General features: G+C 31.1%; 62 protein-coding genes (2 of these 62 running past the window's edge). 25 read left to right on the top strand and 37 right to left on the bottom strand.

The genetic code is table 11. From position 1 onward, the window contains the following. The 14 genes from JBL43_RS15735 to JBL43_RS15670 form a co-directional block, all read left to right on the top strand. A protein-coding gene (locus JBL43_RS15735; RefSeq protein WP_198842362.1) for an SPFH domain-containing protein crosses the window boundary here: on the top strand, window positions 1-371 show its 3' end. The gene continues 616 nt to the left of window position 1, outside the view; the window shows 371 of its 987 coding nt (coding positions 617-987); the start codon falls outside the window, past its left edge; it ends in the stop codon at window positions 369-371. 197 nt (window positions 372-568) lie between these two features. Beyond that, window positions 569-2,260 (top strand): histidine kinase, encoded by a 1,692-nt coding sequence (locus tag JBL43_RS15730; protein WP_198842361.1) that lies wholly within the window; start codon window positions 569-571, stop codon window positions 2,258-2,260. Next, window positions 2,260-2,991: a LytR/AlgR family response regulator transcription factor gene (locus tag JBL43_RS15725; RefSeq protein WP_198842360.1), complete on the top strand. Its 732-nt coding sequence runs from the start codon at window positions 2,260-2,262 to the stop codon at window positions 2,989-2,991. The genes JBL43_RS15730 and JBL43_RS15725 overlap by 1 nt, the downstream gene beginning before the upstream one ends. A 131-nt stretch (window positions 2,992-3,122) precedes the next feature. Beyond that, window positions 3,123-3,521: a hypothetical protein gene (locus JBL43_RS15720; protein WP_198842359.1), complete on the top strand. Its 399-nt coding sequence runs from the start codon at window positions 3,123-3,125 to the stop codon at window positions 3,519-3,521. A 4-nt stretch (window positions 3,522-3,525) separates the two neighbouring features. After that, on the top strand, window positions 3,526-6,030 hold the full coding sequence (locus tag JBL43_RS15715; RefSeq protein WP_198842358.1) for a BspA family leucine-rich repeat surface protein: 2,505 nt from the start codon (window positions 3,526-3,528) through the stop codon (window positions 6,028-6,030). Then, window positions 5,960-7,534, top strand: coding sequence for a T9SS type B sorting domain-containing protein (locus JBL43_RS20405; protein WP_198842357.1), 1,575 nt, complete (start codon window positions 5,960-5,962; stop codon window positions 7,532-7,534). The genes JBL43_RS15715 and JBL43_RS20405 overlap by 71 nt, the downstream gene beginning before the upstream one ends. A 2-nt stretch (window positions 7,535-7,536) precedes the next feature. After that, window positions 7,537-8,535 (top strand): PorP/SprF family type IX secretion system membrane protein, encoded by a 999-nt coding sequence (locus JBL43_RS15705; RefSeq protein WP_198842356.1) that lies wholly within the window; start codon window positions 7,537-7,539, stop codon window positions 8,533-8,535. Window positions 8,536-8,681: 146 nt separating this feature from the next. Continuing rightward, window positions 8,682-8,858 carry a hypothetical protein gene (locus JBL43_RS15700; protein WP_198842355.1) on the top strand — a complete coding sequence of 59 codons (177 nt, stop codon included), beginning with the start codon at window positions 8,682-8,684 and terminating at the stop codon, window positions 8,856-8,858. Continuing rightward, the gene (locus JBL43_RS15695) at window positions 8,858-9,724 is read left to right on the top strand and encodes a hypothetical protein (RefSeq protein ID WP_198842354.1); all 867 of its coding nucleotides are present in this window, start codon (window positions 8,858-8,860) and stop codon (window positions 9,722-9,724) included. Before JBL43_RS15700 ends, JBL43_RS15695 begins: the two co-directional genes overlap by 1 nt. A 14-nt stretch (window positions 9,725-9,738) precedes the next feature. Further along, window positions 9,739-10,338 carry a DUF6620 family protein gene (locus tag JBL43_RS15690; protein WP_198842353.1) on the top strand — a complete coding sequence of 200 codons (600 nt, stop codon included), beginning with the start codon at window positions 9,739-9,741 and terminating at the stop codon, window positions 10,336-10,338. Window positions 10,339-10,628: 290 nt separating this feature from the next. After that, window positions 10,629-11,396, top strand: a complete 768-nt coding sequence (locus tag JBL43_RS15685; RefSeq protein WP_198842352.1) for a patatin-like phospholipase family protein — start codon at window positions 10,629-10,631, stop codon at window positions 11,394-11,396. Window positions 11,397-11,513: 117 nt separating this feature from the next. Beyond that, on the top strand, window positions 11,514-12,566 hold the full coding sequence (locus JBL43_RS15680; RefSeq protein WP_198842351.1) for a mechanosensitive ion channel family protein: 1,053 nt from the start codon (window positions 11,514-11,516) through the stop codon (window positions 12,564-12,566). A 70-nt stretch (window positions 12,567-12,636) separates the two neighbouring features. Then, window positions 12,637-15,042 carry a sensor histidine kinase gene (locus tag JBL43_RS15675; protein WP_198842350.1) on the top strand — a complete coding sequence of 802 codons (2,406 nt, stop codon included), beginning with the start codon at window positions 12,637-12,639 and terminating at the stop codon, window positions 15,040-15,042. After that, on the top strand, window positions 15,039-16,109 hold the full coding sequence (locus JBL43_RS15670) for a response regulator (protein ID WP_198842349.1): 1,071 nt from the start codon (window positions 15,039-15,041) through the stop codon (window positions 16,107-16,109). Before JBL43_RS15675 ends, JBL43_RS15670 begins: the two co-directional genes overlap by 4 nt. Window positions 16,110-16,118: 9 nt before the next feature. Here the strand turns inward: JBL43_RS15670 and JBL43_RS15665 are convergent, their stop codons facing one another. From JBL43_RS15665 to JBL43_RS15655, 3 genes are read right to left on the bottom strand one after another with little or no spacing between them, the layout of a single operon-like run. After that, the gene (locus tag JBL43_RS15665; protein WP_198842348.1) at window positions 16,119-16,340 is read right to left on the bottom strand and encodes a DUF6327 family protein; all 222 of its coding nucleotides are present in this window, start codon (window positions 16,338-16,340) and stop codon (window positions 16,119-16,121) included. Beyond that, entirely contained in the window at window positions 16,337-16,687 is a 351-nt protein-coding gene (locus JBL43_RS15660; protein ID WP_198842347.1) for a hypothetical protein, read from the bottom strand. The genes JBL43_RS15665 and JBL43_RS15660 overlap by 4 nt, the downstream gene beginning before the upstream one ends. A gap of 2 nt (window positions 16,688-16,689) precedes the next feature. Then, on the bottom strand, window positions 16,690-17,022 hold the full coding sequence (locus JBL43_RS15655; protein ID WP_198842346.1) for a YtxH domain-containing protein: 333 nt from the start codon (window positions 17,020-17,022) through the stop codon (window positions 16,690-16,692). 181 nt (window positions 17,023-17,203) lie between these two features. On the opposite strand from JBL43_RS15655, the gene JBL43_RS15650 reads away from it, so the two are divergent. Then, window positions 17,204-17,698 (top strand): hypothetical protein, encoded by a 495-nt coding sequence (locus tag JBL43_RS15650; RefSeq protein ID WP_198842345.1) that lies wholly within the window; start codon window positions 17,204-17,206, stop codon window positions 17,696-17,698. Between the two features lie 112 nt (window positions 17,699-17,810). Here JBL43_RS15650 and JBL43_RS15645 read toward each other — a convergent pair whose 3' ends face one another. Further along, entirely contained in the window at window positions 17,811-18,362 is a 552-nt protein-coding gene (locus JBL43_RS15645) for a hypothetical protein (RefSeq protein ID WP_198842344.1), read from the bottom strand. Window positions 18,363-18,782: 420 nt separating this feature from the next. Here JBL43_RS15645 and JBL43_RS15640 point away from each other — a divergent pair, with 420 nt between their 5' ends. From JBL43_RS15640 to JBL43_RS15610, 7 genes are all read left to right on the top strand, one after another. Beyond that, window positions 18,783-18,986, top strand: coding sequence for a dodecin family protein (locus JBL43_RS15640; protein WP_117880429.1), 204 nt, complete (start codon window positions 18,783-18,785; stop codon window positions 18,984-18,986). Window positions 18,987-19,136: 150 nt separating this feature from the next. Further along, window positions 19,137-19,805: a carboxymuconolactone decarboxylase family protein gene (locus JBL43_RS15635; protein ID WP_198842343.1), complete on the top strand. Its 669-nt coding sequence runs from the start codon at window positions 19,137-19,139 to the stop codon at window positions 19,803-19,805. A gap of 90 nt (window positions 19,806-19,895) precedes the next feature. Continuing rightward, window positions 19,896-20,669: an RNA polymerase sigma factor gene (locus tag JBL43_RS15630; RefSeq protein ID WP_198842342.1), complete on the top strand. Its 774-nt coding sequence runs from the start codon at window positions 19,896-19,898 to the stop codon at window positions 20,667-20,669. A gap of 12 nt (window positions 20,670-20,681) precedes the next feature. Continuing rightward, window positions 20,682-21,617, top strand: coding sequence for a DnaJ C-terminal domain-containing protein (locus JBL43_RS15625; RefSeq protein WP_198842341.1), 936 nt, complete (start codon window positions 20,682-20,684; stop codon window positions 21,615-21,617). An 11-nt stretch (window positions 21,618-21,628) separates the two neighbouring features. Beyond that, window positions 21,629-22,036: a hypothetical protein gene (locus JBL43_RS15620; protein WP_198842340.1), complete on the top strand. Its 408-nt coding sequence runs from the start codon at window positions 21,629-21,631 to the stop codon at window positions 22,034-22,036. A 64-nt stretch (window positions 22,037-22,100) separates the two neighbouring features. Then, window positions 22,101-22,400 (top strand): thioredoxin, encoded by a 300-nt coding sequence (gene trxA / locus JBL43_RS15615; RefSeq protein WP_198842339.1) that lies wholly within the window; start codon window positions 22,101-22,103, stop codon window positions 22,398-22,400. A gap of 36 nt (window positions 22,401-22,436) precedes the next feature. Continuing rightward, window positions 22,437-22,793 (top strand): hypothetical protein, encoded by a 357-nt coding sequence (locus JBL43_RS15610; RefSeq protein WP_198842338.1) that lies wholly within the window; start codon window positions 22,437-22,439, stop codon window positions 22,791-22,793. Window positions 22,794-22,834: 41 nt separating this feature from the next. On the opposite strand, the gene JBL43_RS15605 is transcribed toward JBL43_RS15610, so the two are convergent. From JBL43_RS15605 to JBL43_RS15445, 33 genes are all read right to left on the bottom strand, one after another. Further along, entirely contained in the window at window positions 22,835-24,154 is a 1,320-nt protein-coding gene (locus tag JBL43_RS15605) for an APC family permease (protein WP_198842337.1), read from the bottom strand. A 216-nt stretch (window positions 24,155-24,370) separates the two neighbouring features. Continuing rightward, complete coding sequence (locus JBL43_RS15600) at window positions 24,371-25,132, bottom strand: exodeoxyribonuclease III (protein WP_198842336.1); 762 nt, start codon at window positions 25,130-25,132, stop codon at window positions 24,371-24,373. 25 nt (window positions 25,133-25,157) lie between these two features. After that, the gene (locus tag JBL43_RS15595) at window positions 25,158-25,814 is read right to left on the bottom strand and encodes a BON domain-containing protein (RefSeq protein ID WP_198842335.1); all 657 of its coding nucleotides are present in this window, start codon (window positions 25,812-25,814) and stop codon (window positions 25,158-25,160) included. A gap of 326 nt (window positions 25,815-26,140) precedes the next feature. Continuing rightward, window positions 26,141-27,037, bottom strand: a complete 897-nt coding sequence (locus JBL43_RS15590; RefSeq protein ID WP_198842334.1) for a 3-hydroxyacyl-CoA dehydrogenase — start codon at window positions 27,035-27,037, stop codon at window positions 26,141-26,143. 126 nt (window positions 27,038-27,163) lie between these two features. Beyond that, a complete protein-coding gene (locus JBL43_RS15585) occupies window positions 27,164-27,832 on the bottom strand; it encodes a BON domain-containing protein (protein ID WP_198842333.1) in 669 nt (222 codons plus the stop codon). A gap of 175 nt (window positions 27,833-28,007) precedes the next feature. After that, a complete protein-coding gene (locus JBL43_RS15580; protein ID WP_198842332.1) occupies window positions 28,008-28,661 on the bottom strand; it encodes a BON domain-containing protein in 654 nt (217 codons plus the stop codon). A gap of 388 nt (window positions 28,662-29,049) precedes the next feature. Then, the gene (locus tag JBL43_RS15575) at window positions 29,050-30,453 is read right to left on the bottom strand and encodes an NAD-dependent succinate-semialdehyde dehydrogenase (RefSeq protein ID WP_198842331.1); all 1,404 of its coding nucleotides are present in this window, start codon (window positions 30,451-30,453) and stop codon (window positions 29,050-29,052) included. 274 nt (window positions 30,454-30,727) lie between these two features. After that, complete coding sequence (locus JBL43_RS15570; protein WP_198842330.1) at window positions 30,728-31,378, bottom strand: BON domain-containing protein; 651 nt, start codon at window positions 31,376-31,378, stop codon at window positions 30,728-30,730. A 171-nt stretch (window positions 31,379-31,549) separates the two neighbouring features. Beyond that, window positions 31,550-32,020: a TspO/MBR family protein gene (locus JBL43_RS15565; protein ID WP_198842329.1), complete on the bottom strand. Its 471-nt coding sequence runs from the start codon at window positions 32,018-32,020 to the stop codon at window positions 31,550-31,552. A 188-nt stretch (window positions 32,021-32,208) separates the two neighbouring features. Continuing rightward, window positions 32,209-33,534: a ferredoxin reductase family protein gene (locus JBL43_RS15560; protein WP_198842328.1), complete on the bottom strand. Its 1,326-nt coding sequence runs from the start codon at window positions 33,532-33,534 to the stop codon at window positions 32,209-32,211. A gap of 136 nt (window positions 33,535-33,670) precedes the next feature. Continuing rightward, on the bottom strand, window positions 33,671-34,147 hold the full coding sequence (locus JBL43_RS15555; RefSeq protein WP_198842327.1) for a Dps family protein: 477 nt from the start codon (window positions 34,145-34,147) through the stop codon (window positions 33,671-33,673). 178 nt (window positions 34,148-34,325) lie between these two features. Continuing rightward, window positions 34,326-34,955, bottom strand: a complete 630-nt coding sequence (locus JBL43_RS15550; protein WP_198842326.1) for a DUF2238 domain-containing protein — start codon at window positions 34,953-34,955, stop codon at window positions 34,326-34,328. A 49-nt stretch (window positions 34,956-35,004) separates the two neighbouring features. After that, complete coding sequence (locus tag JBL43_RS15545; RefSeq protein WP_317193457.1) at window positions 35,005-36,597, bottom strand: oleate hydratase; 1,593 nt, start codon at window positions 36,595-36,597, stop codon at window positions 35,005-35,007. 235 nt (window positions 36,598-36,832) lie between these two features. Then, window positions 36,833-38,422: an oleate hydratase gene (locus JBL43_RS15540; RefSeq protein ID WP_198842324.1), complete on the bottom strand. Its 1,590-nt coding sequence runs from the start codon at window positions 38,420-38,422 to the stop codon at window positions 36,833-36,835. Between the two features lie 180 nt (window positions 38,423-38,602). Beyond that, window positions 38,603-39,172: an HdeD family acid-resistance protein gene (locus JBL43_RS15535; protein WP_198842323.1), complete on the bottom strand. Its 570-nt coding sequence runs from the start codon at window positions 39,170-39,172 to the stop codon at window positions 38,603-38,605. Window positions 39,173-39,192: 20 nt separating this feature from the next. Further along, window positions 39,193-39,693 carry a hypothetical protein gene (locus JBL43_RS15530; protein WP_198842322.1) on the bottom strand — a complete coding sequence of 167 codons (501 nt, stop codon included), beginning with the start codon at window positions 39,691-39,693 and terminating at the stop codon, window positions 39,193-39,195. Between the two features lie 60 nt (window positions 39,694-39,753). After that, the gene (locus JBL43_RS15525) at window positions 39,754-40,254 is read right to left on the bottom strand and encodes a hypothetical protein (RefSeq protein WP_198842321.1); all 501 of its coding nucleotides are present in this window, start codon (window positions 40,252-40,254) and stop codon (window positions 39,754-39,756) included. Window positions 40,255-40,269: 15 nt separating this feature from the next. Beyond that, window positions 40,270-40,761 (bottom strand): hypothetical protein, encoded by a 492-nt coding sequence (locus tag JBL43_RS15520; RefSeq protein WP_198842320.1) that lies wholly within the window; start codon window positions 40,759-40,761, stop codon window positions 40,270-40,272. Window positions 40,762-40,772: 11 nt separating this feature from the next. Further along, window positions 40,773-41,483 (bottom strand): 2,3-bisphosphoglycerate-dependent phosphoglycerate mutase, encoded by a 711-nt coding sequence (locus JBL43_RS15515; protein WP_198842319.1) that lies wholly within the window; start codon window positions 41,481-41,483, stop codon window positions 40,773-40,775. A gap of 35 nt (window positions 41,484-41,518) precedes the next feature. Next, window positions 41,519-42,337 carry a DUF1269 domain-containing protein gene (locus JBL43_RS15510; protein WP_198842318.1) on the bottom strand — a complete coding sequence of 273 codons (819 nt, stop codon included), beginning with the start codon at window positions 42,335-42,337 and terminating at the stop codon, window positions 41,519-41,521. 57 nt (window positions 42,338-42,394) lie between these two features. After that, a complete protein-coding gene (locus JBL43_RS15505) occupies window positions 42,395-42,904 on the bottom strand; it encodes a ferritin (RefSeq protein WP_198842317.1) in 510 nt (169 codons plus the stop codon). A 129-nt stretch (window positions 42,905-43,033) separates the two neighbouring features. Next, window positions 43,034-43,306, bottom strand: a complete 273-nt coding sequence (locus tag JBL43_RS15500) for a DUF5661 family protein (RefSeq protein WP_198842316.1) — start codon at window positions 43,304-43,306, stop codon at window positions 43,034-43,036. Window positions 43,307-43,486: 180 nt separating this feature from the next. Continuing rightward, entirely contained in the window at window positions 43,487-44,758 is a 1,272-nt protein-coding gene (locus JBL43_RS15495; RefSeq protein WP_198842315.1) for an MgtC/SapB family protein, read from the bottom strand. A 20-nt stretch (window positions 44,759-44,778) separates the two neighbouring features. Then, window positions 44,779-46,461 (bottom strand): ABC1 kinase family protein, encoded by a 1,683-nt coding sequence (locus JBL43_RS15490; protein ID WP_198842314.1) that lies wholly within the window; start codon window positions 46,459-46,461, stop codon window positions 44,779-44,781. A gap of 217 nt (window positions 46,462-46,678) precedes the next feature. Beyond that, window positions 46,679-47,500: a 5'-nucleotidase, lipoprotein e(P4) family gene (locus JBL43_RS15485; RefSeq protein WP_198842313.1), complete on the bottom strand. Its 822-nt coding sequence runs from the start codon at window positions 47,498-47,500 to the stop codon at window positions 46,679-46,681. 80 nt (window positions 47,501-47,580) lie between these two features. Beyond that, complete coding sequence (locus JBL43_RS15480; RefSeq protein WP_198842312.1) at window positions 47,581-47,931, bottom strand: carboxymuconolactone decarboxylase family protein; 351 nt, start codon at window positions 47,929-47,931, stop codon at window positions 47,581-47,583. Window positions 47,932-48,049: 118 nt separating this feature from the next. Then, a complete protein-coding gene (locus JBL43_RS15475; RefSeq protein WP_198842311.1) occupies window positions 48,050-48,466 on the bottom strand; it encodes a hypothetical protein in 417 nt (138 codons plus the stop codon). Window positions 48,467-48,628: 162 nt separating this feature from the next. Beyond that, window positions 48,629-48,994, bottom strand: coding sequence for an arsenate reductase family protein (locus JBL43_RS15470; RefSeq protein WP_198842310.1), 366 nt, complete (start codon window positions 48,992-48,994; stop codon window positions 48,629-48,631). Window positions 48,995-49,019: 25 nt separating this feature from the next. Beyond that, window positions 49,020-49,238, bottom strand: a complete 219-nt coding sequence (locus JBL43_RS15465; RefSeq protein WP_198842309.1) for a hypothetical protein — start codon at window positions 49,236-49,238, stop codon at window positions 49,020-49,022. 39 nt (window positions 49,239-49,277) lie between these two features. Then, complete coding sequence (locus tag JBL43_RS15460) at window positions 49,278-50,492, bottom strand: ABC transporter permease (protein ID WP_198842308.1); 1,215 nt, start codon at window positions 50,490-50,492, stop codon at window positions 49,278-49,280. A gap of 10 nt (window positions 50,493-50,502) precedes the next feature. Then, a complete protein-coding gene (locus JBL43_RS15455; protein WP_198842307.1) occupies window positions 50,503-51,255 on the bottom strand; it encodes an ABC transporter ATP-binding protein in 753 nt (250 codons plus the stop codon). 6 nt (window positions 51,256-51,261) lie between these two features. Next, entirely contained in the window at window positions 51,262-52,482 is a 1,221-nt protein-coding gene (locus JBL43_RS15450; protein ID WP_198842306.1) for an efflux RND transporter periplasmic adaptor subunit, read from the bottom strand. A gap of 92 nt (window positions 52,483-52,574) precedes the next feature. Then, window positions 52,575-53,045 (bottom strand): hypothetical protein, encoded by a 471-nt coding sequence (locus tag JBL43_RS15445; RefSeq protein ID WP_198842305.1) that lies wholly within the window; start codon window positions 53,043-53,045, stop codon window positions 52,575-52,577. Window positions 53,046-53,478: 433 nt separating this feature from the next. Between JBL43_RS15445 and aroC the strand changes: the two genes are divergently transcribed. From aroC to JBL43_RS15430, 3 genes are all read left to right on the top strand, one after another. Then, complete coding sequence (aroC, locus tag JBL43_RS15440; protein ID WP_198842304.1) at window positions 53,479-54,540, top strand: chorismate synthase; 1,062 nt, start codon at window positions 53,479-53,481, stop codon at window positions 54,538-54,540. Between the two features lie 286 nt (window positions 54,541-54,826). Continuing rightward, on the top strand, window positions 54,827-55,648 hold the full coding sequence (locus JBL43_RS15435) for a T9SS type A sorting domain-containing protein (RefSeq protein ID WP_198842303.1): 822 nt from the start codon (window positions 54,827-54,829) through the stop codon (window positions 55,646-55,648). A 124-nt stretch (window positions 55,649-55,772) separates the two neighbouring features. Further along, window positions 55,773-57,671: the 5' portion of a S41 family peptidase gene (locus JBL43_RS15430; protein WP_198842302.1), read on the top strand. It continues 1,266 nt past the right edge of the window; 1,899 of the gene's 3,165 nt are visible here — the first part of the coding sequence; its start codon is at window positions 55,773-55,775; its stop codon lies beyond the right edge, outside the window.

Below are 57,671 nucleotides of genomic sequence, written 5' to 3'. Positions count from 1 at the left end.
GATTTAAAATTTTAGATTTTAGAATTGAAGGTTCTCAATTTGACAAAGAAACCTTAAATAGAATTGCAAAAATATCTGATGTTCAAGCTGAAGTATTAGCTTCAAAAATTGCTGGTGTTGAATTCACAGAAATGCAACAATTAAAAGCCATGAGAGATGCAGCAAATAATGAAGGTGGTGCAGGTATGGTTATGGGAATGGGAGTTGGAATGCAAACAGGAAACTTATTAAATCAAAAACCTCAAGATCAAAAACAAGTATCAGATAATCCAATAGAAAAACTAAAGAAACTGAAAGAAATGTTTGAAATGGATTTAATTACTCAAATTGAATACACAGAGATGAAAAAAGCTATTTTACATAAAATGTAAACATCTCTATTTATAAATATATGTATCTTGTCAAAAAAACGAATTGTACAGAATGATTAAAATTCATTTCGTATTAATTTTAGTAGAGAATTTATTAGTGACAAAATATCAAAATGCGGTAGTTTTCTAATTATTTCATATTACAATAAACCTTTACATTAAACTTGTAAATAGTGCCTTTATTTTTTTTAAAACAAATGAAACAAATCATTTTCTACATTTTTTTGTTATTAGTATTTATTTTGTTTACTAATTGCGAAAAAACTAAAAAAATAGATGGATTTACTGATGAAGAATTTATAAATTTTATTTCAAGTGATAATTATAAAGAGTCAATTTTTAGAATTGATAGTCTTGCTAAAAACGGTGTTAATTCCACGCATAGAACTGGGCTATTATATCTTGAAAAAGGCAGTATATTAGGCAGTTTAGAAAAAGATTTAGAAGCAAAGGGTAGTTTAACAAAAGCCCTAATGTTGTTTGAAAAAGAAGACAACAAATTATATATCGCAAAAACAAATATGTTATTAAGCGATTCTAATGCCTTTCTCTCAAATTTAGATATTGCTCGAAATCAAATTAATGTAGCTCTAGAAATCTTTAGAGAATTAAATGATAAAAAAGGAGAAGCAAAAGCACTCAATTCATTAGCTCATATTGAATATCTCAATTTTAAATTCGATAAATCTATTGAATATGTTATCGATGCGGCAGCTATACAAGAAGAACTAAAAGATACTGCGACGCTTTCAGCATCTTATAATAATATAGGTTACATTTTTGAACAAATTAAAGATTTTACCAATGCAAAAAGCTACTACAAAAAAGCAATGCAATTAAATATTGATATTGAGAGACTAAATTCTCATCCTTTAAGAAATTTAGGTTACGTTAGTCTACTTGAAAACGATTTAATTAAAAGTAAATCTCTGTATTTGCAAGCCTTGAAAATTGAAGAAAAAGCTGGGGTACTTGCTAATCAAAAAGATATTTACGATTTGTTATTAGAACTTTCCATTAAGGATATGAATTTTAACAATGCATCATTATATGTGAAGAAGAGAGATTCACTTAATGAGCTTATCACTGAATTTGAAAACACAGAAAAAATAAAATTAATTCAGAACCAGTACAACTTAATAACAAAAGAATCAGAACTTAAACAAGAGAAAAAAGACAATCAAAAGAATAAAATAATATTAGGAATTTTAGTTGGACTTTTATCACTACTGGGACTGTCTCTATATCAAAGAAATAAAAATACGAAATTAAGATTAGATCAAGAAAAATTATTACTTGAGCAAAAAATGTTAAGAACACAAATGAATCCTCATTTCATCTTTAACGCATTAACTGCTATTCAAAATACTATTTTTGAAAATGACCCTTTAAAATCAAGTACATATTTATCTCGTTTTGCAAAACTAATTAGGCAAAATTTTGAATTTGTAAGTAAAAAGGAAATTTACTTGGAAGAAGATTTAGATGCTCTAAAAAACTATATTGCAACGCAACAATTACGGTTTAAAAATAAATTTGATTATGAAATCAATCTTGATAATGATGTTAATGCATCACTTATAAGAATTCCGCCAATGTTGTTACAACCATTTGTTGAAAATGCTATTGAACACGGTTTAAAGCCAAAAAAAGAAAAAGGAATGCTCAAAATAAACATATCAAAACAAGACAGTTTGGTGAAATTTGAGGTCATAGACAATGGTATAGGGTACAATAAAGATGAAAATGTAAAAGATAGAGAACATGCAATAGACATTTTTTTAAAGCGTCTTAAATTAAGAAACCAAGGTGAAGAGAAGCTATTTTCTATTCAATCTTTAAATGAGCAAATTGGTACTAAAGTAATTATGTTATTAAATTTACACTAATGTTAAAAATTGTAATAATTGATGATGAAATAAATGTTAGAAGTGTAATTAAAAAATTACTAACTCTAATCAACTATGAGCATGAAATTGTTGGCGAAGCTCCTTCTGTGGCTGAAGGTAAAAAGGTTATCATAGCAACTAAACCTGATATTGTTCTCTTAGATATTGAATTAGAAGATGGCACTGGATTTCATTTAATTGATCAATTACCTGAAATAGACTTTAAACTTATTTTTATAACTGCTTATAATCAACACGCCATAAAAGCATTTAAATTTAATGCACTTGATTATTTGTTAAAACCTATAGAACCTGCTGAGCTTAAAGAAGCTCTTTCTAAAGCCAGATTATCTATTTATTCTGAAAAAGAACAGAATGAACTAATAGCTAATCTTAAACAAAATAACAATTCAGAAATTAAGAGAATTGTTATTAAAACAACAAATAATATTGATTTTATTGATGTTAAAAAAATTCTTTATTGTCATTCAGAGGGATCTTATACACATGTAATAACTGAAAATACTAAAATATTAGCTTCTAGAAATTTGAAACACTTTCAAGAATTATTACCTGATCAATATTTCTTAAGACCACATCAATCCTATTTAGTAAATAGAACCTTTATAACCGCCATAAAAAATGATGCCCTTATTTTAAATGGTAAAATTTCTATTCCCATTTCATCCAGAAAAAAAACTGAAATAAAAGGGCTTCTTCTTGATGAGTAATTTTAGATCATAACGGATATAAAATACAATTCTACACTTATAAAACACTTTTTCCAATAAGCACTATTTGTTGTTGTTTGCACGTTATCTAATTTCAATAAAAGCGTATAACGCTTTTTTACACTGTAAATATGACTAAAACGTATTGTAAAAAAGAGAATGTAATTCTGTGGTATTTCTTATTGGCTCTTGGTATAGGAATTATGCTTTTCGGATGGTTTCTAGTAAAGTATTTTGCTTGGCAGGCTTTTTTAATATTTGGTGTTGCAATCCCTAAAATAATTAGTATTTCAAAGAATCCAATTACACCAGTAATTGAATTAAATGATAAAGGATTGAAGCTGTTAACTATAGCAGAACAACCATTTTATGAATTTTCAAACATTGCTAGTATTCAAATGGATAGTCGCTCCTTTAATGGAAAAATAAAGCTGAAAGATGCAAAGAAAAAAATAGTAATTGATTCCGTAGCAATATCACTACAAGACCAACAAGAAATTGTTGCTTTTGTTAACCAGAGAATACAATAAATTTATGTACAAGTTACCAATAACAATCAACAAGAATTATTATAAACATACAATAATTCTGATTTTTACAATGGTCTCATTTGCCTCATTTAGTCAAAATACAGTCATACCCGATGCAAATTTTGAACAACAACTAATTAACCTAGGTTATGACACTGCACCAATTGATGGGTCTGTACTAACTGTAAATATAAATACAGTAACATACTTAGGTCTGGCTAATAAAAATATTTCAGACTTAACTGGTATTGAAGGTTTTACTGCTCTAGAGACTTTAGTCTGCAATGGTAATATTTTAACAACAATAGATTTTTCTAGTAATCCAGATCTTAAATCATTATCCTGTTATAATAACGAACTTACAAGTATAATTGTAAATCAAAATGACAAACTAGAAAGTATACTCGCCTTTGGTAACCCAAATTTACAAACTATAAATGTAACACAGAATCCATTATTAGATGAGTTAGAAGTACAAAATTGCAATATCACCTCTATTGATGTAACTCAATGTCCGCTCCTTGAAGAGTTAGCCTGTGGAAGTAATCCCTTATTAACAAGTCTCGATTTAGAGCACAATCCAGTACTAGATTATCTAAGTTGTTCATATACCGGTATCACAAATTTAGATGTTTCCAATAATCCCATTTTAGAAACAATTGACGTACAATCTAATGCAATTACTGCGATGGATTTTACTCAGAATACACTACTTAAAAAATTATATATTAGAAATTGCAAGTTTACATCATTAGATCTTGCTGCCAATACTGCTTTAGAAAGATTGACATGTCAAGTAAATAATCTAAAAAGTTTAGACTTGCAAGCCAATGTTGCTTTAGAAAGTTTAGATTGCCATGTAAATGATATTGCAGACTTAGATCTAAGTCTAAATACCGCACTCAAATATTTAAGTTGTCATCAAAATAACATGAATACCTTAGTGGTTGCACCAACCAATACCTTGGAAACGGTCTTATGTTACGAAAACAACTATACAAGCTTAGACTTTTCTCAAAATACTGGATTAAGTCGATTACGAATTCAAAATAGTCCGCTAATCGAAACCGTAAATCTAAGAAACGGTAATAACGCCACCATGGATGATGCTGACTTCTATGCTGATAACTGTCCAAAACTTAGTTGTGCATTTGTAGATGACAAAACATATAGTACTACTGAATGGACTCGTGTTGATGCTACTTTAACATTTGTAGAAACCCAAGCCGAGTGTAATACATTAGGTTCTGACCCATTAGACGATTTTGTAACCACTTGGAAAACTGACAACACAGGTAGTTCTAATAATTCATCGATTACAATACCTACAACCGGTACAGGTTATAATTACGATGTAGACTGGGACAATGATGGCACTTTTGATGAATTTGGTTTAACGGGAAATATTATTCATGATTTCGGTGCCGCAGGCACGTATACCATAAGAATACAAGGTGATTTTCCAAGAATGTATTTCAATAATTCTTATACAAATGATAAAGATAAAATACTGTCGGTTGATCAATGGGGAAATCAACAATGGACTAGCATGAATAACGCCTTTAACGGTTGTTCTAATTTAAATGGAGGAAGTACACAAATTCTTCCTCCCGATTTATCTCTTGCAACAGATTTATCATATATGTATATGCGAACCCCTATTTTTAATCAAAATATTGGAAATTGGGATACAAGTACTATTACAAATATGGAGCAAATGTTTAATAATTCACCTAGCTTTAATCAAGATTTAAACAGTTGGAATACATCTAGTGTTCAATCAATGGAAGCTATGTTTGCTTCTTGTACTAATTTTAATAAAGACATTGGAGATTGGAATACAAGTAAGGTTGAATCAATGCGTTCCATGTTTACTTACTCTAATTTTAATCAAGATATTATTACTTGGAATACAAGTCGTGTAACTGATATGAGATTTATGTTTAGACGCTCCCCTTTTAATCAAGATATAAGTGGTTGGGATACAGGTTCTGTTACTCAAATGAATTTTATGTTTGAGAATACCATCTTCAATCAAAATATTGGTGGTTGGGATATTAGCAGTTTAACTGATGCCGATTTAATGTTTAACGGAAATATCTCATTATCATCTGCTAATTACGATGCTTTATTAATAGGTTGGCAAGGACAACCACATAACTCAAATGTGTTATTAACTGTAAATACAAATTATTGCTTAGGAGAAAACGCTCGTAACTTATTAATAGCGGATGGTTGGACTATTACAGATGGCGGTAAAGATTGTGGAGCAGTCGTTCCTGAATGTCCAGTAGTAACAACACCTGTTAATACAGCTACAGACGTTGCTATTAATCCAACATTTAATTGGAATGCTGCTGATGGAGCTACTAGTTATAGAATAACTATTGGTACAACTTCTGGTGGAACTGAATTTGAAAATACAACACTAGGTANATGTGTTAACCTATACACCAACAAATGCCTTAGCAGAAAACACAACCTATTTTTTATCTGTGTATGCGATTAATGGTGTAGGCGAATCTACATCGTGTGCAGTTATTGAATTTGAATCGGAAACGCTTCCAACTGGGCCAGCGTGTCCAGTGGTAACAACACCTGTTAATAATGCTACAGACGTTGCGATCAATCCAACATTTAATTGGAATGCTGCTGATAGAGCTACTAGTTATAGAATAACTATTGGTACAACTTCTGGTGGAACTGAATTTGAAAATACAACACTAGGTAATGTGTTAACCTATACACCAACAAATGCCTTAGCAGAAAACACAACGTATTTTGTGTCCGTTTTTGCCATTAATAGTGTAGGTAATTCTGCTTCTTGTGCGGTTATTGAATTTAAAACAGAAACGCTTCCAACTGCACCAGCGTGTCCAGTGGTTACGGCTCCGGTTAATAATGCTACAGACGTAGCTATCAATCCAATATTTAATTGGAATGCTGCCGATGGAGCTACAAGTTATAGAATAACCATTGGTACAACATCTGGTGGAACAGAGTTTGAAAATACAACACTAGGTAATGTGTTAACCTATACACCAACAAATGCTCTAGCAGAAAACACAACGTATTTTGTGTCCGTTTTTGCCATTAATAGTTTAGGTAATTCTGCTTCTTGTGCGGTTATTGAATTTAAAACAGAAACGCTTCCAACTGCACCAGCGTGTCCAGTGGTTACGGCTCCTGTTAATAATGCTACAGACGTAGCTATCAATCCAATATTTAATTGGAATGCTACCGATGGAGCTACAAGTTATAGAATAACCATTGGTACAACATCGGGTGGAACAGAGTTTGAAAATACAACACTCGGAAATGTGTTAACCTATACACCAACAAATGCCTTAGCAGAAAACACAACCTATTTTTTATCTGTGTATGCGATTAATGGTGTTGGCGAATCTACCTCGTGTGCCGTTATTGAATTTGAAACGGAGACGCTGCCAACGGCACCAGCGTGTCCAGTAGTAACAACACCTGTTAATACAGCTACAGAAGTAGCTATCAATCCAACATTTAATTGGGATACTGCTGATGGAGCTACTAGTTATAGAATAACTATTGGTACAACTTCTGGTGGAACTGAATTTGAAAATACAAAACTCGGAAATGTGTTAACCTATACACCAATAAATGCCTTAGCAGAAAACACAACGTATTTTGTGTCCGTTTTTGCCATTAATAGTGTAGGCGAATCTACATCGTGTGCAGTTATTGAATTTGAAACTATTATTTCTTCGGCACAAACTGTAGATGAGATACCAAAATTCTTTACGCCAAATAATGATGGGTCTAATGATTATTGGCAGGTTACTGATGATAATGGAGTGGTAAAGCAAGTAAGAGTTTTTGACCGTTATGGTAAAGTTTTAAAAGAGTTCAAATCAAATACATTAGGATGGGATGGTAATTATTTTGGTAAACAAATGCCATCTGATGACTATTGGTATATGATTATTTATAATGATGGTAGTGTAATAAAAGGACATTTCAGCTTAATAAGAAGATAGTTATGAAAAGGTTTAGTATTGAAATATTCTTTGCATCTGTATTTTTATTGATGAATTTCAATATAAATGCACAGGGAACTTTACCCATTTATTCTGATTATTTATCAGATAATATTTATTTGGTACATCCTAGTGCAGCAGGAATTGGAAATAATGGAAAATTAAGACTTACACACCGTCAACAATGGATTGGAGTAGAAGATGCTCCATCTTTGCAGACGCTTAGTTTTAACAATAGATTTGGAGAGAAAATGGCATTAGGAGCCATTGTTTTTAATGATAAAAATGGATACCATTCACAATTAGGAGTACAAGGAACTTATGCTTATCATTTAAATTTTGGTAGGGATGAAGCTTTAAATCAATTATCTTTGGCCTTATCGGCTTCTTATGTTCAAAATAGTAATGATCAACGTGAATTCACAAAACCAGATCCAGTTATTTCTCAAATTATAGAATCTAACAGTTATTTTAATACAGATTTTAGTATGGCATACCATTTTATGGATGGATTTGCATATTTCACGATTAAAAACTTATTACTAAATGTTCAGAACGCTCAAATAGGAGATTATAGAAAAGTTAATTCAAGAAGGTATTTGTTTAACTCTGGTTACTTTTTTGGTTGGGGAACGCATTTTCAACTTGAGCCTTCAATTATGTTTCAATATGTCAGTGGTACTGAAGAGAAAATTGTAGATCTTAATGCAAAAGTTTATAAAACATTTGGGCATAACAAAAGAGGATTCTTTGCATTGTCTTACAGAGCAAGTTTAGATAATAACGGTATTCAAGAATTAAGTCAAGTTACACCAATATTAGGGCTTGAGATTGATAAATTTATAGTTTCATACACCTATACTCATCAAATTGGAGCAATTACTTTTCAAGAAGGAGGTTATCATCAATTTACCTTTGGTGTTAGTTTGTTTAATAAAAGACAAAAAGACAGAGGCTACATTCCAAATTATAATCCTTTTATGTATAAATCTGATAATTGATGCATCAAATCAGTTATCATTTAGGCCTTTAAAATACCACAAAAATGCGTTTATAAACTAAAAATGCACGCTTGTCAATTTATTTAATGTAAAACAACAGTTCTAAGTATTTTTGAAATACTATGGGAAACCCTTTTAAAAAAATAGTGAAAAACGCAAACGAAAGTCAGAAAGATTGGGGGAGTAATGATACTTCTAAAACCAGTTCAAAAAAATGTGAAAATTGTGGTGCGTCAAGACCAAAAGACACTAATTTAACAACCTGTGACTATTGTGGTTTTAAGTTTATGGACATTGATAATGAAATTAAAACAGATATATAATGTTTGGTTTATTTAAAAAAGATAAAGAAGAGGAGTCTGATGGTACTCAAAATCCCGAATTTATTGAATTGGTATTGAAATGGGATTCATTCTTGTTGAAAATAGAAACACGATTTAATGAATCTTTAAATCACGCAGAAGAAGCGGTAATGGATAACTTACTAGAAAGTGATTATGATATGTCCAAAACTATGAGAGCATGGAGCGGTATCAAGTCGCAAATAAGCGGGCTTTCAGATAAAATAGAAACTACTTTTGATGATAAAGTAGAACCTCAAATGTTAGCATATGTAGAACGTTGGGACTTGATTGATCAAGATCAAAAAGGAGTACAACTAGCGGAATCTTTTTATCCTAGAATTGAACGTTTTGAAATTGAATTAGAAGGTAATGTTTCACAAAAATTTTACAATCATGCTATTGCTTTTCTAAATGAAGATTTCCATTGTACACAATGCAGTGGAAAGCTTGAAGTAAAAAAAGACATTTTCAGATCGCATTATGTGAGTTGTGGTTATTGCAATACAGTAAACACTTTTGTACCCAATGATAAAATTGCCGAAATACGTTGGGTAGTTGAGAATATTGCAAAACATAAAGCTATAAAAGAATGGGATGAAAAAATAGTAGCCCATAATAAATGTAAAAGTTTTCGAAGTTTAAGCAAAGGTGATGACAAGACAAAATTAGCTAAGGCCTATGATGTTTGGGAAATTAAAGAAAAAGCATTTTGGACTAAATACTTTACGGAACGAGCCTCTTTTTTACCTGAGTATGAAGAGACTATTGAGCATGATGTAAGTGTAAAAATGGACCTTTATTTCTATGACGATAAAAAGAGAAGTGATTTATATATTAATAATTAAAAAAATAAAAATTTATGGAAATTAATGGAGTAAGTTTTAGAGATTATGCATGTGCGTCTGCAAATTTGGTAGCAGGAATGTCATTAGAAGATGTTTGTAAAGTACTGAGTTTGGAAGTGCCTGTATGGGAAGATACCAAGAATCAATGGAATGGTAAAATGGCGGAAATGTCTATGGATGATATGCAATTTTATGGAGAGGTTTTTACCAATCCTAAACAAGGAAAATTTGCCAATGTTGTAGGAGGAGCAGAAGGGCCAGAAGTTGTTCTTGCAAAATTCCCAGAATGGAGCGATTATATTAAAATGGAACAACACATGTCAGTTGCACATGAATATGGTATTGATATAGACTTAGATAAAGAATATGGTATTTCTTTAACAGAATACTCTCAATTAGCAATGCATTGGAGTGGCTATTGGAAAAAATATGTAATAGACGTAGAAACCCAAACTTCTCAAGAAATGATAAATGGTGTAGAGTTTTCTGAGGCACAAAAAGAAGCTTCTAGAATTTTTAAATTGAATGGTGAATTAACTGATAAATGGGAAAATCATTTTAAAGAAATCTATAAGAATAAAGGAGCAGGATTAAGTGATGATATTGATTTTTAGTATTTAATTTAGTGTTTCAAAATAAAGACTTTCAAGAAATTGGAAGTCTTTATTACATAAAATAAAAAGGCTTGTAATTATTTTTAATAAACTACCTCTCTCCTATCAACCCATGAAATATTGAATTAACTGCATTAGTGAGTTAATATATTTTATTATAAAAATTAAATTTTTAAGACTACAAATCACTATTTTTTTAACCTATATGTTAATTTATTAGTTAAGAATGACTTCAGTCATTTTTAACTAATAAATTTCGCTATACCTTTGCATTCATAAATAGTTAAGTTATGAACATTGGCTTAGTATTATCTGGTGGAGGAGCAAGAGGAGCTGCACATATTGGTGTAATTAAAGCACTGTCTGAGCACAAAATTCACCCTTCTCACATTTCAGGCACAAGTGCTGGAGCCATAGTTGGTGCACTATATGCAGCTGGTGTTGACTGGTCAGAAATGTTAAATTTCTTTAAAACCATTACTCTTTTTAATAGACATAAGTATGCTTATAGAAAACCGGGGTTTATTGATACCGATAAATTTTACAATTCTTTTAAAGTATATTTTAAGGAAGATAATTTTGCTGCGTTGCAAAAACCACTTTATATAACTGCTACCGATATCGTAAAAGGAACTTTAAAGATTTTTAATACAGGAGAACTCATTAGAGTCGTTTTAGCATCGGCTTCTTTTCCAGGTGTTTTTACACCTATGGAAATTGAGGGCTCTTATTATGTTGATGGAGGCACACTGAATAATTTTCCTGTAGAACCTTTAATGAATGATTGTGATAAAATAATAGGAGTGTTTGTAAATCCTCTAAAAAAAATTGAAATTGAAAATTTAAAACATTCATATAATGTGGTAGAAAGAGCCTATAAAATAAAATCTGTTGCAGAGTCTGCTGCTAAATTTTCAGATTGCGATTTAATTGTAAAACCAGAGGTATTGAGCGATTACAGTACCTTTAGTATGAATAATGTCGAAGCTATTTTTGAAATTGGCTATACCTCTACAATAGCGTTATTAAAAGAGAATAAATTATTTATTGAAAATTAAGGTAATCATTACGTAATTAAAATAGTATAGAATAAAAGACACATCTTTTAAAGCTTATCATTGAATGATTTTAATCATTTACTTTGATAAAAGAATCAATATTTTGAAGGAAAGAATATGGAAAATAGTATTTCAAAATTTTTGGGTGAAGAATCATGGCTAACCTATCTGGTAATAATAGTAGCTAGTATCCTTTTAGGTTTAGCACTAAGGTGGTTAATTTTCACATTTTTAAAACTTGGTAACCAACGTAAGCCCACTATTTTAAAACAACAACTTCTTAAGCATTTAAAAACACCTGCAAAGTTTCTATTACCCATTTTATTTATATATGGTTTCCTATTATATTTGAAACTTATTCCGCTGTGGTATAAGGTTATTGAAGCCCTTATTATAATCAATTTTTCATGGATAATAATTGCATCAATAAATGCTATTGAAGAAATTGTAAAACAAAAATTTAGTATAGATACTAATCATAAAACTAAAGACCGGAAAGTTTTAACACAGCTCCGCTTTATAAAAAGTATTTCCATTATAATTATTGTTACACTGGCCTGTGCTGCCATTTTATGGAATATACCTGCTGCCAAAAAATTAGGCACTACCATATTAACATCTGCCGGTGTTATTGGTATAATTGTAGGTGTAGCCGCACAAAAATCAATCGCTAACTTAATTACGGGGTTTCAAATTGCTTTTACCCAACCGATTAAAATTGATGATGAAGTTGTTATTGAAGGAGAGTTTGGTGAAGTAGAAGACATTACACTTACCTATGTGGTTATTAAAATTTGGGATAAACGTAGATTGGTATTACCTTTAAGTTATTTTAATGATAAACCGTTTGTTAACTGGACCTTTAACTCTGCTGACCTTATCGGAACCGTTTTTCTATATGTTGATTATACGTTTCCTGTTAAAGAATTAAGAGCAAAGTTATTGAATATTTTAAAAAACAATCCTTTATGGGATAAAAAAGAGGCAAACTTATTAGTAACAAATTCTGACGTTAAATCAATGGAATTAAGAGCTGCTTTCAGTGCAAAAAACGCTTCTGACACTTGGGATTTGCGATGTCAGATTAGAGAAGAATTAATTGATTTTATTAAACAGTCATATCCGAATTCGTTACCTATATTACGTGAAATGCAACTCAAAAAAAATTAATAGATTTTCTTAAGAAACTATTTATAAATTTGTTAATCCTTTACATTGGATTAAATCGACACTATTAAATATGGTTATAGATGAATTAGAAAACAATGTTATTTTACAAAGCGTTTTTAACGCTTCTTTTGAAGGTATTATAGTCATAGATATTGATGGAATTATCCATAAAGTAAATCAGGCTATTGAAACCATGTTTGGTCATAAAACGAACAAACTTTTAGAGAAGAGTATAGAAATTCTTATTCCTGATACTTTAAAGCTTAAAAATGAATATAGTTATACAGCTAATACCTTAGAACTAAAAGAAAAATGCTTTGGCAAAGATTTTGACGTCTTTGGTGTAAAGCACGACGGCACAAAATTTCCTATCGAAATAAATTTAAATTCTTTAAACATTGATGGTAAACAAATGCTCATTCTTTTTATTATCGATATTTCTAAGAATATACTAGAAAAGTACAACATAACAAAACAAAAATTAGTAACAAAAGAAGCTCAATATAAAGCCATCTTAGATACATTACCGGACTTAATGATCCTTTATGATAGTGATGGGAATTACCTTGAAATACATACCCCAAAAAAAAATAAACTGGTAACAGCTTACGATGAACATATTGGCAAAAACATTGATACATTACTTCCGAAAAAGGTTTGTCATAAATTAAGAAAAGCGTTTTCTAATTGCCAAAAAACAAAAGAGACACAATTTGTTGAATATTCACTACTTATAAATGGAGAGTTGAAACATTTAGAATCAAGGATAGTTCAAACCGATAGTGGTGATTATTTGTCTATTATTCGAGATATTACAAAAAGTAAAAATGCTGAAAAAATTATTAAAGAAAGTGAAGAACAGAAAAGGCTTGCCTTAGAAGTGGGTGAGTTTGGATCATGGGATTGGAATTTGATTACCAATAGAATAGAGAGAGATACTTACCAAAGTTATTTATTGGGTTTAAAAGAACATGAAAAAGTTATTACTTTCGAATCATTTTTAGAGAAGATCTATCCTGAAGACAGAGAAAACGTAAAATTAGTAGTGACAGAAGCTATTAAGAATAAAAAAAATTACACTATAGAATATCGCATACTACATCCCGACAAATCAGTGCATTGGTTACACGAAAAAGGAAGCCTATTTACAACCATAGATGGTATTCCTGAACGTATAATTGGTGTTACTAATGATATTTCAGAGCGAAAAAAAGCAGAACAAAAATTAATAGAAAGTGAAAAGCAACTGCGTAAACTGACTGTACAATTAGAAGAAAAAGTAGCAGAGCGTACCACAGAACTTACTTCTACAGTTCAAAAATTAGTAGAGTCTAATTTAAGCCTAGGAGATCAAATACAGATAACACAATCTGCCGAAAGCAAGACATTATCTAGTAGAATTTTACTTTCTAACATTGCACAAAATTTCCCTAGAGGATTTGTTGTAGTTGTAGATGCAAACTTTAAAATTGTCTTTATTGAAGGTGAAGAGTTGGATGATTTAGGGTTCAGAGACATAGTACAAATAGGAGATACTATTGGTAATGTTAAAATAGTACCACAAGAGGTAAGTACAAAAGTTAAAAGTCATATCGAAAAAACCTTAAAAGGAGAACATTGTTCTTTTGAAGTTGAATTTCAAGATAAGACGTATATGGTCAATACCACCCCACTTATTAATATAGATAAAAAAATAGAAGAAATATTGTTAGTATATAATAATATATCTTATCAAAAAGATATTGAACTTGAAATATTAAATACATTAAAAAAAGAGCAGGAATTGAGTGAATTAAAATCACGGTTTATTTCAATGGCATCTCATGAGTTTAGAACCCCTTTAAGTGCTATATTATCTTCCGCCATATTAATTGAAAAATTAAATGCTCCTGGTTATGAGGATAGACGCTTAAACTATGTCTCTAAAATTAGGGCAAGTGTTAAAAATTTAGTTGTAATTCTAAATGATTTTCTATCATTAAGCAAATTGCAAGAAGGTAAAGTAGTTGCCGAGCCCGTATCATTTGATTTTATAGAATTTTCGAATTCTTTAATTGAAGAAATTGAAGGTATTAAAAAGAATGGGCAAACCATTACCTTAAGGCATCCACAACCGAATATTGAGGTCTTTTTAGATCAAAAATTCTTAAAACATATTGTTTTTAACTTATTATCTAATGCCATCAAATATTCTGAAGAACACAAGGAAATAATTTTTCATATTGAAACCCATAAGCAACGCCTACTCTTTGAAATAACAGATCAGGGGGTTGGGATCCCTGAAGAGGATCAAACGAATTTATTCAAACGTTTTTTTCGTGCAACGAATACTACACATATTGAAGGAACTGGATTAGGACTGAATATCGTAAAGTCATATATAGAATTGATGGGAGGTACTATTACCTTAAAAAGTGATTTAAATATTGGGACCACTTTTTATGTGGAGCTTCCATTAAAAAATGAAATAAAATGAAAAAAATACTTTTAATAGAAGACAATCAAAATGTTCGCGAAAACACAGCCGATATATTAGAACTGGAAAATTATATAGTGAGCACTGCAGAAAATGGAAAGATTGGTGTTGTAAAGGCCAATCAATTTATGCCAGATGTTATTTTATGCGATATTATGATGCCGGAATTAGATGGATATGGAGTTTTTGAAAGTTTGAGTAAAAACCCAAAAACAGCAGGTATTCCTTTTATCTTTTTAACAGCAAAAGCTGAAAAATCAGATATGCGAAAAGGTATGAATTTAGGAGCTGATGACTATTTAACAAAACCTTTTGAAGAAGATGAACTATTAGGTGCCATAAAAAGTCGTTTAAAAAAGAATGCCTTTTTGAAAAGAAAATTCTCTAATAATATTGAGGGTATAAATGAATTTTTAAAAGAAGCGTCAGAATATTTAGAATTACAAGACCTTTCAAAAGACAGAAGCCTGAAACATTATAAATACAAAGAAGAAATTTTTGCTGAGGGAGATGCGGCACATCGGTTGTTTTTTATTCATAGTGGCACTGTAAAAACCTATAGATGTACAGAAACTGGAAAAGAATTTGTTACTGGCTTATACAGGGATGGAGATTTTATAGGGCAACTCTCTCTTTTAGGTGATAATAAAACCTATATAGAATCAGCTACCGTTTTAGAAGATGCTGAAATTTGTGAAATACCTAAGGCTGATTTCATAAAACTATTATATGATAACAGAGATGTTTCTAATAAGTTTATTGGTATGATCTCAAATAATATGATTCATTTACAAGAGCAATTAGTAGATATGGCTTTTGCTACTGTGCGTCAGAAAACAGCAAAAACATTACTTGAGCTCGATGCTAAAGGGATGATTAAAGATCAAGAACATAGAGGTATAAGTATTCCTAGAGAAGATTTTGCAGGACTCATAGGAACAGCAACCGAAACAGCCATTAGAATGTTAACCGAATTTAAAAACGAAGGATTAATTGGTGTAGAATCTGGCAGAAGGCTCGTTATATTAAATAAAGAAACGCTAAAAGAGATAGCGGAATTTGGATAATCTATTATTTTAATTCCTTCTTAATTTTTTTAATACGTTATTTGCCACAAATGCAAGAATTTTTTCTTGTAGAACGCCCCTAAGTTCCGTCTTAATACTTTCTGCTTTTAAATTATTTTTAGTGCTTTTTAAATTTAATTTAATCAACTCTTTATAAATATTTTTTTGCAGACTTAAAATTTTCAACTGCTCATCTATTTCTTCAAATGATGTATAGCTATTAGGTATCATATCTTTTTAAAATAATAATTAGAAAATTTTTTCAATAACGGAGCATTCAACTTATTCCTTAAAAAATAAGCAATCAACCCTACCAGAGCATAAAACAAACCTACAATTAAAAATCCCAAAACAAGATTGTTCAAAATCTCACCTAATAGGATAGCTAACGCAAGTGATAAAAGCAACAATGACATACCTACCAAAGCACTTATAATTAGTAATTTGGTAATAAAAGTAATACCAATCATAAGTGCTTTAAAACTTTTGAGCTTAATATATTCTTCACTACTTTTTGCATAGGATTGTATATTAATATCAGCTTCAAATAAGTTTTCTTTTAACGCTTCAAAAGCCATAACTAGTTTTTTTGTAAGTGAGCATTTTTGGTTTTAAGCTCTTCTAACTTATTTTCTAAACTATCAATGATATCCTCTGCTTTACCACTCATAGTTGAAATGGTATCATCTAATTTTTGCTCAAATTCTTCTTTTTTTTCATTAACGGCTTTAGTTAACTCTTCTTTAGCATGAGAAATTCGATCAGAAATAATGTGCTTAGTATCTTCTGTTTTTTGTTTAATTCTTTTTCTAGTTTTTTTACCTTTATCAGGTGCATAAAGAATTCCGATTCCAGCCCCAATGGCAACTCCTGTTAACAGTGCAAATAATGCATTTTCACTAGTGTTTGACATAATTTAAATTTTTAGATGTCTACCTATAAAGGCAGACGGATTAATAAATCAATTTTTACACTACAAAAATAAATAGGTAAATGCTCTTTTAAAATGACCCAGGTCATTCATCATAATTATTTTTCATATTAATTTAGCTCCACTAAGTATTAGAAAAAACACCTTAATACTTTTAAAAATTATGAGTTATAGTGTGCAACATGCGAAAAAGAAACATATTTTTATAAAGTCATATTCGCAATTAGGAAAATTGGTAACATCAATAGATCTTTTAAAGAAGGATAGCGAAATAGATTCTCAATTATCTATTCTTAGTATGTTTACTAATGAACAATCTTTTAAACATAAAAAAGACCAAGTTCAATTTGAAAAACAATTAAAAGAATATTGGAAAAAAGTACTCGAATCTTCCATCGAATTTGGTGTTTTTAAAAACCCAGAAATAGGTACTGTATATATTATTGGTTCATTAACATCATTGTTTATGCACGAAATTAATGGAAAAGCCTTAGGAGGTATATCAGTAGGGTTGAATGGTATTTTAAGAGGTTTAGGTGCTAAAAAAACGCATGTAGATACTTTTATGGAGATGTTAAACAATGGGGATTATTTACTAATTATAAGAGGTTTTGATGATGATTTACATCATTTAGAAACAGCATTGGAAGATGTTTAGTTGAGTAGCGTAATAATTTAATGGTTCATAAAAAAAAAGAGCTCACTAAAGCTCTTTTCTTATACAGGTATTTTAAAACCAAAATCTTTAACCATTTGAATCATACTTCATCTTAATTATTAAGATCTAATTCTAATTTTTTATGCACATTAAGAATTTCTCCTTTTTCATCCATATACACCACTTTTTTTTGCTTTCCTTTTTCAATAATAAATTTATAACGTTCTTTTTGTTCCTTTCCGGAAAAGTGAGTCAACTTATAATAATCTTTTTTTATAAACCAATCAGGAAATGCTTTACCCATAGCATTTCTAACTTCAGGAGATGGTTTAATATTTTTAAATTCTTCAACGGTGTTTAGTAACTCACCATCTTTATTATATGTTGCCACAATTTCACCTTTATTTCCTTTTAAAGTGATTTGATAGGTTTCATAATCTTCATCAGTTTCAATATTTCTATTTACAAAAACATCTTCTTCAATAATTTCTATAGGAATTGCATAAGATTCAATCATCTCAAAATCTCCAAAGTCATTATCAATAGATTCAATAATTGTGACAGGAATACTTTCCATTTTCATTTTTTTTTCAAATAGCACATCTTGAGCATAAGACTGCATTACCGACCCCATTAAAAATAGGGTTAAAACAATTTTCTTCATTTTTTTTTAAATTTTAAAGATTATCTAAATCACTTCTGTGATTTATTACATAACAAATCTAAAACGGTAATTTAATTTTTAAAATGACCCAGGTCAACATTGAATTTAATTATCTATGATTTGGTTTTTAATATATTTAAATTAAGATAACTCGTATTGAATTTAACCATAACAGGTGTCTCTTAATAGCAGTGATTTCAAGGCTCATTAAAGCTTATCCAACAATAGTTATGTAAATAAAAAAAGTTATTAGCCCGTTTTTTTGGTTAATAGTAAAGGTATTTACAGCGGCTGCATCTTATCTAATAGAAAAGCTACTTAACTAGATTGCTACTTATTTTCATTTACTGATTAAGATCATTTCGTATGGTTAATTTGATTTTTACATTTGGTATATATTAATTTTAAAATCATTTAGTTATGTCAGTATTAAAAGTAATTGAAGTATTAGGTAATTCTACCGTAAGTTTTGATGATGCTGTTAAAAATGTTGTTACTGAAGTTTCCAAAACAGTAAAAAACATTAAATCTGTTTATGTAAAAGATATGCAGGCCACAGTTAATAACAATCAGGTAGCGGAATATCGTGTGACTACCAAAGTAACTTTTGCCATTACGGCTTAGTTACAATTAAAAAATTATTTATGAAGAAGGTTCCTTAAAGGTAAATTCAGTATTGTTTTACTTTAATGGAACTTTTTTTTTAAACGATTAGAAATGATTTAATAAGTTATAAAAGAGTTGATTAAATAAAATTTGATAACTATTCTAAAAATGAAAGTAGAAATACAAATGCCAGAAGCTATACGCTCACGAACAGCATTTAAAAATAAGTTCGGTTTAAGAGAAATGTACCGTGCCTTTGTTTTTGTGCCTAGAGCTATGATAAAAATGATTGAAAATAGTAAAAGCAAAAGAGTTGATACTGATTTTGTAAAACGCTTACAATTGGCCGTAACTGAAGTAAATGGTTGTGCCATTTGCTCCTATGGACATGCTAAAATGGCCTTACGTCTAGGCATGAGTGGTAAAGAAATAAATAGCTTTTTAGGTGGTGATAAACATTTTATAAAACCAAAAGAAGCCATAGCAATACTGTTCGCTCAACATTATGCAGATTCAAGAGGTTACCCTAAAAAATATGCTTACGATGCTATTATTAAAGAATATGGTGAGCAAGAAGCACGTATTATACTTTCTGTAGTCCAAATAATAACTGTTGGCAATATGTTAGGAATTCCATTTAGTGCATTTCAATCGAGACTTAAAGGAAAACCATACAAAGATAGTTCCTTATTTTTTGAAATTGGCACACTGATAATAAGTATTTTTCTATTACCAATAGCATTTATCCATGGTGTTTTAAGAGCTCTAATTGGTCTACCCAATGTTAGAATTGATACAAATAAAACCTACGAACAAAACGAATTGAATGAAAAGTAAGTGTAGAACACTATTTATGAACTGATCTAGGTCATTTTAATTTTGCTTATAAGTTCACACCTTTACACCATATAATTAAAACAGATAAAAATGGAAGACACGCTAAAATATAAAAAACAGCATAATGAGTTTCGTGTGATTATTGCTCAAGCATTTCCTGATCTTGTTCAGCTTAAAAAAGAAGAAGATAAAAAATCTTTTAATGAATTGGTCTTGAAAATTTTACCTGAGATAAATAAATATATAGTGGGTAGGTTAAATTCAGCCATAAAAAATGGACATTTTTCAAAAAATAAATATAAACCTGATGATTTTATTGATCAACTTTTTATAGAAATATATGATCATATAGATGCGTTTGATAATCAAAAAGATTTCTATTTATGGTTATTCAAAAAAACCAATGCATTATTGGAAGATACTATTGAAGAAGAAGAATTTGATAATCTATTTTTAAAAAATATAGATATTTATACCAAACCGGAATGGGATGAAATGGAAGAAAATTATACTGTTGATGCAGGTGGTGATTTATTATTAATTGAAGAGTTAGATGATATATCATATAACCATAATGATTATACATTAAATCATGTATTTATAGAAAATAAAGAGGATAAATTAGTTAAAAAATTGGATAAAGAATTAAGTAAAGAAAGAATTCATACCCAAATAGCTATGGTACTTCAAAAATTACCTATGGCAATGAATACTGTTTTTGAACTGTTTACCAATTATAAATTTACAGCAAAGGAAATTGCAGAAATAAGAAATAGTAGTGTCACAGAGGTCGAAAAATTATTAGAAGATGCTAGAAAAGCAATACGATTAAGTTTTTTCAATAGATATGCTATTAACAAATAAAACTTGTTCAAAATGAATTACAAGGATTATTACAAAACATTAGGAGTTAAAAAGGACGCAACTTCAAAAGAGATAAAAAAAGCCTACAGAAAATTGGCAGCGAAATATCATCCAGATAAAAATCCAAATGATAAAACTGCTGAAGATAAGTTCAAAGAATTGAATGAAGCCAATGAAGTGCTTAGTGATAAAGAAAAACGTGAGAAATATGACACACTAGGTTCTAATTGGGATGCTTATCAAAATACTGGAGATAATTGGCGAGAGTATGCAAATCAAGCAAATCAAAGAGGAAGTAATTCGAGATACGCTCAAGGTGATCCTTCTGATATTTTTGGACAAGGTGCGGCAGGTGGTGAGGACTTTTCTAGCTTTTTTGAAACCTTTTTTGGAGGAAGAGGAAACCAATCTTCGTTTTCTGGAGGTGATACGAAAGCAGAAATGCCCATTACACTTTTAGAAGCTTATGAAGGAAGTAAACGAACCTTTGAAATACATAATGAAAAATTGCGTATTACCATTAAACCTGGCTCGTATGATGGGTTACAATTAAAAATAAAAGGGAAAGGACAAAAAGGTGTTAAAGGTGGAAAACGAGGCGATTTGTATATCATATTAAAAGTTCAGCCAGATGCTAGATTTAAAAGAAGAGCAAATGATCTTATCTATAATGCTAATGTAGATTTATATACTGCAATATTAGGTGGTAAAATAAAGGTACCCACCTTTTCTGGATCACTAAATATTACAGTACCAAAAAATAGCAATACAGGTAAGACACTTAGACTTAAGGGTAAAGGAATGCCTAAATATGGTAAACCATCTCTTTATGGTGATTTATTAGTAAAACTTAATGTGAGTCTACCAAAAAATCTCACACATGAAGAAGAAAATTTATTTAAAGAATTACAAAAATTACATAAAAAAGAACCTATAAAAACAAATTAAAACATACAATTATGAACACTACAATTTTAAACCCAAAAACAGAATTCTTATTAGGAGCTGGGTTAGACGTTTTACATTTTGAAAGCAGAGAATGGATGGATACCGTAGATTTCTGGAAAGATGAAGTTCGTTTTTTCAATGATTTATTGAAGAAAAAAGAGATTTCTAAGAAAAATGATTCTGAATATGAAATGATGCTAAAAAATCTAGACAAAATTCACACGGATTTATTTGATGATTTAGAAGTGAGCATTTTAGAACATGAACAATTATTATCTAGAATAGAATTATCTGAAAAAGGATTGTCTGATGATGCTTATAGAGAAAAACATCATGAAATTTCATTGAGAATGGCAGATTTTACAAAAGAATTTAAAGCCTTTAAAAGAGTCGTTTTTGATTATACAAAAAAGCTATAAATTAATGTAACTAATAATTCGCCCATAACAATGGGCGTTTTATAGTTCCCTTAAAAAAAAACTTATGAAAGCAGATTTTAGTAAAATCATAAAGGGTGATAAACCCGTACTTGTTGATTTTCATGCAGAGTGGTGTGGACCTTGTAAAGCACAATCTCCCATTATAAAACAAGTAGCAAATGCAATTGATGGAAAGGTTCGTATTATTAAAATAGATATTGATAAAAACCAATCTATAGCACAACGCTATAATGTAAGAGGTGTACCAACATTGATTTTATTTAAAGATGGACAAATTGTTTGGCGTCAATCTGGAGTGCAAACCAAAGAGCAACTTCTTTCAATTATTAAACAAAATATTTAAATACAGTACTTCATATTAATTTTGAAATCAAATACCATGGAAATAGCAATTTATAGAAAAGAACTTATCAAACCAGATTCAATTGATAACTTTTTAGACTTTTATTATAACATACATATGAGTCATCTTGCAAGTGATTTATTAATTAAAGGGTTGTCACCAAAACAAATTTCTGATGCTGTAGTAAAAGCAATTAAAATTGGAAAATCATCAGGTGTAGAAATACGCGAGCATTTTCTACCTCTACTTACTGAAATCAACCACGAAATTATGAATGATTGTAAGTTATCTCATTTAGGTTACGGACTGGTATTAATGAATGCAGATGTAGACCTATCCGTTGTTGGAGAGTTTCAGGTAGAAGTTTTAAAAGGATATTTAGACACTTATTAAGCTCTAAACAAAGTGGGATAAAGCTTACAGTATAATTTGCATTATTTCTGAATTTGCTTATTTACTTTTTTAGAATACATCCACGCTCCAAAGGCTAATATAAAATACAAAAAAAGTATTGCGAGCATTTGCTCCAATTCATTAGTAAATTCATAATATAAGATAAGTAATCCTCCCATGCTTAGACCTATAATTGATAAAACAGTTATAAACGTTGAAGAATTGGTCTTAGCTCTTATTTTATAATTTGCAATTGCCATGAGTAGCGATACCAACAAAAAGGTAATGCTACCAAATTCAAGTATTAATTCTAGTCCACCCAATAAAATTAGTATACTGGCCATAAGAGCCATAGTAATAATAGCATGCACGGGTATGTTGTTTTTTCTTTTAGATAACCAATTAGGAAAAAAACCATCTTTAGCAACAACTGCCATTTGCCGTGACGAACCAAACACTGTTCCACTAATAGCACTACTCGTAGCCAATATTGCTCCTAAAATAACAATATTCGTTCCTAAACTCCCCAATACATCTCCTGCTCCAGCAGCTAAGGCAAATTCTTTATTTTTTATTATTTCTTCGGTAGGTATTGCAAATAATGCCCCTACAGAAAGTACAACATAAATAAGGATTGCCAACGTTATCGCCGTGTAAATTGCTCTTGGAATATTTTTATCAGGATTCTTCATTTCATTTACCGCATTGATAACCAACTGAAACCCTTCATATGCTACAAAAGTTAAAGATGCTACAATTAAAACAGAAAATAGACTTGTTTTTTCCGCATCTACGACCATATTATTTATAAAAGTACCAAAATCAGTACTTCCATGTTTTATCAATACTACTGATATAATTGTCAGTAATACTAATTTGGTGTATACCATAACATCTTCAATTTTACCCATACCATTTACACTCCATACATTTATAATTGTAAAAAGTGCAATTACACCAATGGCAATACCTTTTCTAATCCAAATTACATTGGCAAAACTAGAACTACTTATTGCATATGACGCAAAAGTATAAGCATAAAGAGCCAATGTACTTATATACCCAAAAATGACAAACCAGCCCACAATAGAAGCGGAGAAATTAGAATTTGAATAGGTACGTTTAAAAAAGGAATACGTAGCTCCTTCATCTTTATAATAAAGACCTAACTTAACATAAGAATATGCCGCTAACACTGCAATACAGCCCCCAATAATGATAGCTATTGGAGCAAGGTTACCCACTAATGAAACTGCAATACCTAATACGGTAAAAATACCACCACCTACCATACCACCCAATGCAATGGCGACAAGCTCTGCAAAGCCTAAGGTTTTTTTTCGTTTTCTATGTATTGTCATAATTTCAATTCAAATGAGATTTAACTATTTTCATTAGCGTTTGTAGTACTAATATCAAATCTTTAATTATAATTAACGAATAATTATTATTATTTTCTGATATTCCCAACACAAAAATAATTCAAAAAAAATAGTTATAAAAGCAACTATTTTAATCAAAATCAAGGATTAAAAAGGAAAGTAAACCTATTTAAAAAGTGAATGTGTTTAGGGTAATTATTCAATTTCTAGACCTATCGGACAATGATCTGACCCCATTATATGTGAATAAATGGATACCGATTTCACCCTAGGTAATAGCGACTTACTGACTAAAAAATAATCAATTCTCCAACCTGTATTTCGCTCTCTTGCTTTAAACCGATAGCTCCAAAAGGTATAAGCAACCTCATTAGGATGAAAGTACCTAAAAGTATCTATAAAGCCTGACTTTATATAGTTATCCATCCCGTCTATCTCAACTTGCGTATACCCGGCCGTTTTATTATAATTTGATTTGTCATTTTTAAGATCGATAGACTGATGTGCCACATTAAAATCACCACAAACAATGACTGGTTTCGTTTTCTCTAACTCTTTCAAATAGCTCAAAAAATCAGCATCCCATTTTTTCCTATATGCCAAACGATCTAATTGTTGTCCAGAATTAGGCACATAAACATTAATCAAAAAGAAATTAGGGTAACTGGCACATTGTATTCTACCTTCAACATCATGTTCAGCAATGTTCATATTATTTTTTAGAAATTCTGGCGTTGGCTTACTTAATATAGTTGTGCCTGAATAACCTCTTTTATCAGCAGCATTGAAGAATTTATTATAATCTTTAAAAGGTAATAATGTTTTTTCAACTTCCTGATCACTGCCTCTTGTCTCTTGTAGACATATAATATCTGGATTCATTTTTTTAACACTTTCAACAAAATTCTTCTTTACAATGGCACGTATTCCATTTACATTCCAAGATATTATATGCATACCTATTCTTATTTTGGTTTCAAAACTAATTATCTATTACTTCTAACTCATTGATAATTACATCTACACCCGGAGATAAATATGCTGCTTTTTCAGCTGATTTCTTTTCCGTAATTGAATGTACTATTCCTTTTAGTTTTACCAAACCGTCTATTATATCAACAGTGATTCCACTCGCTTCTATATCAGCTGAACGTTTAAAAGCTTTAGCAATATTCTCGGTAACGTCTTCAGTTATTTTTACTGATTTGATTGTAATCGTATTATTGATCCACTTCACACCTTTTATACTCTCTACAACTCTTGCCGCGGCATCTCTTTGATAATTCCATTCTACTTCGCCAGATATAGTCACCCATCCCTCTCTAACTTCAATAGCAATTTTATCTTCAGGCACTGCAGTATTCCATTCAAAAGCTTTTACAATTGCCTTACCTATTTCAATATCCGTTTTTTGAAAATTGGTACCATATTTTACATGAATGTCACCCGCAAATGCTTTAACACCTTTAACTCTTTTTGCGGCCTTCTCGGCTGCCACTTTTACAAGATAATTATCAACTACACCTGTGAGCATTACAACTCCGTTTTCAACGACTACTCCTATTTGGGTTTCATCTACGTTGGGTTGCCACGCAAGTTCATGGAGTACATCATTCTTTATTTCTAAATCTGTTTTCATTTTACATACTTCTAAATTAAACAATAACTAATACATGTAAAATTACTTTAGAAAACCTCCATCTAAAATGATCTATATCAGCCTTTATAGATTTCTAATATATTTTGACATTATATTTCAGGTTAATGATGCGTTTTAAGATAAGACCACCCCCCTATCCAGTATCCAATACTTTACCTTTACAGTGAAAAATGGTCTATAAAAGGGAAAAGAAGATATACTGAACTGTATAGCTAACACTATTTTGAATGTATAGCTACCAAGTCAATTTCAAAACATGACATATGATAAATTAGAATAAAGCAAGCTATAATGTCATGTAATATCTATTTTAAAAAATCGGCTTTTTGAAACGCAGGATTTGGATATTTATAAAATCCTTCTCCAGTAGCAACCCCTAATTTATTTTTATCTATAAAATTTTTCTTTAAGTAATTAACCGTTTTTATTTTCAAAGGATCTTTGGTTTTCTCAGCTGTCATTTTATCAATATTATAGGCGGTTGTAATACCTACAACATCAAGAATACCAAAAGGTCCTAACGGTGCTCCAGTTGCTTTCATCCAAGTTTTATCTATGGTTTCTACTTCGGCAACTTCACTTACCAATAAGTCCGTAGCTGCACTTAGCATTGGCACTAGTAAAGAATTAAGAATGTATCCTGGTTGTTCTTTATGTAAAGGCAAGGCTAACATACCAATAGCTTTTGCAAAAGCGACCACATCTTTAAACACTTTAGGGTCAGTTGTTGGATGCCCCATAATTTCTGCAGTGTTATGAATCCATATGGTATTGGCAAAATGCAACGCTAAAAATTTTGTAGGTCTACCAGTAAATTCTGAAAATTGACTTGGTAAAAGTGTTGACGAATTGGTTGCGAAAACTGTTTTTTCAGGTGCCACTTTTGCCAATTTTTTGTAAAATTCAATTTTTATAGTTGGATTTTCAGGTATCGCTTCAATTAATAAATCTGCATCTTTTACCGCTGCAGCCAAATCAGAACTATAATGTAAATTTTTACGTGTAAGCTCCAGTTGTTTTTCTGTCGCTTTTAGATCTCTTTTATAGGCTTTACTTAACGAATTGAATTTTGCTTTTGCTTTTTCCAAGGAGGCATCATTAATATCATAAACAGTTACCTGAAATTCATGAAATGCAGTTTGAAATGCAATCTGGTATCCTAAAACGCCACTTCCGGCTATCGTTATATTTTTATAAGTCATTTTTATATATTTTTATTGATTATTTACTACATCTACAATTAAAAAGCCTTTTTTTGAAGTTTCTATTCATTAAGAATAAGTACCCAACTTCCCTCCTTAAATGTCACAAATACAAAGCATAATCTGTTATAAATAAACTGGAGAATACTCCACTTCAATTTCATTGATAACATTGGTTACTCCAGGGGCACTATACGCCGCTATTTCTGCATCATCTTTTTCTTTTAAAGAGTGCACCATTCCTCCAAGTACTATCGTATTTCCATCTAGATGAACCATTATGTTTTTAGAATCAATAGTTGCAGAGCGTTCCAATGCTTTTTCTATTTTATGAGCTACATCATTAGCTGTTGTTTTATGTGACAATTGAATATTATTAATAACTTCTTTTACTCCAAATAAATTTTCAATTGTTCTTTTGGCAAAATCTTTTTGATAGGCCCATTCCACTTCTCCAGTCAAATAAATGGTACCATGATCAACTTCAACAATTATTTGATCCATGGGCACAGAGGCATTCCAATCTAACGCATCAATCGCTGCCTTTGCAATTTCTATATCTGAATGTTTGTCACTATCTCCATATTTCACTTTAATAGCTTCTGCCACTGCTTTTACACCTGCTATATTTTTAACAGCTCTCTCAATAGCATCTTTTTTTGTTAAATCACTTACAATACCTGTAAGGGTAACAATACCATTTTTTACAGCTACACCAACTTGAGTTTCATCAATATTGGGTTGCCATGATAATTCTTCTAGAACATCATTCTTAATTTTTAAATCTGATTTCATGATACATTTTTTAAACTATGAAATAATAAATTGACTACAAACTAGTATGATAAATATTGTTAGTTACTGACCAAGATCAGTATAAAAAAATTGCCCTAATTCATGTAATGGACTAGGGCAATTTTCTAAAAGAAAATGATCTAATCGACTTCCTAAATGTTTTTTTAGGAAAATTTTAATACACCACTTCTAATTCATTGTCTACACTCCATACACCAGGTGCGAAATAGGCCGTATTTCTAGCTTCATCTTTTTCTTTTAATGAATGTACTTTACCAGATAATTTTACAGTATGACCATCCGTTTTAACACTAATATTATTGGCATCAATATCTGCTGAACGTTCAAATGCTTTTTTGATTTTAGTTTCTATATCACTAACATCAATATTGTTTTTAAGCGAAATATTATTAACCACATATTTTACACTTGTTAAATTTTCAACTGCTTTTTTTGCCGCTTTTTTTTCAAATTCCCATTTTACTTCACCTGTCAAATAAACCCAACCATCTTCAACTTTTACATCAATTTTGTTTTCAGGTACCGCAATGTTCCATTTTAATGCACTTACTGCTGCTGTGGCTATTTCAGTATCTGATTTATGTGAAGTTGTTCCATATTTAACCTCAATATCTTCAGCTACTGCTTTTACACCAACTACACTTTTTGCAGCTTTTTCAGCTTCACGTTTTTTAACGTAACTGTCTACAGTTCCTGATAGTGTTACCACACCATCTTTTACAGTTACTCCAATTTGAGTTTCATCGATGCTTGGTTGCCATTCTAGTTCATCTAAGACATCTTCCTTAATACTAAAATCTGTTCTCATAATTTCTATGATTTAAATTAAACTTTTATTAATACCCCAAAATTACATCAGCATTAGCATTAAGACACTGACCTACATCAGCATCAACTTTTTTTTGATAATTTTAACAATGAACTCTATTTTTTATTTAAGAAGTGGGCTGCACCATTTTAAGCCATTTCTAAATGAAATGTTTGAAAAAAGTATAAAAGGATGATAAATATAATTCCAGAAATATGAATCAAAGACCCGCTAATTATTTTAAACTAGCAGGTCTATAATCATTTTTTCGCATCTATTTAAGGTCCATTTATGTGCATTAACATTGCTTCTTCTATGGAAGAGATATAATAAATAGAACCGGTACTCGTGCTGATATTACGATAGCTCCAAGGGTTATACCATCATATTAATAAATAGCCTGAGGCGTTGTTGTACGGATCAATTTTTCATTAACAAACTCATAAATCCCCATAGGTCCTTGTTCTCTGCCGAAACCTGAATTTTTAGTTCCTCCAAAAGGTAATTCTGGGGCAATTCCAGTAACATGATTGATATAAACCATACCGGTATCTATTTGTCGAGCCACCTCAACCGCTTTTTTGATATTGTTGCCAAAAACAGTACCACCCAAACCAAACGTCGTGGCATTGGCAATAGTAACGGCCTCATCTATATCTTTGTAACTATACAACATAAAAACGGGACCAAAAATTTCTTCTTGATAAGCATCCATTTCTGGCGTAATATCTGTAATTATAGTAGGTTCTACAAAGGCTCCTTTCCTATCCATACGTTTACCCCCCATTACAATGGTCGCGTTTTGTTGTGCGGCTTTATTAATTTGAGCAATAACAATAGCCGCAGCAGCTTCTGAACTCAAAGGTGCAACGTTAGTATCTTTATTCATTGGATCGCCAACTTTTAAAGTGGCGAAAACATCTTTCACTTTCGTTAAAAACTCCTCTTTCATTTTATCTGGAACAATAACTCTTTTAGGAGAAACACAAACTTGACCTGCATTCCACATTCTGCCTTCTACAGCTGTTTTTACGGCTAAATCAATATCAACATCTTCCAATACAATAAATGGATCACTACCTCCTAGTTCTAAGGTTGCTTTTTTTGCTTTAGCTCCAGCTGCACTAGCAATACTAGCTCCAGCAGGCTCACTTCCAGTTAAAGATACCGCCTTTATTTTTGGATTTAAAACTAACTTCTCAGTTTCTCTTCCTGGAATAAAAATATTATTATAAACATTTTTTGGTAAGCCAGCCTCTAAAAATAAATCTTCCATGAGCTGGGCACATTGAGGTACATTTGAAGCATGTTTTAATAACATGGTATTACCAGCCATTAGATTAGAAGCTGCACTTCTTGTAATTTGATAATATGGAAAATTCCATGGCTGAATACTTAGAATGGTCCCAATAGGTTCATAGGAGATAAATGCTTCTCCATTTTTCACTTCTAAAGGTTTATCAGCTAATAATTCAGCAGCTTTATCAGCATAATAATCAAAAATATCCGCGGACAATTCTACTTCATAAATAGATTCAGAAATAAGTTTCCCCATTTCTAATGTAGCTAATTTTCCCAATTCCTCTTTCCTTGCTCTCATTAAAGATGCTACGTTGTGAATTATTTTAGCTCTTTCTTCAAAGGGTGTTTTTCTCCATGTATTAAAAGCGATGTCTGCCTTGTCAATTATGGCTGTCAATTCAATATCTGTCATTGGGGCAAACTCTTTAACCAATTCATTATTATATGGATTGACTGTTTTAATACTCGATGTTTGTTTTGTTATTTCCATTATTTTAATTTTTAGTATTTAAAATCAAAATTACCATGGTGAGAGAATCGAAACACTGACCTAGATCAGTTTATAATCTTTTTGGAAATTTTTAACATCTATGTAATCTCGTTGTAAAGCTTTTAGACCTATTAAAATATATGATTTCTAATTTTATATGTAATTATTAGATTACAATCAACATAAAAAATTGCCTCATTTTACATACGTAAATTAAGGCAATTTTCAAGAATCAATATGAATATCACTACTACTTGTAGTCTACATAATTTTTTTATACTACTTCCAATTCATTATCTACAGTATAAACACCAGGTGCATAAAATGCAGTTTTTCTGGCTTCATCTTTTTCTTTTAAAGAATGTACTTTACCGGTTAACTTCACATTATGTCCCTCTGTGTTAACAGTAATACTTTTCGAATCAATATCGGCAGAGCGTTCAAATGCTTTTTTAATTTTTTCTTTTATATTGATAGCGTCAATATTATTTTTAAGTGTAATGTTATTTACTACATATTTTACACCAGGAATATTTTTAATAGCATTTTTAGCTGAATTTTTTTCAAAATCCCACACGACTTCACCTGTTAGATAAACCCAACCATCTTCAACTTTTACTTTAATTTTTTTCTCAGGCACTGTAATATTCCATTTTAAGGCTCTAACTGCGGCTGTAGCTATTTCTGAATCTGAAGTATTTGAATCATTACCATATTTAACTTCAATATCTTCAGCTACAGCTTTTACGCCCAACACACTTTTTACAGCATTTTCTACTTCTTGTTTTTTCATGTAACTATCTACAATCCCTGTAAGTGTTACAACACCATTTTTTACAACAACCCCAATTTGCGTTTCGTCAATGCTTGGTTGCCATATTAATTCATCCAAAACATCTCTTTTAATACTTGAATCTGTTCTCATAATTTTATAAATTAAATTAAACACTAATTATACATCAAAGATATAATGGTTCTTATGTGATAACCCTGACCTACATCAGTATAAAACTTTTTTTGAAAACTTTAACAACGTGAGAATTGTATTGTCCTTGCATAAGAATCTAAATATATCATCCGTTTTTACAAGCTGTTTTTATATAATAATTTGATTTTTAAATAAGACGTACCCATTGAGTGAGGTTGCAATTAATAACCAAATAAAATAAGGAATGATCAATATTGATTTTAATTTTAACTCAGGCCAATAAAAAAATAAAAAGACCCCGACAACAAATACAAGTCCAATTAAAACCAATAGGCCTGCCAGCACATAATGATAATAGAAGAATGTCGGATTCCATGCCATATTCAATAAATACTGTACGACCAATAAACCAATGAGTACATTTTTGTTTTCAATTTCTGGCCATAAATAGGCTAAGTAAAAACTAAAACAAATCATAATGGTAACCCATGCAAAGCCAAAAACCCAACCTGGTGGAGTCCATGGAGCTTTGTCTATATGTGCATACCAATCGGAAGAAGCTCCATTGCCTGCTAAAAATCCTCCAACACCAAGTGCTGCAATATTAAGTACTAAGAATAGTATAAGTCTGTAAATCATTTTAATTAATTTTTAATTGATCAACGTAAAAATTATTTAGGTATATACTGTTTGTTCATTTAAACAAATGAGTATAAAAATTTTTATTGAGGCTTTGTATCGTATTCAATAATAAAGCCATGGACGGCACCTCAATGTGAATCATTAAATGTTCCAAATTGATAAATTATACCCTTTTCTCCTTTCCCTTAACGCATGCTAAACAACTCCTGATGAAATTTTTCAGCGGGTAGTCCGTTTTTCAAAAGGTCGTTGTGTAATGCTTTTCCAAAACCAATGGGACCACAAAACCAAACACTGGCCGACTTCCAGTCAGGCACCATAGTACGTAACTTTTCTCCGTTTAATTGACCATCTCTACTATCAATTATTACATGCAATGTAACATTGGCAGCTGCAGCATCTGCAGTTAATTTCTTCAAGGCATCCGATTCTAATTCGGTGGTGCAATGGAATAAATCTATAGGTTGAGAAGCTGAATTATGGGCGAGGTGTTTCATTCTAGCAATAAAAGGTGTAATACCAATACCACCACCAATCCAAATTTGACGTTTAGCCGCATCATCAAAAGTAAAGCAGCCATAAGGTCCCTCTACAATTGCTTTGTCACCAATATTTAGTTTTTCAGGTAGGTGGTTTGTGTAGTCTCCCAATGCTTTAGTTATAAACATAATACGTGGATTATTTGCATCCCAGTCAGAGGCGATAGTATAGGGGTGGTGCCCTTCTTTCTGATCAAAACTAACAAACGCAAATTGACCGCTCTTGTGTCCTTTCCAACCATCCTTAAGTAGAATTAAGGTTTCCAAAACCTTCATTTTTGGAAAATAGTGTTGTGCTTCAATAGTACCTTCAACTTGTCGTCGCTTACCAACCTGACGTGTCAACACAAGGATAGCCGAGACTACACCTGCTACTAACAAAAGACCCATTACAATACCTAATGGCTGTGTCCATGATGAAAAGTCTAATAGCACCACTGTGTGAAATACTAAAACGAGATACACCACTGCTATTATTGTGTGGGTCTTAGCAAAAATCCGGTAAGGAAATCGCTTTATTAAGGCCAATACCATCAAAAGAACCAAGCCATAGAATGCCCATTGACCTATGAACTTTGCAGGCCCATGTAGTCCATCAAAAAATGCCTGAACCTGATTAAGTGAATCTGATACTGAATTTGCACCACCACCATGACGACGCCCACCTTCTATTAACCCAAGGCTCGATAACCAGTGTGGAGCTCTCGCTGCAATCCAATGAAAGATCGCAGTCCCTAACCCAATAATACCCAACCACTTGTGAAGTCTATACGATTTATCTAACCCACCAAGCATGGGTTCCAACCAAACGGGACGAAGTGCAAGCACCATCGCGATACTCATTACTCCAATGCCAATGATACCGGAATATTGAATGAATAAATCACGTACAGCTTTTCCTGTCATTACATCTGGTAAAGGCGTATTTGCCAATACCCATAAACCAGTCAATCCTAAGAGGACTATCCACAATGCGATTTTAATATTTCTAAGCATAATCACTTAAATTTTGCTACAACCTAACATCTTCAATTACTATTTATTAATGATTATACCGCTTTTATCAATTTTGTAAAACGTATCATCGATAAATATGTAGTAACTTAAATTACTTTAAATGTGAACGTAACATCCAAGCAGTTTTTTCATGCTGTTCCATTAGTCCTGTAATATAATCGCTAATACCTTCAGCTTTCCATGTGTCTGCTATAGGTTGTATTTCTTCTCTAATAAAAACGATTATGCTTTCATGGTCTTCTAGTAACTCGGCAAATATGCTTTGACTATCATTACCTCCCTTTGTTTCTTCGGTAAGGTGAGTCAATTCTGAATAGTCTTTTAAAGTTGCGGGTACATAATGACCAAGCATACGTATTTTTTCGGCTACGGTATCAACAACTTCTTGTTGATCTTCATATAAAGTTTCGAGATAAAGATGTACTGAATGAAAGTCAGGTCCCTGAATGTTCCAGTGAAAATTTAGTGTTTTTGAATACAATACAAATTCATCTGCCAATATTTTAGACAATTGGTCGGCAATAGCCTGTCTGTTTTCTCTTGAAATTCCAATGTTTGGTGTTTTCATGTTTCTATTTTTTTAATTATCAACCAAAGATATTTCAATTGAAAAATGACAACAATGACCTACATCAGTTTAATTATTTTTTAAAACTTTCACAAAGTGAAGTCTTTCAACAATAAATAAATTAGGGATAAGAGAAAATTAAAAAGTAAGAGAAATTGTCTTTCTTACAAGTATACATTTATGAATAAAAATGCAAAAATAAGCCATGCAAATAATAGAATACTGCTCCGAGTAAAGTGCCTATAAAAGCCACTGCCATATCCTTTTGAGAATCCCAAACATCACCTTGAGTTCCTAAATATGAAATGCCTTGTTCTACAAAAAATACATCGGCCACCAACCATTCAATAATTTCATATAAAGCACTTGCCGAAAGAATTGTTAAAATAGGGAGAATAAATGCTTCTCTTTTTTGAAGTTTTAACCATTTTATAATACACTCATTCAAAGGATAATACAATAACAACCCGAAACTAAAATGCACCAACCTATCATAAGGGTTTCTGGAGGAATGCAAGACTTCTTGAAGCCAAAATCCAAATGGATTCTCGGCATAGGTATATTCAGAACCATATACATGCAAGCATAAAAAAACACAGATTAATAAATAACTAAAATCGCTAAAACGATACGATTTATAAGTGAAAATTAAAAAAAGCAGTGCTATAACTGTTAAGGTATTTTCTATAAGCCAATTGGCAATATCTGTAGTTCCTATTAATGTATTTATCCAAAAAAACACAAACACGAATACAAACCAAAAAAACGTATGTTCAATAACTGTTATAGCACCACTGTACAATTTCATTCCACAACAATTCTTTATTAAAAATGTAACACCAAATAATTAATAATAACTACCCAGTAATAGCTTTAATAGCTTTTAATAATACCTTTGGTTTATGAATAGAATCATAAACAGGCATCACTTTCTTATCTGTTTCAAATAATCCATAGACAGCAGTTTGAGCTGTTCTTACAGAATACTCTACAGTAAACACCACATCTTTTGGCACTTCTGCAAATTGACCTAAAAATGCAAAATTTGTTGCCCCAGCAGGAATAACTTGTGGTCTATCTCCAATCTCTCTTGGCATAAACTCACTATCTATGAATGGCATTGCTGTAGGTATACAGTTTACTTTTCCAGAATTTACAATAGATTTCATTAAATCGTGAACTTTTAAATGATACCATAATTCTTCCAAAATTTCTTTACCTGTACATTCTGCCATTGTTTTATTAATGTAGTTACCTTTACGATCAGGATATAATCCGTACCCCCAGAATACTTTAACATCCTTAGGTTGATTAGGAAAATGTGGTTGACGTGCAATTACAATAGACATCATCCAATTAGAATCGGTCAGGGTTACTAAACCACCTGTACCATCAACATTACCAGAAAAATTCTCCATATATTCATGAAAAGTATTATCTTTTAAAGTAACTGTAAACGAATACCATTTTTGTAAATCGATATGATCACAAAAAGGACTTGGATTACCAAAAACATCGTCTTTTTTAGCTATTTTTTTCCACAACTTCCATGATCCTGATGCTGCTATTCCTTTAAGTTTAGCAGGTCTATCCCATGCACCATTATCCGTACTTTCTGTAATAGAACCATTGGTAATAAAAACATAGTCATTTTTTCCTAAAACTATTTCATCTTTATCTTTTAAATGCAATACCGTAGCTGTTTTTTTATCTGAAGAAAGGTTAAAATCGATATCTACAACCTCGTGACCTAAATCAAAATTCACACCATATTCATCTAAATATCTTTTTAAAGGTATCACCACAGAATGGTATTGATTGTATTTGGTTCGCATAACGCCACCTAATCTTTTTAATCCATCAATCAAATGAATAAAACGCTTCATATATCTTCTCATTTCAGCAACACTACTCCATTTTTGAAATGCAAACATAGATGTCCAGATATGCCAGAAATTAGTTTCAAAAAAAGCTTGATCAAACCAATCTTCTATTCTTTTGTTACCTAATGATTTTTCTGAAGAAAATAAGAGTCTTAAAAACTCCGCTTGTTGTTTTAAAGATAATCCGTAAGATGAGACATCAATTTTTTCTCCATTTTTTAATAATCGAGCCTGACCATTTGAAACGAACTTTTTATTAAATTCAAAAGATTCATCTCTTACAGAAATTTTAGGATCATCATAAGAAGGTATATAAGAAAGCAAATCCCAATAACAAGTATAATGTTTTTCATGCATTCTACCACCTCTTACTACAAAACCATCATCTTTATTACCCGACCCATCAAGTGCACCACCGAGTATATTGTCCTTTTCTAAAATATGAATATTCTTTCCAGGTACCTTTGCATCTTTAACAAGGTAAACGGCACTTGCAAGTGAAGCAATACCGCTTCCTATTAAATAAACATTTGCGTCTTTTGGATTTTTATTTTTCATTTTTTCTATAATTTTATTACTCTGAATAAAAAAGCAGTGCTTTAACAGATAAAGTATTTTCTATAAACCAATTCTTAACATGTATTATACCCATTAAAAAAATTCACGTATGGAGACAATTAACAAACTAAACTGAAAAGGTTTATGTCCTCTATCTCTTATAACACTGCTTATAATAATTAATCAATACTATTTTTTTATCCTCAAGAAAAGTCCAAACGTTCCTTGAGGACTTGTTATTTTCCTATTTTAACGTTCTAAGTGCCGCTTCAAGATTCACTTTTAAATTTTTATCATGACGTGTAATAGGTGGTATTTCTAAATCAATATCCAATAATTCATAAACTGCCATCTGTGCTGCTCGCACAGAAAATTCAACTGTAAAAACGGTATCATGAGGAATCTCTACAAATTGACTTACAAAGGCCAAATTTCTTGAAGTTTTTGGTACAGGTAATGGTCGATCTGTATTTGTACGAGGCATGAACATACTAGTGATATATGGCATTCTACAAGGAATACAGGTTGCTTTTGAAAACACCTCATCCATATCAAATCGAAGATGTCCACATATTTCTTTAAGGATATCTTTACCATTACAATCGGTCATTGACTTACTAACGAAGTCTCCAATTCGATCAGGTCGTAAAGAATAGCCCCAAAATACCTGTACACCATCTGGTTGTTGTGGATAACGTCTTTGGTGTTTTAATACAACTGATAATAACCAATTCGAATCCTTAAAAGTGACTAAAGCCCCTGTACCATGTTTATTTCCTGTCAATTCTTCCATTTTATCAAAAAACACGGGATCTTTTAACGTTACAATAAATGATTCCCAATTAGACTCTGGTATGCTAGAGTTAAATACAGCAGGATTACCAAATTCAGGCCGTCCTTTTGCTAATTTTTCCCATAAAACCCAACCTTTACTATCTTCTTTAGTTAAATGTTCTGGAGGGCTTGTCATTGACCCAATACTGGTTGCATCTCCCATTGAACCATTTTGGAAAAATACTAGGTCATTTTTACTAATGGGAATTGTTTCTGTTTTACCTTCAAAATCGTATTCTAGCTTGTTTACAGCCCATTTACCATCTTCATCATCAAAATCGAGATTCAAATCGGTAACCTTATGTCCTTTTAAAATCTTAACTCCTTTTTCTACTAACCAAGCTTCAAGAGGACGTACAATCGAATCATATTCATTGTAAACCGTACGTGAAATTCCACCCATGGTTGCAATTTGTGTAAACTGTTTTAAGAAACGATGCATATAACGTTTGAATTCTACAGCACTATGCCAAGGTTCAAAAGCAAATGAAGTAATCCACATGTACCAAAAATTTGATTCTAAAAGTTCTGGCGACAACCAATCTGTAATCCTATCATTTCCAAGTTTTTCTTCACTGGTTTCTAATAGTCTAAGTAGTTCAAATCGATTGTGCATTGATAAACCCAATGAAGAAAGATCTGGAACCGCACGGTTTTTGTTGATAATACGTGCATGAGCATCCGTTTTAACCACTTTATTGAATTCTACAGTTTCGTCATAAACAGATATATTAGGGTCTGTTAGTGATGGAATCGTTTTCATTAGAGACCACATGCACTCATAAATATCTGCACATAACATACGTCCTCCACGCATTGAGTAACCACTTTCTGCATTTCCAGCAGCATCTAAAACTCCACCCAATACTGGTAGTGCTTCATAAATTGTTATATTTTCTCCTGGAATCTCTCCATCTCGGATCATAAATGCGGCAGCTGCCATAGATCCAATACCTCCACCTACTAAATAGGCTTTAATTTCTTTATTGTTTTTTATCATGATTTCTAAAATTTTCAATTATGAAAATTAAAAAACAGGATTATAGCTATCAACGAATTTTCTATAAGTCAGTTTTTAATATTAGCTACCCAACAAATGGGTTTATAAATATGACAACAAAGAAAACACCAAATTAAAAAAACTTGTATCAGTTTACAGTTATAACATTGCTTATATTAATTAATCTATAGTATTTTTTATTTTTTTTAAATTAAAGGCCAATATGATTCTAAATATACCAGCGGTAACAAATGCCATAGCTGTCATATAAACAATACTTACGCCTGCTAAAATTGGATTTGCTAATAATAGAAATGAAAATAATAATGTAAGAATTCCTAAAAATAGTAACCATCCCCAAGAAGGACCTCCAACTGATTTTAATTGAAATGACAAACCAATTGCCATAAAACCTTGAAATAGTAACCAAAAACCTACATAAAAAGGTAAAATGGCCATAGTCATTAACGGATGTGTTATCAATAATATACCTATTATAAGATCTAGAATACCACCAGCCAAATACCATCCCCAATCTTGCATTTCATTTTTACTTGAAATAGATAAAGCGATTTGAGAGATACCTGAAACAAAGATGAATACACTAAAAATAATACTTAATGATACATAACTTTCTAATGGTGTTTGAAACACCCAAACTCCTGCAATAATATATAGGATACCTATTAAGAGAGAAATCCACCAATTTTTTACTGCAGCTTGTGCTGAACTTAAAATTGAAGTTGCCATGATTTTATAGTTTAGAATTATTAGTCTACGTTATTTTTAAAAAGATCTTTTAAAGCGGTATCTAATTCATCCATATCATGAGTAAACTCTCTTTCAAATTTTTGTTCGTTTGCTTTTGCTGATTCGTTAAAATCAATTACATCTTCTTTAAATTCATTACCTCTTTGTACTAGTTTTTCTTTAAGTTCTTTGTTTTTTTCTTCTAACTTATTCAATGCTTTTGTCAATTTTTCTTTTTCATTTTTATTGGCTTTAGCAATTTTTGTTCTAAGCACTTTAATTTCTTTGTCTGTATTTTCAATAGCTTTTTCAGATGAAGTTTTAAATGTATTCCAATCTGATTGTACTGCTGTTTTAATTTCTTGACTAGAGTCTTTTGCTCCTTGTTTTAAATCTTTACTTAATTCTTTTGCATCTTGTTTTACTTCTTTTGCATCTTGTTTGGATTGATTACCACAACTTGTTAAAATGCTTCCCACCATAAAAACGATTACGGTAAAGGATAAAATTTTTGTTTTCATAATTTTAATATTTACATTGTTATTATTTTATTGTTATTATTAAGAGATCTTATTACTGTGTTATATAGCGTTTTTACTGAAAAAATCTTTTAATGCTGTTTGTAACTCATTCATATCCGAAACAAACTGTTTTTGAAAATCTTTTCTTAATATATTGTCGGCTTCATTAATTTTAGTCAAACTTTTTTCGAGTGAATTGTTTTTTTGTTTCAATCTTTTTTTAAGATTATTCCTATTTTGTTCTAATTTGTCAAGTTCTTTATTTAACTCTTGCTGACGTGTTTCATTGGCACTTGCTATTTCCCCGCGTAATTTCTCAATTTCGATTTTACTATTGTCTAATGCAACTTGAGAATCTACTTTGAATTTGTCCCAATCTGATTTCATAGTAGTACTAAGTTCTATTTGAGAATCTTTTCTTGCCTGATTCAAATCATTATGTGTTGCTTTTGCATTTTCTTTAGCAGATGCAACATCTTTCTTTACTGCAGTTCCACAGCTTGTTAAAATGCTCCCTACCATAAGAACTATTATGGTAAAGGACAAAATATTTTTTTTCATTACTATTTATTTTTATTAATTTTTTAAAAAATCTCTAAGCCCTTTTAAAAGCTCATTTAAATCTTGAACAAAGTCCTTTTCGAAAGCTATTGTCACTACTTCTTGTGTTCTATTTATATCCTCTATATTTGATTTAATTCTTTTGTTAATTTTAACTAATCTCGATTTGAGTATATTCTTTTTTTCTTCTAATGAATCCAGTGTTTTGATTTTTTTCTTTTGATCTTTTTTGTCATGATTTGCAATCTTCCCTCTTAATGCTTCAATTTGATTCTCTATTTCTAATATTTTTTTTTGAGAATCACTATTAATTTTTTTCCATTCTTCATTTTCAGTGATATCAATATCTTTTATAGCATTTTTGGCGTTTTTATTTAAGTCCATATTGGCTGTCTTCGTATTTTTTTTTGACCTATGTACCGTTTTTGTTTTAGCAGTGCCACAGCTTGTACAAATAATACCTATTAGCATAATCAGTATGAATAAATTTGCAACACATGTCTTCATTTTGAGCTGTTTTAATGAAATACTTCAACATCTTTTTGAAGTACATATTTCTCTTTAACATTCATGATATCATCAAAATCATAAATATTTAAAACACCTGTCTGCACCTCAACTTTAGGCATTTCTTCAGCAACAACACCATCAATATGACCTATTAAAGCCCGAATAGAATTTCCGTGAGCTGCCACCAATACCGTCTTACCTTTTACAAGTTCAGGGACAATAGCTTCATAAAAATAGGAGACTGTTCTTTGTTTGGTGTCTTGTAATGATTCACCGATGGGTAATTCATTTACATTGACTTTTTTGTATTTCTCATCGAATTTCGGATTCCGTTCATCATCTACGGATAATTTAGGAGGTGGAGTGCTAAATCCCCTCCTAACCTTCCAATAAAAATCTTCACCAACATCTCTTTTTACTTCATCTTTATTTCTTCCTTGCCAAGCACCGTAATTACGCTCATTTAGCTTCCAACTTTTTATAAAATCTATGTACATCATATCACTGGTATCCAAAATTATAGCAGCAGTTTTTATGGCTCTTTTCAAATAAGATGAAAAACAAATATCAATGGATATATTACGATCTCGAATTATTTCACCAGCTATTATGGCTTCTCCAATACCTTCAGCTGCTATATCAACATCTGTCCATCCTGTAAATATATTTTCTACATTCCATATACTTTTTCCATGTCTCACTAAAATTAACTTTCCCATCTCTACTACATTTTAAATATTAAAAAATCTTATAATCAATCCACAATATCTTCACCTAAGGCATCATGTAATTGGTATAATTTTTCTTCTTCTTTTTTGATTCTTTTTTTCAATCTATTTTTCCTAGCTTTTACTATAGAACTTGTTACAGAATGTTCATATTCTTTCAAACGATTTTCCATTTGTTTTAAACGAGCATCCGATTTATCTTTAATAGCCTTTAGCATCTGTTTTCTTCTTGTTTCCAATGCCGCAATTTTGGATTTTCGTTTTGCTTTCAATTCAGCTATTTTAGATTTTATTTTAACCTTTTCTTCCTTAGTGGCTTTTTTAAGTTTTTCGCGTTGATCTTCAATTTTATCTTCGATATCTTCGATTTGCTCATCTACATAATCGTCAAATTCTATTCCTGCTTCACTTCTCATAATCTCTGAAGTATAAGGTTCAAGAGCTTCATTAATAAAAACGGAACTGTCTTCTCCTACCTCAGCAATTATAGCAATGGTACCCACAGTCATTTGATTACTTACTTTTTTTACAAAATCATCTTCAAAATCATAACGACTTACATCGGCAATTGCACCTACGGCTAAACCTGAATATAATCCGATAACAAAACCTACAGGTCCTGCAATGGCTCCTAATAAACCACCAACTGCAGCACCAGTTAAGGTTCTCCAGCCTTCTTCATCAGTTTGATCGTTTAATACTTCAAATTGATTGTTTTCTTTTTTTCGAATCATCATATGTTCATAGAGGGTAATATCTCCATAAGCGTCTAATTCTTTAATTTTGTGTAAAGCTTCTATCGCTTTTTTTTCTTCCTTAAAGGGAACTACTATAATATTTGCCATTTTATTTGTTATTTAAATGTTATTTTTTTTCTATTTTATGTAAATTTCACGAACTAATTATGATGCCAATTGACCCATTTCATCATCCAATTTTCTCAACATACTTAACTCTTCTCCAAAAGCTTCCAATCGATCTATTAAATACTGCACTTTACTTAATTCCTCTGCTTGTTCTTTAGAATACCATAAGCCCAATTCAACTACCATAAAATTGCCTTCGTCATGGGCAGCTTTAGTAAGTGCATAACATTGTCTAGTAATTTCTTGTTCATGTGCCAATGCTGATAGTATGACATCAGATAGACTTAAAAAATCTTGTTTTGGTTGTTTTAAAGCTGGTGTTACAGGTCGTAACCCATTTGCTAAAAGCATTTTTCTTGCTTTATTTGCATGTACAATTTCTTCATCACTATATTGTTTAAATAGCTTAGAACCTCCCACAAACCCCTTATCATCTAACCAAGTAGACATGGCCAAGTATATTCTTGAAGAATACTCTTCTTGTTCTACACGATAATTAAGTAACTTAACCATAGCTTCGCTTAAAAATTCTGATTTTGTTTCCATGATTTCATTTTTTTAAATTATATATTGTTGTTATTATTCTTTATTTCTTATTAAAAATTTATAGGTCAAAATTAGATAGCTCTGAACAGTTATACACTGACCCAGGTCAGAGCAAATAAAATTTTCACATTAGTTTAACTCTCGTTCTTTCCAATACGCTTCCGCTTTATTTTCCATTTTCTCTAACCGCGTATAATAATCAGGAAACTCTTTTAAATGTGCCCAAGCTATTTTTCCTGTTAATTCTTTATCATTATTAGTCACATTGGTTTCTGGATATCTAGTGCCATGTTCAAATTCAACATTTACACCTTTTGTGAATTCTTCTAATCGAATAGCATTCCAATCGATACCCAAATTATTTCCGATTACTTTTGCTTCTTCTGAGTTTAATTTTCCCATTATATTCTTATTTAATTGACAGAAAATTTATACGCCCTGTCTAAATTATACCAACAAAATTAATTTGCTTAAACAATAGTGACACTGACCTAGGTCAGCATGTTCATAAAGAAGAAAGTTTTTTAATTATTTTTATTTAGAACCTAGGAATGATAAATGAAGAGTAAATAAAGTTCTTTATCAGTTATGGATGAGAATATAGATAACACCCACCAAAATGACACTGCCAAAAGCGTAGCTCACTAATTTGCCGGCAGTTTTTGAACCTTTTATTATTGTAGTGATAAGCTTTACAAACATATTACTCATCGTAGCTGCAATTATAACTGATGATGCGAGTTGCAATTTTTCACCATCTAAAGAAAACTTAGCCATGCTAATAGTAATGGCATCGGTGTCTGCCAAACCTGCTATTAATGCAGAATAATACAAACCACTTTCACCAAAAAATCGATTACTATAATAAACGGCAAAAAGGATCACTAAATACACTACCCCAAACCCGATAGCATTTAACATGTTAAGCGGATTACCCAGTTTAATATCAGTATCTGGCTTACTGTCATCTTTTCGCATTAAGAGTAATGTAGCCACAATACAAATCAAAGTCAATAAACCAAACGGAATTGCTAAATACTTAAGAATTGCATTGTTAAATATATAAGCTAATAAGGCTATTCTAGGAAACATAATTGCCGAGGCCACAATGATACCTGCACTATATTTTTTAGAAAGTTCTGGAGAATCCTTGCTTCTTGATGCGTAATTCCAAGCCACTGCTGTACTAGATATTAAACCGCCAAGAATAGCGGTAAGAAGAATCCCTTTTTTAGAACCTACAAATTTCACTAAAAAATAGCCTATGAAATTTAAAAAAGAGACAATTACGATTATGGAACCGATTTCAAAAGGGTTGAGCAAATTATCTGGGCCATACGTTTTGTTAGGTAGAAAAGGCAGAATTAATAACGCTATTATTGAAAACTTTATAAATGCGAATAGTTCTTCAGAAGTTATATTACTAATAACAGAATGAAATCGATTTTTGAGAGAAAGTAATGTTACAATTATAACAGCAGTAGCTACCGCATTTCGATAATATTCAGCCGAGATCATAACCCCTAAAACAAAAGTGACGATCAATGCGATATTGGTGGTAATCCCCTTAGCATATTCTTCCTGTTTCTGGTAAAAATGATTAAGTACCAAAAAGAAAATAAATGAACCAAAACCTACGATTAAGAGCCATGGCGTAAATTTTTCAGTTAATGTCCCTAAAGTAAACCCTAGAATTGCAACCATAGGAAATGTACGAATACCTGCAAAACCTCTTTCTTCTTTTAGTTTGTCATATTCTCTTTCAAGCCCCAATATTAAACCAATACCTAAACTTATAAGTACACCCAATATGTAAGACCCAACCAACTCGCTAATTTCTTGATGTATTTGCATAATCTTTGAATATTAAAAAATCAATACTCTTTATTCTTAAAAATGGAAATAACGATATAAAATCCTAAAACTGCAGAGAGTATAAAACCAATAGCTCCGAGTAAAGGAATACCATATACCAAAGGAGGCATTTTAGCAATCACTAAAATGGATGAACCAATTGATAATGCGGCTATAATTACCGCAAAAACTAAACGATTAGAAGCTTTATTCAATGTGTTTTGAAATTCTTTTAGCCCTTGGTGCTTATGTACAATAACTAATTTTCCTTCTTTAATTTTATTGAGTATGATATTAATGTTGTCTGGTAATGAATCAGCAAGACTGTTTAGATCTTGTAATCTTGTAAAGTTCCTTTTTAACAAACGTTTTAGACTGAAACGCTTTTTCGTAATTTTAGAAGTGTAAGGTTCTAAATTATCTGTAATATTAAATTTAGGGTCTAATTTTAAACCTACGCCTTCTATAATTATTAATCCACGAATGAGCATATACATATAGTGGGGTAAAATTAAATGGTTTCCGTATAAAACGGATTTAAACTGATTAAGAACAGTTCCCATTCTAATGTTTTTAATAGAGGTATTGCTTACCCCTTCTATCAATTCATACAAATCATACTCTAATTTTTTATAATCATCAATGTTGCATTTAACCGCAATTTTCTCTAATAATTGAATTATTTTTTTAACATCACTTTTCATAAAATACAACAAGAGATCGCTTAACGTTTCTCTGTCATTTGGCATAATTGAACCCATCATGCCAAAATCAATAAAACAAATTTGTTGGGTCTTTGGAAGTACAAAAATGTTTCCAGGATGCGGATCTGCATGAAAAAAGCCTTGCTCTAAAATCTGTTCTAAGTATAAATCTACGCCTATCTTTGCTACAGCACTACAATCTATATTTAACGAAGAAAGCTTGTCAATTTCAGAAACTTTAATTCCATCGATAAATTCCATACAGATAAGTTGGTCTGTAGATAATTCTCGATACGCTTTAGGTACATAAATAGATGCATTGCCTTTAAAATCTTTAGCAAAGTGCTCCATATTTTCTACTTCATGTAAAAACAGAAGCTCTTCTCTAATACTTTTTTCAAAAGAAGCTATAATTTGCATGGGTTGAAAAGCTCTTGCTTGACTGCTATGTTTTTCTAAACTCTTAGCAACTTGTGTCATCACCAAAATGTCAGCTTCTATTGTTTCCTTAATATCGGGCCGTTGTACTTTTAATACGACTTCATTACCATTTAATAAAATTGCTTTGTGTACTTGGGCTAGTGATGCCGCTGCTAATGGCGTTGCATCAATTGATTGAAAATAATCTGTAAGGGTTATTTTTAGTTCCTTTTCAACAACTTCATTAATAGTGAAATTTTTTAATGTAGGTACATGATCTTGTAGCTTTACAAGTTCCTTTATTAAACCAGGAGGCAACATGTCTTCTCTGTTACTAAATATTTGTCCCAATTTCACATAAGTCGGTCCCAACTCTTCCAACACCATTCGTATCCGCTCAAATTTGGTAAAAGAAAGATTCTTTTGTGTATCAGGATGTTTTTTAAGGTAACTTTTGGGAATTATTTTTTTTATTTGGTTGTGAGCCATAACATCCTCAAAGCCGTATTTTGTGAGTACAGCAAATAGTTTGTTATATCTTTTAAGCTCCTGTTTTTTTGGAATTTTTAAACCTGCCATAACATAATATTAGTTATATATTTTCTTAAAAAAATAGAATTCTTTTTTAAGAGTTGTATATACCTCTTCTGAGATTCCATTTTATTCGGAATCTCTTACAGTTTTATAGCAAATTCAGTATCATACCTCTCAGTATTCTATACCTCAAAGATTTAAATTTAATACCACATTCAAAATGACTTAGATCATTCTTTAAAATATTACCTTTCTAAGACATTTAATAAGATTTTATTTTTTTTACGCGAAGTGAGTCTTTTTGAAAATTTGTCCAATCATATTTCCCTTCCATGATACCCTTTGTTTCCCAGTCTCCATACATTGGATTGGGTAGTACAATAAACGTTGTTCCAAATGTCGATTTTAAACTATCTACCTTGTTATTTCTAACCGTTGTAGAACTGTTCTCAAATGTTTCCGAGAAATCGGATAAATTATCACCAATTAATAATACAATTTCGAAATTTTCTTGTACTTGAAGTCTTCTTGGTTCTTTTCCGCTCGTTTCATCTTTTAATAAAACATGTGCATTATCAGCAAAAGGAAATCCTCTTAATTGAAGATTCTCAATGGTTTCATTTTTTTGCTTGATAGATCTGTTAGAAATATAAAACACTTCTACACCGCTACTTTTCGCATAATTAAAAAATTGTAATGCACCCGGTATCGCTTCTGCTTTTTTTAGTTTTACCCACTCTGCCCATCTGAGTGACGTATATTCTTCATCAAGTTCTATCTGTTTTCCGCTGTATGGACTATTATCTAATAACGTTTCATCAATATCTGTTACTATTGCAAGAGGCTTCTTTGTATCTTTGTTATTCGCAATTATATTGTCTAACTGAAGCTGTGCTAAATTAAATGCTTGATAGGCCAATGCTCTATATTCTGCTGCATTTTGCTGCCATAAAACTGCCTGAATTGAATATTCTCGAAGAGGAACATTTCCACTTACTTCTTGTTTAGAATGAACCTGTTGCGTTTTACATCCATAAAGAAATATAAACGCAAAAATGATAATTAGTAATTTATGGTTTTTCATTATTTATTTTTATTTATTCTTTGAAAGAACAAATGACCAATTTTTATTTAGAATTACAAAAATAATCTGGTAAGAAATAACTATCTTTCTAAGACCACAAATTGACTTAATGCCTCCATGGCTTGGCAACCATACACTAATGCTGGTCCTCCTCCCATTAGAATGGCAACACCAATAGTTTCCATAATTTCTTCTGAACTGGCTCCTGCACTTAAAGCATCGTGTACATGAAAAGCAATACAACCATCGCACCTTACCGTTATAGCAATGCCTAATGCAATAAGCTCTTTATTTTTTGAAGAGAGTACACCTTCTTTAATACTAGCTTCATGTAACGTATTAAAACCACCCATGACTTCGGGCATTTCAGCTCCCAATTCCCCCATTAACTTGGTAAGATTACTATAATGTTTAGAATAGTCTTTAATCATAATTAAAAAATTTAATTGGTTATGTTTTCATTTTATTTATAGAAAATGATAATTATTTTTTAACCACCATGTTTTCATTTTTTTTTAATTGATATACCCAATAACAAACTAACAAGGTTTATTTTTCAAAAAAAGTTCTCACAAAAGCATCTTGTTGGTTTACCGTTAACTTATCGGCAGGCTCAACACTAATTTTAATATCCTTAAAACGTAAATCTTCATTCAGAAAATTATAGAGTTCTGTTTTAGCTTTAGTTAATCCAAAAAGAAGTACTTCGTCATATTTCAAAATGACTTTAGCTATTTTCTCATAATATTCTTCCTGCATTTGTTGTCGTTTATTATGCATAAGGTTTTCACTTCTAGTTAGGGCCTCTTCTTTTGTCTCAAAAGTAAATTCAGAGGTGATTGTATAACTATTTTTTTCTGAACGTAAATCAATTAATTTTGCCGTTGAATGATCCATATAGATACCGAGCTCTTTTGTTTTTGAAGCTTTTGAATCACTATAATTTTTTGTGTTTTCTTTAATCATGACTTTATTATTTAAAAAATTAAATTTTATATTTCACTACTCGTTTAAAGGTATACCAAAGCTAGTTTAATAGAAGAATTCTTGAAATGACCATGGTCAGTTACAGTAATAAAATAATTTCATCACTTCAGTTGTCTTGATGTAAGCTATTCGAATTGTTTTTTATATTTTTAAAATATCCGTAGGTGTTTCAACCAATACTGTTTTATCGCCTTTCAAAGCAATGGGTTGTTTCATAATCTCTGGATTATGCCGTATCATTTTTATCCAATCATCCGTTGATAAATTATGATGTTGCAAATGGGAAGTATATGCAGGGTGTTCTTGATTTACAAGATCAGCAACTTCTATATGTAATCTTTCCGCTAGTTCTATTATTTGGAGACCTGTAAGTTTCGTTTTTAATATATCTACTTCGTGAATAGCCAATCCTTCTGTTTTTGCATACGCTAAAGCCTGTTTTGCTCTTTCAGAATTTGAACTATAAAACAAAGTTATTTCTCTATTTGATGTAGCGATTTCTCCCATAATGTAGATTTTAAAAGTTGATTTTTCATTTGTTTTTAGTATTCTCTTCCGCTACATACCGCTCCAACAACTCCTTTAAGCCTTCTAAATATTCCTGCATTACCTTTTTATCTATATGAGGATGACTCGTTACAGGTAATGTCATCGGGTTTTCATCTAATGAGCGATAAAGCTCAGGATAATTCATTTCAATATTCAAGGTTAGTTTTGTAATTTCCTTAAGTATGGTATGTAGATCTTTCATAATTTTATATTTTTATTTGTCTTACTTTTATGTTACTTTCTATTCATATCGTAATGCATCTATCGGATTCAATTTTGCTGCTTTTCGTGCTGGAAAATATCCAAAAGCCACACCAACAAGTGCTGAAAATCCAAACCCAATGAGTATGGAATACCCAACAGTGGGAATAAAAAACCCAGTCACTTTATAAATAATTTGATTTCCTAAAATTCCAAATACTATTCCTAAAATACCACCCACTAAGCTTAGCACTATAGCTTCTATTAAAAACTGCGTTAAAATATCGCTTTCTCTTGCACCAATTGCTAGTCTAGTACCTATTTCACGTGTTCGCTCAGTAACCGAAACCAACATTATATTCATGATACCTATACCTCCAACAATTAATGAAATACTAGCTACGGCACCTAACAGAATGGTTAAGATTCCTGTAACATTCCCCGTAATTTCCTGCAGTTCAATTTGCGTCATAATTTCAAAATCATCTTCATCTCCATCCATTATTTTATGAGACTCTCTTAAAAGTTCAGAAGCTTCCATTTCAGCATCAGCAATATGATCTTCGCTTAACGCACTTGCCATAATCATAGTATAACCATTTTGATGACCATACAGCCTATTTTGAATTGTTGTATAAGGGGCCAATATTATATCATCCATATCCTGCATACCACCTGAACCTTCTTCAGTTAAAAGACCGAGTACAGTAAAAGGCACTTTATCTATACGTATTTGATGACCGATTGGGTCTTCCCCTGGAAAAAGTTCTTCACGTATGGTTTGGCCAATAACACAATATTTTTTTGCTGTTCGCACATCATCTTCGGTAAAAAAACTACCGGTTTGTAATGCTCTACTAGTGATATAAAAATAATCGTAAGAAACACCATAGACCATAGTCGATTTATAACCGCTTGGTCCGATAGCTTGTGCTCCAATAGCTACTAAAGGAGATAATTGGGGCATCCAAACTGAATTTTTTTTAAGTATATCAAAATCTTTTTCATTAATGGGACGTCCCATTCTAACATTTATACCGGCCTTATGTTCTGACTTGGTTTGTATCATCAATAGATTGGTACCTAACCCTGATATTTGGTTTTCCACCTCCAATGTTGCTCCTTCACCTGCTGATATGGTCATAATAACAGCTCCAACTCCAATAATAATACCTAGCATTGTTAATAAACTCCGCGTCCTATTCTTATAGATAGATATAAAAGCAACTTTAAATATTTTCAAAAACCTTTTCATAAGTATTCTTTTAAGGTGTTTCAACTGGTTTTTCTAATTCTTTGAGTGCAAATGCTTTGGTACTTCTTTTTTCTATCATTTTATCAGAAATAATTTGCCCATCTCTTAAATAAATCATGCGTTTCGCAAATTGTGCAATTTCTGGTTCGTGCGTAATCATTACAATCGTCTTTCCTTCGTTATTCAATTGAACAAAAAGATCGGCAATATCAATACTGGCTTTACTATCTAAATTACCCGTAGGTTCATCCGCCAAAATAAGAGCGGGATTGTTAACCAATGCCCTAGCAATAGCGACACGCTGTTGTTGTCCACCTGAAAGTTCATTCGTTTTATGGTAAATACGATCTGCCAAACCCACTTGTTCAAGGGCTTTTTGAGCCAACTCTTTTGAGTTCGGAAATTGCCCCGTTCTATCATAAATAAGAGGCAATTCAACATTTTCCAATGCTGTAGTTCTAGCTAATAAATTATAACTTTGAAAAATGAACCCTATTTTTTGATTTCGAACATCTGCCAACTGATTTTTACCTAATTTATTTACTTGCACTCCGTCTAAATCATATTCTCCTGAGGTCGCTCTATCTAAACAGCCAATAATATGTAGTAAGGTTGACTTTCCAGAACCAGATGCCCCCATAATGGCTACAAATTCACCTTCTTCAATAATCATATCAATGTCCGTTAGGGCATGCACCTCGATTTCACCATTTTTAAAAATACGGTTTAGCTTTTTGGTTTCTATGACTTTTTTTGCAGGCATCTTTTTCTATTTTTTAGATTTTATACCGTTAATAGCCTTTATACTTTCATTTATTTCCGATCCATCTAGAAATTTTTTAACTTCAGACTGTAACCCAGATGTAATACCTGTTTCTATAAATTTGAAATCTAGTTTTCCATTTTCATTCTTATAAAAGAAACCATTAATATTGGCGGGTAAATTTTTCTTGAAATTTGTTGGCGTAAACAACTCTTCATTGTTAATTGCATTTTTAAACACTACTTGTAGAGAATCAGATAAAATTGTTTTTGCCTTATCTTCTAATATAGGTTTAACTTCTTTTAGCATTGCTTCGGTGGGTCTAAAGCGTAAAGCAGAATTATTTATAAGCCATACATCATTTGCTTTAGCTGTAATAAACTCTATGTTTGTAGTCATACCAGGTATTAATAACCCTCCCTTATTTTCTATATCAATAACCACCTGATAATTAACTACATTATTTATTTCTGTAGGCTGTAATCGAACCTGACTTACCTTACCAAAAAACTTTTTATCTGGATAAGTTTGTATGGTAAAACGTACGTCCATACTATCTTTTACATAACCAATGTCACTTTCATCAACATCTGCCAAAATTTGCATTTTAGACAAGTCTTCCGCTATAATGAACATTGTTGGTGTAGAAAAACTTGCAGCAACAGTCTGTCCTTCATCTACCGCTTTTTCAATAACTACACCATTAATAGGTGATAATATTTTTGCATATCCCATATTAACTTGTGCATTTGTAAGTGCAGCTTGAGATGCTTTTTTGTAACTAACAGCCTGCTCATAACTATACTTTGAAGTATTAAATTCCTTTTCAGATATAACATCTTTTTCAAATAGCACTTTATTTCTATTATAATCATCTTCAACCTGATTCAATTGTGCTTGACTCACGGCTAAATTGGCTTGAGCAGATTCTAATGCAGTGCTTAGCATTTTCATGTCCATCGTAGCTAATAATTGCCCCGCCTTTACCCGATCATTGTAATCAACATATATTTTAGAAATAGTACCTGATATTTGTGTACCTACATCTACAGTATTAATGGCTTCTAATGTTCCTGTGCTAGACACATCAGACTCAATATCACCTTTTTGAAAAACAGTAGACGTATAATCCACTTTTTTTGACTCAATTTTAGGTCTTACATAAAAATAACCTATTGCCGCAATAACAACAACTATCGTAACTATTAACCATCTGTATTTTTTCATCTCCTATCAATTTTGAATTGTAAAATCATATCTATGAATTCTAATTAGAATGGCACAGGTCAATGTTACCTATTGATGCAAAATCAACTACATTATGCATAATTTTTAATTTTACTAAAGTCTAGATGCCTTACCAATTCTTCTTTATCAATTATAAATTCTGTAATACTGAAAACTTCCTTTCTATTTTTTCTAAAAGATTTTAAGAAATCAGATAAATCATCTTCGAGTTGCTCATGTTCATTTCTAAATTCATAAGCATCGTATTTAAATGGATCATCAATTAAAGCTTCCAAATGTTCTAGATGTTTATTCGTTTTCTTTAATAATAAAGAATTTTGTCTATCTACATTTAACAAGTTAATTTCTATCTCTTGTACCTTATCTATATGTTCTTTTCTTGCTATCCATAGAAAATATTTATCAATTAAATCGTGTAGAAATTTTATATCATCTGCAAAAAATAAAAGGTCAGATTTCCAGTGTTCTGTAAGAACAAAAAGTTGTTTCCAATCTGCCTCTTGAATAAAATTGTCTTTTGGTCTGTATCTAAAATTATTCATAATAAATTTTTTATGGGTTCATTTAATTCTTAACGTTACTGTATACTCTCTTCAATTACTAAACTTTGATGCTATAAATCCGTTCTAATAAAAATTATAGACGCTTTAAAATCTGACTTTTAATGTTGTTTTATTTTAATATAAAATTATGTCTTCTTAATATTTCATAAAATGACGTAGGTCATTTTATGAAAATGATTGCGTTTTACAAATTGGCATAATAAACAGAATGAAATGATAAATGATGCGACACAGGTGAATTCTATTTTAAAGCCGCTAAAAGGGTGAGTTATTTATAATGTTTTATCAATATAAAAATGAATATTCAATATTCAAATCCTTAAAAAGATAACAATACGATAGAAAAGTTATATTGAACCTAAGCTTATAGTATAGAATTATTATTTTACCTTTGCTTTTCAATTTTTAGTAAATGAGCAACAGTATAGGAAAATTATTTAAACTGACTACGTTTGGAGAATCACATGGAGCCGCTATTGGTGGTGTTATAGATGGCTGTCCCGCTGGTATCACATTAGATTTTAAAGCGATTCAAAATGAATTAGATCGACGTAAACCTGGGCAATCTGCTATTGTTACCCAACGTAAAGAACCTGACACTGTTGAGTTTTTATCGGGTATATTTGATGGTCAAACTACGGGTACATCTATTGGTTTTATAATTAAAAATACCAACCAAAAATCGCAAGATTACTCAGATATTAAAAATACGTTTAGACCTTCTCACGCCGATTATACCTATACTAAGAAATATGGTTTAAGAGATTTTAGAGGTGGAGGACGCTCATCTGCTCGTGAAACTGCCAATTGGATTGTTGCAGGTGCCATCGCCAAACAAATACTCAAAGACATAAAAATTAATGCGTTTACCAATTCTGTAGGAGCTATTACTTTAGATAAATCCTATCAAGAATTAGATTTATCGCAAACAGAATCAAATGCTGTACGTTGTCCTGATTCAGAAACTGCAACAAAAATGATAGATCATATTAAAGCTATTAAAAAACAAGGTGATACCATTGGTGGAACCATTACGTGTGTAGCTAAAAATGTACCCTTAGGTTTTGGCGAACCCATTTTTGATAAATTACATGCCAGATTAGGTCAAGCCATGCTTACCATAAACGCTGTAAAAGGGTTTGAATATGGTAGTGGTTTTGAAGGCACAAAACTAAAAGGATCTGAACATAATGATGCTTTTAATGAGGATGGTTCTACTAAAACAAATTTATCTGGTGGTATTCAAGGTGGTATTTCTAATGGAATGGATGTTTATTTTAACGTCGCATTTAAACCGGTAGCCACATTACTTCAAAAATATGATACCATAGACGCTGATGGCAATGCCGTAAATGTGCAAGGTAAAGGAAGACATGATCCTTGTGTTGTACCCAGAGCTGTACCTATTGTAGAAGCTTTAACGGCTATGGTTTTGATGGATTTTTATTTGTTAGATAATTCAAGTAAAATTTAGTTTTTAATTCCGTAATATCATGGGCTATTGTACTAATGCTGAGCATTAGTGTTTCTAATAGTTTCCGTACATTTTTGACGTTTATTTTATAGTACACTTTTTCTAAAATATTTTAACACTTTTTACGTTATACTATTTACCTCTAACTTAGATTGTTTATAATAAATGATGAATGCTGTTTAATAACGAGCTTATCATAAACAAAAAAGTATGGAAAAAAATTACTACTTAAAAACATATATCAAGTAGAATTCGAATAATTATAGTGGAATTAAAATTCAATTCTATGAGAAAAGTAATTTTACTGTGTATGTTATGCTGTATCGCTTGGATAAGCAACGCTCAAATTCAAGAGGAGAATTTTGATGCGTCAGTAATTCCTGAGGGTTGGTCTGCAACTTCTGGTCCTACAGGCTGCACTTGGCAGTTTGGATATACAGGTTCTCTCATTGGTAGTGGCTATACAACACCTGCAAGTTTCTCTACGGGTGGGGTGATTTTTAATGACAACAGCTGTGATAGTTTTGTAAATAATTATGTAGAACTTGAAGGTCCAACAGTAGATTTAATAGCTGCAAGTGTTTCTACTGCTGCTATAGAGCTTGTTTATAATCATCAGACATTTAGTAATAGTGGTAATTTTATGGTTGATGTTTGGGATGGTACAGTATGGCAAAATGTTCTCTTTGTAAATGGCGATGATACAGCTCCTAATACTGGATCTAATCAAAGTGTTTCCATTGATGTAACCGCATATATTAATAATGCTTTTAAAGTCAAATTTATTTATGATGATGAAAACACCTATACTTGGGGTGTAGGTATTGATCACTATACCTTACTGAACACAACAACTGCGAGTATTGAAGATTTAGTTTCTGTAGGATTTAATTATTCTCCTAATCCAGTAACGGATGATGTATTAACCTTAAGAGCAAATGAAAACATTGCTATAGTTAATGTCTACAATACGATTGGCCAAAAAGTAATGTCAAAAAAACCTGTTGCTGCTGAATCTAAATTGTACATGGATAATTTGCCCGATGGTGTCTATTTAATTCAAGTAGAAGTTGGTGATAAAAATGGGACTTTTAAAATTATTAAATAGTTTTGTTTCTTATTTTAAAGGTTAAATTATTGATCTAGATAATTTTAACCATACGTTTTTCTGCAATTAATCTTGTTTCTAATAAAATTTGGTAATTTTAAGGTTTAAACCAAACCTTATTATTATGAAGTTCTATAAATTCCTGTTAATGACTATTGCTTTTTCAATAGTCCATCTTACCTCCGCTCAAGATACCGATACTTTTTTTACACTTGATCCAACATTCACACCAGATGCCGAATCAATTATCTTCAGTATGGATAGTGATTTATGGAAAGTACCAACTTCTGGAGGAAATGCTCAAAGACTTACGGCAATGGAAGGCGAAGAAACCAATCCTAGCGTATCTCCTGACGGAAAATGGTTAGCATTTTCTAGTACCCAATTTGGGAATGCAGATGTATACATTATTCCTTTAAAAGGTGGAGAAATTACGCAACTTACTTTTCATCAAAGTGATGATAAAGTTTCTTCTTGGAGTTGGGACAGTGCTACCATTTATTTTACTTCTGGAAGGTTTAATAGTTTTACAACCTATAGTATTCATAAAAATGGTGGAACGCCCATACGACTATTTGAAAACTATTTTAACACGGTACATAACGTAGTTGAAAATCCTATTAATGATGAAATTTATTTTAACGAATCATGGGAAAGTGGTCGATTTGCACATAGAAAAAGATATAAAGGAGATTACAATCCTGACATAAAATCATACAATACAAAAACCAAGGCATTTAAAAAATATACAACATATAGAGGTAAAGATTTTGGAGCCACTTTCGATAAAAATGGAACGCTTTATTTTAAATCTGATGAAGCCAATGATGAATACAATCTTTACACATTTAATAATGGCGTAAAAAAATCACTTACAAATTTTAAAACTTCAATAATGTGGCCTAAAGTGAGTGCCAATGGAGAAAAAGTTGTTTTTAGAAAAGATTATCAAATTTATGTATATGATGTAACCTCTGGTAAAACGAATAAACCGATAATTCGAATTTTTAAAAACAATACCTTAAATAAAGATCAGAGTTTTAAAACTAAAGGTAAAATAAGCTATTTTGATGTATCACCAGATGATAAAAAGTTAGCCTTTATTTCAAGAGGTAGATTATTTATTTCTGATATAAAAGGAAAATTTATAAAAGAAATAAAAACGGACCCGATAGAAGCCGTACAAGAAGTAAAATGGTTAAAAAACAATAAAACGTTACTTTATTCGCAATCCTTAAAAGGGTACTACAATTGGTATTCAATAAATGCCGAAGATAATTCCAATAAAAAACAAATTACAAAAAACAATAAAAATAATAGACAACTTACTTTTAATAGTGATAGAACAAAGGGTGTTTATATCAGTGGAAGAAATAATATAATGATTTTAGATTTAATTACTTTTAAAACAAACACCATTGTAACTGATGAATTATGGGGTTTTTATAATAGTAATCCTTATTTTTCTCCAGATGATAAGTATGTAGTTTACAATGCACATCGCAATTTTGAATCTGACATTTTTACTTATGAAATCGCTACAAAAAAAACAACAAACTTAACCAATACCAAAGTATCTGAATCAGAACCTACTTGGTCTCCTGATGGTAAATTTATCTACTTTTCTTCTGATAAACTACAACCAGGCTATCCTATGGGCACTACAAATTCTAAAATTTATCAAATGGCTTTAGATAAATATGAAGCCCCTTTTAAATTAGATAAGATTGAAAAATTATTTGAAGAAAAGAAAAAAGAGGAATCTAAATCAAAAAAGGAAAAAGACAAAAATAAAGAGGAAGAAAAAGTTGTAAAACCAGTGGTTACTATTAACCCAAATAATACAATGGAACGTCTCAAACAAATTAGTCCAAGTTTTGGTCAGCAAGAAAATATTACCGTAATAACAAAAGATGATAAAACCTATATTTATTATATTTCTAATCATAGTGAAGGTAAAAACAAACTATGGAAAACTACTTTAGAACCTTTTGAAAAAAACAAAACCGAAAGTGTAAGTGAT

Source organism: Aureibaculum flavum (genome assembly GCF_016406085.1).
Taxonomy (GTDB): Bacteria; Bacteroidota; Bacteroidia; order Flavobacteriales; family Flavobacteriaceae; genus Aureibaculum; species Aureibaculum flavum.
Note: the sequence above shows the minus strand (reverse complement) of the source record. Positions and strands in the feature narration are given on the sequence as shown.

Coding starts and splice junctions, on each gene's coding strand:
- JBL43_RS15635 (WP_198842343.1), top strand. CDS start 19,137: ATGAAAGTAGAAATACAAATGCCAGAAGCTATACGCTCACGAACAGCA.
- JBL43_RS15630 (WP_198842342.1), top strand. CDS start 19,896: ATGGAAGACACGCTAAAATATAAAAAACAGCATAATGAGTTTCGTGTG.
- JBL43_RS15705 (WP_198842356.1), top strand. CDS start 7,537: ATGAAAAGGTTTAGTATTGAAATATTCTTTGCATCTGTATTTTTATTG.
- JBL43_RS15605 (WP_198842337.1), bottom strand. CDS start 24,154: ATGACAATACATAGAAAACGAAAAAAAACCTTAGGCTTTGCAGAGCTT.
- JBL43_RS15535 (WP_198842323.1), bottom strand. CDS start 39,172: ATGGCAACTTCAATTTTAAGTTCAGCACAAGCTGCAGTAAAAAATTGG.
- JBL43_RS15465 (WP_198842309.1), bottom strand. CDS start 49,238: ATGAAAGATCTACATACCATACTTAAGGAAATTACAAAACTAACCTTG.
- JBL43_RS15565 (WP_198842329.1), bottom strand. CDS start 32,020: ATGATTTACAGACTTATACTATTCTTAGTACTTAATATTGCAGCACTT.
- JBL43_RS15660 (WP_198842347.1), bottom strand. CDS start 16,687: ATGGCTTTTGAAGCGTTAAAAGAAAACTTATTTGAAGCTGATATTAAT.
- JBL43_RS15510 (WP_198842318.1), bottom strand. CDS start 42,337: ATGGCAAATATTATAGTAGTTCCCTTTAAGGAAGAAAAAAAAGCGATA.
- JBL43_RS15580 (WP_198842332.1), bottom strand. CDS start 28,661: ATGAGAACAGATTTTAGTATTAAGGAAGATGTCTTAGATGAACTAGAA.
- JBL43_RS15680 (WP_198842351.1), top strand. CDS start 11,514: ATGGAAAATAGTATTTCAAAATTTTTGGGTGAAGAATCATGGCTAACC.
- JBL43_RS15690 (WP_198842353.1), top strand. CDS start 9,739: ATGGAAATTAATGGAGTAAGTTTTAGAGATTATGCATGTGCGTCTGCA.
- JBL43_RS15455 (WP_198842307.1), bottom strand. CDS start 51,255: ATGCCTGCAAAAAAAGTCATAGAAACCAAAAAGCTAAACCGTATTTTT.
- JBL43_RS15525 (WP_198842321.1), bottom strand. CDS start 40,254: ATGAAAAAAAATATTTTGTCCTTTACCATAATAGTTCTTATGGTAGGG.
- JBL43_RS15435 (WP_198842303.1), top strand. CDS start 54,827: ATGAGAAAAGTAATTTTACTGTGTATGTTATGCTGTATCGCTTGGATA.
- JBL43_RS15725 (WP_198842360.1), top strand. CDS start 2,260: ATGTTAAAAATTGTAATAATTGATGATGAAATAAATGTTAGAAGTGTA.
- JBL43_RS15520 (WP_198842320.1), bottom strand. CDS start 40,761: ATGAAGACATGTGTTGCAAATTTATTCATACTGATTATGCTAATAGGT.
- JBL43_RS15500 (WP_198842316.1), bottom strand. CDS start 43,306: ATGGGAAAATTAAACTCAGAAGAAGCAAAAGTAATCGGAAATAATTTG.
- JBL43_RS15685 (WP_198842352.1), top strand. CDS start 10,629: ATGAACATTGGCTTAGTATTATCTGGTGGAGGAGCAAGAGGAGCTGCA.
- JBL43_RS15505 (WP_198842317.1), bottom strand. CDS start 42,904: ATGGAAACAAAATCAGAATTTTTAAGCGAAGCTATGGTTAAGTTACTT.
- JBL43_RS15590 (WP_198842334.1), bottom strand. CDS start 27,037: ATGACTTATAAAAATATAACGATAGCCGGAAGTGGCGTTTTAGGATAC.
- JBL43_RS15550 (WP_198842326.1), bottom strand. CDS start 34,955: ATGAAATTGTACAGTGGTGCTATAACAGTTATTGAACATACGTTTTTT.
- JBL43_RS15610 (WP_198842338.1), top strand. CDS start 22,437: ATGGAAATAGCAATTTATAGAAAAGAACTTATCAAACCAGATTCAATT.
- JBL43_RS15495 (WP_198842315.1), bottom strand. CDS start 44,758: ATGCAAATACATCAAGAAATTAGCGAGTTGGTTGGGTCTTACATATTG.
- JBL43_RS15640 (WP_117880429.1), top strand. CDS start 18,783: ATGTCAGTATTAAAAGTAATTGAAGTATTAGGTAATTCTACCGTAAGT.
- JBL43_RS15570 (WP_198842330.1), bottom strand. CDS start 31,378: ATGAGAACAGATTCAAGTATTAAAAGAGATGTTTTGGATGAATTAATA.
- JBL43_RS15575 (WP_198842331.1), bottom strand. CDS start 30,453: ATGGAAATAACAAAACAAACATCGAGTATTAAAACAGTCAATCCATAT.
- JBL43_RS15670 (WP_198842349.1), top strand. CDS start 15,039: ATGAAAAAAATACTTTTAATAGAAGACAATCAAAATGTTCGCGAAAAC.
- JBL43_RS15645 (WP_198842344.1), bottom strand. CDS start 18,362: ATGAAGAAAATTGTTTTAACCCTATTTTTAATGGGGTCGGTAATGCAG.
- JBL43_RS15540 (WP_198842324.1), bottom strand. CDS start 38,422: ATGATAAAAAACAATAAAGAAATTAAAGCCTATTTAGTAGGTGGAGGT.
- JBL43_RS15515 (WP_198842319.1), bottom strand. CDS start 41,483: ATGGGAAAGTTAATTTTAGTGAGACATGGAAAAAGTATATGGAATGTA.
- JBL43_RS15675 (WP_198842350.1), top strand. CDS start 12,637: ATGGTTATAGATGAATTAGAAAACAATGTTATTTTACAAAGCGTTTTT.
- aroC (WP_198842304.1), top strand. CDS start 53,479: ATGAGCAACAGTATAGGAAAATTATTTAAACTGACTACGTTTGGAGAA.
- JBL43_RS15480 (WP_198842312.1), bottom strand. CDS start 47,931: ATGATTAAAGACTATTCTAAACATTATAGTAATCTTACCAAGTTAATG.
- JBL43_RS15490 (WP_198842314.1), bottom strand. CDS start 46,461: ATGGCAGGTTTAAAAATTCCAAAAAAACAGGAGCTTAAAAGATATAAC.
- JBL43_RS15445 (WP_198842305.1), bottom strand. CDS start 53,045: ATGAATAATTTTAGATACAGACCAAAAGACAATTTTATTCAAGAGGCA.
- JBL43_RS15655 (WP_198842346.1), bottom strand. CDS start 17,022: ATGTCAAACACTAGTGAAAATGCATTATTTGCACTGTTAACAGGAGTT.
- JBL43_RS15460 (WP_198842308.1), bottom strand. CDS start 50,492: ATGAAAAGGTTTTTGAAAATATTTAAAGTTGCTTTTATATCTATCTAT.
- JBL43_RS15650 (WP_198842345.1), top strand. CDS start 17,204: ATGAGTTATAGTGTGCAACATGCGAAAAAGAAACATATTTTTATAAAG.
- JBL43_RS15625 (WP_198842341.1), top strand. CDS start 20,682: ATGAATTACAAGGATTATTACAAAACATTAGGAGTTAAAAAGGACGCA.
- JBL43_RS15475 (WP_198842311.1), bottom strand. CDS start 48,466: ATGATTAAAGAAAACACAAAAAATTATAGTGATTCAAAAGCTTCAAAA.
- JBL43_RS15600 (WP_198842336.1), bottom strand. CDS start 25,132: ATGCATATAATATCTTGGAATGTAAATGGAATACGTGCCATTGTAAAG.
- JBL43_RS15665 (WP_198842348.1), bottom strand. CDS start 16,340: ATGATACCTAATAGCTATACATCATTTGAAGAAATAGATGAGCAGTTG.
- JBL43_RS15730 (WP_198842361.1), top strand. CDS start 569: ATGAAACAAATCATTTTCTACATTTTTTTGTTATTAGTATTTATTTTG.
- JBL43_RS15555 (WP_198842327.1), bottom strand. CDS start 34,147: ATGAAAACACCAAACATTGGAATTTCAAGAGAAAACAGACAGGCTATT.
- trxA (WP_198842339.1), top strand. CDS start 22,101: ATGAAAGCAGATTTTAGTAAAATCATAAAGGGTGATAAACCCGTACTT.
- JBL43_RS15595 (WP_198842335.1), bottom strand. CDS start 25,814: ATGAAAACAGATTTAGAAATAAAGAATGATGTACTCCATGAACTTGCG.
- JBL43_RS15695 (WP_198842354.1), top strand. CDS start 8,858: ATGTTTGGTTTATTTAAAAAAGATAAAGAAGAGGAGTCTGATGGTACT.
- JBL43_RS15585 (WP_198842333.1), bottom strand. CDS start 27,832: ATGAAATCAGATTTAAAAATTAAGAATGATGTTCTAGAAGAATTATCA.
- JBL43_RS15530 (WP_198842322.1), bottom strand. CDS start 39,693: ATGAAAACAAAAATTTTATCCTTTACCGTAATCGTTTTTATGGTGGGA.
- JBL43_RS15470 (WP_198842310.1), bottom strand. CDS start 48,994: ATGGGAGAAATCGCTACATCAAATAGAGAAATAACTTTGTTTTATAGT.
- JBL43_RS15450 (WP_198842306.1), bottom strand. CDS start 52,482: ATGAAAAAATACAGATGGTTAATAGTTACGATAGTTGTTGTTATTGCG.
- JBL43_RS15485 (WP_198842313.1), bottom strand. CDS start 47,500: ATGAAAAACCATAAATTACTAATTATCATTTTTGCGTTTATATTTCTT.
- JBL43_RS15620 (WP_198842340.1), top strand. CDS start 21,629: ATGAACACTACAATTTTAAACCCAAAAACAGAATTCTTATTAGGAGCT.
- JBL43_RS15720 (WP_198842359.1), top strand. CDS start 3,123: ATGACTAAAACGTATTGTAAAAAAGAGAATGTAATTCTGTGGTATTTC.